Raw genomic sequence first — 57,671 nt, 5'->3', positions numbered from 1 at the left:
CGCGGATGACGTCGCGGGTGACCTCGACCATCTCGTCGGCGGTCGCCGGGTCGCCCGGGCCGTTCGAGATGAACACGCCGTCGGCGTGGTACTTCTCGATGTCCTTATAGGGGGTGTTGGCCGGCACGACGACGGTGTGCACGCCGCGGCGTGCCAGGTGGCGCGGGGTGTTGGACTTGATGCCCATGTCATAGGCGACGACGGTGAAGCGCTCCTCGCCCTCGGCGGGCACCTCGTAGACCTCGTCGGTGGAGACCTCGCGGGCCAGGTCCGCGCCGGCCATCGCCGGCTGGGAGCGGACCTTGTCCACGAGCTCCTCGCGCGGGGCCTCGGCGTCGGCGCCGGAGAAGATGCCGGCGGCGATCGAGCCGTGGTTGCGCAGGTGGCGCACCAGCGAACGGGTGTCCACACCGCGGATGCCGACCACGCCCTGCTCGACCATCGCCTCCTCAAGGGTGCCGGAGGAGCGCCAGCTCGACACGGTGGCCGAGAGGTCGCGAATGACCAGGCCGGCGACCCAGATGCGGTCGCCGCGGGACTCGTCGTCCTCGTCGTTCCAGCCGGTATTACCGATCTGCGGGGCCGTCGTCGCCACGATCTGGCGGTGGTAGGACGGGTCGGTCATGGTCTCCTGGTAGCCGGTCATGCCGGTGGTGAAGACCGCCTCGCCGAGGGTGGTGCCGGTGGCCCCGAAGGGCACGCCGGTGAACACCCGGCCGTCGGCGAGGACGAGCACGGCCCTGCCGGGTCGCGCGGTGGTGTGCGGTTGCGTCACGGTGTCGCCTTTCAGTTGGTTCGTCTCGGTCGGCCGGCTCAACCCGGCCGGCGTCAATTCAGTGTCGGAGTCTGCGTCCGTCGCCGGTTCAGGCATCGGCCTCGGCCGCCAGCGAGTGGGTGACCTTGCCGCGCAGGACGGTGGCGGTCACCCGGGCGTCGAACTCGAGGCCCTCGTACGGGGTGTTCTCGGACTTGGCGGCCAGGTCCTCGCCGCGCACCGTCCAGGGGCGGTGCGGGTCGACGACGGTCAGGTTCGCCGGCTCGCCGACGGCCACGGGGCGGCCGTGGCCGGGAAGGCGCACGATCTCGGCGGGCCGCTCGCTCATCACACGGGCGACGAAGCGCCAGTCGGCCCGGCCGGTGGCCACGAAGAGCTTGGCCACCACGGCCAGCGAGGTCTCCAGGCCGAGCATGCCGGGCAGGGCGTGCTCGAAGTCGCAGCACTTCTCCTCGGAGCCGTGCGGGGCGTGGTCGGTGGCCACGCAGTCGACGGTGCCGTCGAGCAGCGCCTCGCGCAGGACCTCGGTGTCGTCCTTCTCGCGCAGCGGCGGGTTGACGCGGTAGCGGCCGTCGTAGCCGGTGATCAGCTCGTCGGTGAGCATCAGGTGGTGCGGGGTGACCTCGGCGGTGACCGCGATGTCGTGGTCCTTGGCCCAGCGCAGCAGCTCGACGGTGCCGCGCGTGGAGGCGTGGCAGACGTGCAGGCGGTTGCCGTAGTCGCGCGCCAGCAGGGCGTCGCGGATGACCACGGACTCCTCGGCGGTGCGCGGCCGGCCGACCAGGCCGAGGCGTCCGGAGACCTCGCCCTCGTTGGCGGTGCCGTCCTCGACCAGGCGCGGGTCCTCGGCGTGCTGGGCCAGCAGCACGTCCAGGCCGCGGGCGTACTCGAGGGCGCGGCGCATGATCAGCGGGTTGTCCACGCACACGCCGTCGTCGGAGAACATGCGGACCTTGGCGTCCGAGCGGGCCATCATGCCGTACTCGGTGATCTTCTCGCCCTTGAGGCCCTGGGTGATCGAGCCGACCGGGTGGACGTCGCACAGGCCCACGGCCTGGCCCTTGGCCCACACGCTCTCGGCGATGGTCGGCTGGTCGGTCACCGGCTTCGTGTTCGCCATGGTGAACACGGCGGTGAAGCCGCCGCGGGCGGCGGCCCGCGAGCCGGTCTCGATGGTCTCGGTGTCCTCGCGGCCGGGCTCGCGCAGGTGGACGTGCATGTCCACCAGGCCGGGCAGCAGCACTCCCCCGTCGCCCTCGAGCACCTCGTCGGCGGTCTGGTCGGCCGGCGCGTCGAGGGAGGCGATCACGGCGTCCTCGACGAGCACATTGACCGGCTCGCCCTCGCCGTAGGGGCGCACGTCGCGGATCAGCAGGCTGCCGGCGGGGTGGGTCGCCAGCCGGCCCGTGGCCGGCCAGTCAGCCGGCGCACCCGCGCCGGCCTGCGCGACGTCGTCAATCTTGTTCGCGGTGTTCTCACTCATCTCAGGCCTCGGCGCTTTCGGTGGTGGACGGACCGGCGGTGGCCGCGGCAACGTCGCCGCCGTGGGAAAGAAGGGTGTGCAGGACGGCCATGCGCACGTGCACGCCGTTGTGGACCTGCTGCAGGACCGCGGTGTGCGGGGCGTCGGCCACGGCGTAGTTGATCTCCATACCGCGCAGCATCGGGCCGGGGTGCATGACGATCGCGGTGTCCTTCATGCGCGCGGCGCGCTCCTTGGACAGGCCGTAGAGGGCCGCGTACTCGCGGTGCGAGGGGAAGAAGCCGCCGTGCATGCGCTCGGCCTGCACGCGCAGCATCATCACCACGTCGGCCTTGGCCACCTCGGCGTCGAAGTCGTAAGAGACCTCGACCGGCCAGTTCTCCACCGCCACGGGCAGCAGGGTCGGCGGGGCGACCAGGACGACCTGGGCGCCGAGCTTCGTCAGCAGGTCCACGTTGGAGCGGACCACGCGCGAGTGCAGGCAGTCGCCGACGATGGCGACGCGCAGGCCCTCGACGTGGCCGAGGCGCTGGCGCATGGTCACCGCGTCCAGCAGCGCCTGGGTGGGGTGCTGGTGGCGGCCGTCGCCGGCGTTGATGACGTGGGTGGCGCGCCCCTCGGCGTCGAGCTGGTCGGCCAGGTGGCGGGCCGCGCCCGAGGAGGGGTGGCGGATGATGATCGCGTCGGCGCCGACGGCGGTGATCGTCTCACCGGTGTCCTTGAGCGACTCGCCCTTGGCCACCGACGAGGAACTCGCCGAGATGTTGATGACGTCGGCGCTCATCCACTTGCCCGCGGTCTCGAAGGAGGACCGGGTGCGCGTGGAGTTCTCGTAGAACAGGGTGAACACGGTGCTCCCGCGCAGGGTGGGCAGCTTCTTGATCTCGCGGCCCTCGAGCGCGCGGCGGAAGTTGTCCGCCTCGTCCATCAGGCCGATGATCTCCTCGCGGCTCAGGTCCGCGATGTCCAGCAGGTGCTTCATGCGTTTTCGCCTCCCCGGCGAATCAGGTGGACCGCGTCGGTGCCGTCGATCTCGGCGAGGGTGACGGTGACGTCCTCCTCGCGGGCGGTGGGCAGGTTCTTGCCCACGTAGTCGGCCCGGATGGGCAGTTCGCGGTGGCCGCGGTCAACCAGCACGGCCAGCTGGATCCGGCTCGGGCGGCCCTCGTCGCGCAACGCGTCGAGCGCGGCGCGGACGGTGCGCCCGGAGAACAGGACGTCGTCGACGAGCACCACGGTGGTGCCGTCCACGCCCTCCTTGGGCAGCGTCGTGGGCTTGAGCGCGCGGTGCGGGCGACGGTAGATGTCGTCGCGGTAGAGCGTGGTGTCGAGGGCGCCGGCGAAGACCTCCACCCCCGAGAACTCGTGGATCGCGGCGGCCAGTCGCTTGGCCAGCGGCACCCCTCCCGAGGGGATACCGAGCAGGATCACCCTGCCGGTGTCGTCCGCGTCCAGTGCTGTCTTCTCGATGATCTGGTGCGCGATGCGCGCGACGGTGCGGCCGACCTGGTCTGCGTCGAGAATTTCGACGGACTCGTCGGCGCGCTGCGGCCTCTCGCTCATCGTGACCTCCTTCCCCGCCTCTCGGTGCGGTCCTTAAAGGATGTCCCCCGGCTCGGATAGACTCGCGGACCGGAGATGGAATTTGCCTACAGGCGGCCCTCACTTTACACCAGCCGCCGCGGCGGACCGTCCCCGGTGACCTTGTCCGCTCCCCCGAAAGTCGTGCGCCGTGAGCCTGACCACCAGACATCTCGTCCCCGCCGACCGTGCGGCCGTGTGGCGCTGGCACACCCGTTCGGGTGCGGTCGAACGCCTCACCCCGCCGTTCCTGCCGATGACGCCGCTGACCCAGGCCTCCTCGCTCGCGGACGGCACCACGGTCTTCGGCCTGCCGGCGGGCCTGCGCTGGGAGGCACGCCACGACCTGGCGGGCTTTCAGACGGGCCGCAGCTTCGTCGACGTCTGCGTCTCCGCGCCCGTGCGCGCGCTCACCCAGTGGCGCCACGTGCACCGCTTCGCCGACGCGCCCGAGGGCAACACCCGCATCACCGACGAGGTCACCACCCGCGTGCCCGCGCGCAGCCTCGCGCCGGCCTTCGCCTACCGCCAGCACCAGCTCGTCGCCGACCTGCAGGCGCTGCGCCGCCTCGCCGCCGTCGCGCATGGCGGGGCTTCCGGCGAGACTGCCAGAGAGATTGACGACGCCGCGCCGGCCGGCGTCGCCGGTTCCCGCGCCGTGGGCGCGGGTGCGGGCGCAGGGCGCCCGCTGGACCTGCCGGAGATCACGGTCGCGGTCACCGGCGCCAGCGGCACCGTCGGCCGGGCGCTCACCGCCCAGCTGGGCACCGGCGGGGTGCGCGTGGTCCGGCTGGTGCGCGGCGAGGCCGGCGACGGCGAGCGCCACTGGGACCCCACCGACCCGGACGCCCACCTGCTCGACGACGTCGACGCCCTGGTCCACCTGGCCGGCGAGCCGATCATGGGCCGCTTCACCGACGCCCACAAGGCCAAGCTGCGCGACTCGCGCATCGCGCCGACCCGCAGGCTCGCCGAGCTGGTCGCGGACTCCGGGCGCTGCACGGTGATGGTCTGCGCCTCCGCGGTCGGCTGGTACGGCGCCGACCGCGGCGACGAGATCCTCGGCGAGGACGCCGAACCCGGCGACGGGTTCCTGGCCGGCCTGTGCGCCGAGTGGGAGGAGGCCTGCGCCCCGGCGCGGGAGGCCGGAAAGCGCGTGGTCAACGTGCGCACCGGCCTGGTGCTCTCGGGCGGGGCGGGTATCCTGCCGCTCTACCGGACACTCTTCAACACCGGGCTGGGCGGCGCGCTCGGCGACGGCACCGCCTGGCTGCCGTGGATCGCGCTCGACGACCTCAGCGACATCTACGTGCGCGCGATCGTCGACGCCGCGCTGGCCGGCCCCGTCAACGCCGGCGCGCCCTCGCCGGTGCGCGCCGCCGACTTCGCCAAGGCGCTCGGCCGCGAGATGCACCGGCCGTCGGCCTTCCCGGTGCCCGGCTTCGGCCCGGCGCTGCTGCTCGGGCGCGAGGGCGCCGAGGAGCTCGCCCTGGCCGACCAGCGCGTGGTGCCCGCCCGCCTCGAAGCCGCCGGCCACACCTTCCGTTACACCGGGCTGGCCGAGGCGCTGGCCCACGAGCTCGGCGGCGAGGAGCTGGCGGACGCTTAAGTCCCCTCCGCCCTCGGCGCTCGAGCCCTCGCGTACCCTGGGGCGGCGTGAGCGAACAAGTAACTGAGACCCCCACCCCGGTCGGGCCCGACCGCATCGAGGCCGCGCTCCAGGCGATCGGCCTCGAGTACGAGGTCCGCGACCACACCTCGGACCCGGAGAAGAGCCGCATCGTCACCGGCTTCGTCGACACGGCCGTCGCCTTCGTCGTCGACGGCGGCGAGCTGCGCGCCGAGGGCTACTGGCGCGGCGAGGTGCCCGCCGCCCGCGCCGGCTCCATCCTCGAGGTCACCCGCACGATGAACGAGCGCAACTTCGTGCCCGTCCTCTTCGTCACCGAGGGCTCCGAGGACGACCGCCTGGCCGTGTGCGCCCGCGCCCGCCAGACCGTCGGTGAGGGCCTGACCGACGAGCAGATCCGCGACTTCCTCGTCTACTACCTGCGCCAGACCATCGACACCTTCGCCAAGCTGGCCCAGGCCTTCCCCGAGGTCGTCGACTGGGAGGACCCGCACCTCGCGCACGTCGAGGCCGAGGCCGCCGCGGCCGCCGGGCAGCCGGCGGGCGAGAACGAGGAGGACCCCAAGTGAGCTTCGACAACACCACCCTGAACCCGGTCGACCGCCAGCGCATCGCGGAGACGCTGCTCTCCCTCGGCGAGGCGCCTGCCCCGGAGGGCGACAAGGGTGTGACCCTGATCCACGACGCCCAGCGCATCCACGTCCTCGTGCTCGAGACCGTGGTCATCGTCGCCTGCGAGCACGCCGCGGAGGACCTCGAGGTCTCCGAGGCCGAGCCGCTGGCGCTGGCCGCCAACCGCTTCATCTCCGGGACGTTCTCGGCGAAGGCCGTGGTGCGCCGCACGCCGCCGGACGCGCAGAACCCGGAGGCCGGTCCGGTGACCACGCTGCGCACTGAGGCGATGCTCATCGCCTCTCCCGGCGTCACCGACGCCCAGCTGGCCGACGCGCTGCCGAGGATGATTGCCGAGGTCACCGCCGCCCAGGACGAGGTGGTCAAGGACGCCGGCGCGATCATGCGCGCCACGAGCTAGGAGACCCCGGGCCCGGAATGAGAAAGACCCCGTCGCGGCGGGGTCTTTTCACGTCTTCGGAAGGCGCTCGGCGTCAGTGCGCGGTGCCGGGCTCGTGCTCCTCGCCGGCGGGCGCGGCGGCGTTGACGCCGGTGGCCTGGCCGGAGCACGGATAGGCGGAGCCGGCGTGGTGGGGTTCGACGCCCTCGACGCCGACGGCCTCGATGCCGGTGTCCATGCGGACCTCGCCGAAGGGGCCGGTGGTCTCGCCGGTCTTGGCATCGCCCGCCCCGCCGACGGTCTCGCCGTCGGCGGTCTCGTCCGCGACGTCCGGATCCCCGGCGGCGTCGGCGTCAGCCGGCGCCGCATCCTCGTCGGCCGCCTCATCAGCTGCGGCGGCGTCAGCCGGCGCAGTGCCGGCCGCCGCGGCGGCACGCAGCTCCTCGCGGTTGTGCGCGACGTCGTCAAGCAGTGCGTTGATGTACGGGCCGGCGGCGTCGGTGGAGTACTCGCTGGCCAGCTCGACGCCCTGGGCGACGGCGGCCGGCACGGGCACGTCCTCGTTGAACAGCAGCTCCCAGACGGCCATGCGCAGGATCGCGCGGTCGACCGCGGGGATGCGCTCGAAGTCCCAGTCCTCGACGAGGTAACGCTCGATGGCGTCGTCCACGCCGTCGAGCTCCTCGGCCACGCCGGCGACGATCTGCCGGGTGTATTCGGAGACGGGGGCGACCTGGTTCTCCCGGTCGCGCGCCAGCTCGACCCGGTCCTCGACCACCGCCACGGGGTCGAGGTCGCGGGCCTCCGCCTCGAAGAGGATGTCCACGGCGCGGCGGCGGGCCTTGTACCGGCTGCCCCGACGGCGGAACTTGTCTACGCGTTCGCTGCTCACTGTGCTCTCGCCCGGACTAGTTGTTGACGCGGGAGAGGTACTCGCCGGAGCGGGTGTCCACCTTGAGCACGTTGCCGGTCTCGATGAACAGCGGCACCTGGATCTCGGCGCCGGTCTCGAGGGTGGCGGGCTTGGTGCCGCCGGTGGAGCGGTCGCCCTGCAGGCCCGGGTCGGTGTGCTCGACCTTGAGGTCGACGGAGACGGGCAGCTCGGCGAAGAGGGCCTCGCCATCGTGGAAGGAGACCTGGACGCGCATGTTCTCCAGCAGGAAGCGGGCGGCGTCGCCGAACTTGTCCGGGGTCAGCTCGTACTGCTCGTAGGTCTTGTCGTCCATGACGACGTAGGCGGAGCCGTCGAAGTACAGGTAGGTCATGTCGCGGCGGTCCACGGTGGCCGTCTCGACCTTCACACCGGCGTTCCACGTCTTGTCGATGGTCTTGCCGGAGACGACGTCCTTGAGCTTGGTGCGCACGAAGGCCGGGCCCTTGCCGGGCTTGACGTGCTGGAACTCGATGATCTGCTGCAGCTTGCCATCGACCTTGAGGACAAGGCCGTTCTTGAAGTCGGCGGTGGTTGCCACTGAGGGACTCTCCTGACGTGACGGTGTGATATCGGTTTTCGGACTCGAGACAGCTTACACCACGGCCTCCGGACCGGGTCCCGGCCGGGGCGGTGGGCGCGGCACCGCGCGTTCGTGGGCGCGGGCGCGGGCGGCGGCGGCGCGGCCGCGGCCGCGGGCGGCGTCAGTCGATGACGGTGAGCTCGCGCGGGAACTCGGTGATGATCTCCGGGCGGCCCGGGGTGATGATCAGCGTGTCCTCGATGCGCACACCGCCGCGGCCCGGCACGTAGATGCCCGGCTCGATGGTCAGCGTCATGTTCTCGGCCAGGGTCTCCTGCCCGCGCTGGGAGGCGAAGGGTGCCTCGTGGACCTGCCGGCCGACCCCGTGGCCGGTGGAGTGCACGAAGTACTCGCCGTAGCCGGCCTCGGAGATCACGGCGCGCGCGGCGGCGTCGACCTCGGCGACGGGCCGGCCCACGGTGGCGGCCTCGATGCCAGCCTGCTGGGCCTTACGCACGACCTCGTAGATCTCGCGGGAGAACTCGTCGGGCTCGCCCATGACCAGGGTGCGGGTCATGTCGGAGTTGTAGCCGAGGCGCAGCGCGCCGAAGTCGATGGTGACCAGGTCGCCCTTCTCGATGATCCGCTCGCCGGCGCCGTGGTGCGGCTTGGCGGAGTTCGGGCCAGAGGCGACGATCGTGGGGAAGCTGGTGGACTCCCCGCCGTTGAGCCGCATGCGGTGCTCCAGGTCGGCGGCGACCTCGCGCTCGGCGCGGCCCACGGCCAGCTCACCGCTGTCGATGAGCCCCTTGAAGGCCTCGTTGGCCAGGGCGGCGACCTCACGCAGACGGGTCAGCTCGAGGCTGTCCTTGAGCAGGCGGATCTCCTCGATGACCCCGGAGACGGGCACCAGGGTGATGTCCTCGCCGGCGGACTCGCGCAGCTTCTCCAGCTCCGAGACGCTCAGGTAGTCGGCCTCGAAGCCGACGCGGCGCGGCCGGTCCAGCCCCTCGAGCAGGGTGGCCGCGTAGGCGCGGTCGATGACGGCCTCGATGTCCGGGACCTCCTCGGCGACCTGCGTGGCGTAGCGGCCGTCGGTGCAGATCGTCGCCGAGAGGTCCTTGGACAGCACCAGCGCGCCGTCGTCACCGGTGAACCCGGAGAGGTAACGCACGTGCAGCGGGCTGGTGACCAGCATCGAGTCGATGCGCTGGGCGGCCAGCCGCGCGGCGAGGGTGCGCCGCCGGGTGAGGAAGCGGGTGTCGGCGAGAGCCATGGGTTCAACCTCCGGGTTCGTTCTGTCGGACTGAACTCACTCTAGTTCCCCGCCCGGCCCCGGCGACAGACCCTTTATTCAGTTGCTTTCCGACGCCCGCGCCAGCGCACCCAGTGCGGCCAGGTAGCCATAGGTGCCCAGCCCGGCGACGACCCCGCGCGCGATCGGCGAGAGGTAGGAGTGGTGCCGGAACGGCTCGCGGGCGTGCACGTTGGAGATGTGCACCTCGTAGAAGCCCGCGCCGTCGGCGATCTCGGCCAGGGCGTCGCGCAGCGCCACCGAGGTGTGGGTGAAGCCGCCGGGGTTGATGATCACCGGCAGGCCGCGCTCGGCGGCGTCGTGGACGCGGTCGATCAGCTCGCCCTCGTGGTTGGACTGCGCGAACTCGGCGCGCCAGCCCAGCCGCTCGGCCTCGGCGGCGATCTGCGCCTCGACGTCGGCCAGGGTGGTCGTGCCGTAGATCTCCGGCTGGCGCTTGCCCAGGCGGTCCAGGTTGGGCCCGTTGAGGACGAGCACCACGGGGGTCTCGGTGCCGGGGGTCTCGCTCATCTGGTGTTCCTCTCTCTGCGTTGGTGCCTGGTCGGTGCCTGGCCGGACCTAGTCCGTGCCGCCGACCGCGGCGTAGGCCGCGCGCAGCTCCTCCTCGGAGGGGCCCTCGATGCGCGTGGTGCGGCCGACCTTGCCGTCCAGGGCGACGAAGCGCAGGCGGCCGTCGCGGTTCTTCTTGTCGTGGCTCATCGCCTCGCGCAGCTCCTCCCAGCGGCCGTCCCGGTAGACGGTGGGCAGTCCCACGGACTCGAGGATGTCACGGTGGCGCTGGACCAGGGCGGCGTCGATGAGGTCGCGGGCGTGGGCCAGCTCGGCGACGAAGACCATGCCCACGGCGACCGCGTCGCCGTGGCGCCAGCGGTAGTTCTCGCGGCGCTCCACGGCGTGGCCGAAGGTGTGGCCGTAGTTGAGGATCTCGCGCAGGCCGACCTCCTTGAGGTCCTTGCCCACCACGCCGGCCTTGACCGTGACGGAGCGGCGCACCAGCTCCGGCAGGAAGCCGTCGGCGCGCAGGGCGGCGGCGGGGTCCTCCTCGTAGCGGCGCAGGATCACCGGGTCGGCGATGAAGCCGGTCTTGACGATCTCGGCCGAGCCCGCGACGAGCTCGCGCTTCGGCAGGTCGACCAGGTGGTCGAGGTCGCAGAAGACGGCCGAGGGCTCGTGGAAAGCGCCCACGAGGTTCTTGCCGGCCTCGGTGTTGATGCCGGTCTTGCCGCCGACGGCCGCGTCGACCATCGCCAGCACCGTGGTGGGCACCTGGACGACGCGGATGCCGCGCATCCAGCAGGCGGCGGCGAAGCCGGCCAGGTCGGTGGCCGCTCCCCCTCCGAGGCCCACCAGGGCGTCGGTGCGGGTGAAGCCGAGCCGACCCAGCTCGGCCCACAGCCGTCCGATGCTCTCGAGGGTCTTGCCGTCCTCGGCGTCGGCGACGGGCAGGGCGTGGGCGTCGAGGCCGGCGGCGCGCAGGGACTCGACGAGCTTGTTGGCGCGGGCGGCCAGCGGCGGCTGGTGGACCACGCCGACGTGGTGCACGCCGGTGTCGACCAGGTGGGCGGCCACGGCGTCGGTCAGCCCGTGGCCGATGGTCACGGTGTAGGGCGACGGCCCGCGCACGGCGACGCGCTCGAGGTCGCAGTCCGGCGTGGTGCGCGGGGCGAGGTTCTCCAGGCCGGCGAGCACCTCGGTGACCACCTGGGCCGGGGTGCGCCCGTCGGTGCGCACGTGCAGGTCGGAGACCTCGCGGTAGAACTCCTCGCGGGAGTCCAGCAGGTCGTGGTAGTGCGCCAGGGGGTCCGCGGCGGCGAGGATCGGGCGGGTGGCCTCGTCGGCGGTGCGGCGCACGCCCTCCTCGGCGGAGACGTCGATCCAGACGACGTCGTGGTTGGCCAGCATCTCGCGGACCTTCGGGGTGGTCACCGCACCGCCACCGAGGCTGACCACGCCCTCGCGGGTCAGGGTCTCGGCGACCACACGGGCCTCGAGCTCGCGGAAGGCGGGCTCACCGACCTCGGAGAAGACGTCGCCGCAGCTGCGGCCGCGAGCCTGCTCGATCATGGTGTCGGTGTCCGTGTGCACGGTGCCCAGGGCGCGCGCCAGGCGGCGGGCGACGGTGGACTTCCCGGCGCCGGGCGGGCCGACCAGGATGACGGTGTTCGGGGCGCTCATCGGACGGCCTCCTCGTCCGTGTCGGCGGCGTCGGCGTCGGCCGCGGCGTCCGCGCCGAAGGCGAGGCGCTCGTCGACGGCCGCGAGGTAGGCGGCGACGTTGCGGCGGGTCTCGTTGAGCGAGTCGCCGCCGAACTTCTCGGTGACGGCCGTGGCCAGGGTCAGGGCCACCATGGCCTCGGCGACCACGCCGCCGGCGGGCACGGCGCAGACGTCGGAGCGCTGGTGGATGGCCTTGGCCGGCGAGCCGTCGGCCATGTCGATGGTGCGCAGGGCGCGCGGGACCGTCGAGATCGGCTTGAACGCCAGGCGGGTGATCAGCGGCTGGCCGTTGGTCATGCCGCCCTCCAGGCCGCCGGCGCGGTTGCTCAGGCGGTGGACCTCGTGGTCGCCGTCCTCACGGACCATCTCGTCGTGGGCCTCGGAGCCGCGGCGGCGCGCCTCGGCGAACCCGTCGCCGATCTCGACGCCTTTGACGGACTGGATCGACATCAGCGCCTGTGCGAGCCGGCCGTCGAGGCGGTCGCGCCAGGTGGTGTGGGTGCCCAGGCCGACGGGCAGGCCGGTGACGGCGACCTCGACGACACCGCCGAGGGTGTCGCCGGACTTCTTGGCGGAGTCGATCTCGGCGACCATGGACTCCTCGGCGGCCGTGTCGGCGGCGCGCACCGGCGAGGCGTCGATGCGCTCGAGGTCGCCGGCGCCCGGGGTGGGCCCGGCGTAGGGCTCGGAGGCGCCGATGGAGACGACGTGGGAGACGACCTCGACGCCGAGGGTCTCGCGCAGGAAGGCCTTGGCCACGGCGCCGGCGGCCACGCGCGCGGCGGTCTCGCGCGCCGAGGAGCGCTCGAGGACCGGGCGGGCCTCGTCGAAGCCGTACTTGACCATGCCGGCGAAGTCGGCGTGGCCGGGGCGCGGGCGGGTCAGCTTCGCCCCGCGGCCGGACTCCATGGCCTTGGCGGTCTCCGGGTCCTCCATGTCGAGGGCGTCCGGGGACATCACGGTGGTCCACTTCGGCCACTCGGAGTTGCCGATCATGATCGCCAGCGGGCCGCCGATGGTCTTGCCGTGCCGGGCGCCGCCGAGGACGGTCAGCTCGTCGGCCTCGAACTTCATCCGCGCCCCGCGCCCGTAGCCGAGGCGGCGGCGGGCCAGTTCACGGCCGATCTCGGCGCGGTCCACGGGCGTGCCCGCGGGCAGGCCCGCGAGCAGCGCGATGAGCGCCTGCCCGTGGGATTCTCCAGCTGTGGTCCATCGAAGCATGGGCATATTGTGTCACAACACCTGTGCGACCAAACACACCAGGACTGTGGCCGAGACCATGCCCGGCCCGTGCGGCAGCGCACGACGGCGGGTCAGCGCCATCACCGTGATCGTCAGCGCGCTCGAGCCGATGACGGCGGCGGCCAGACCGGCCGCGCCCGCGGCGATCGCGGCCGCCGTGCCCAGCGCCAGGGCGAGCTTGACGTCTCCCCCGCCGACCCCGCCGATCAGCAGCCCGACACCCAGGTAGAGCAGCGCCCAGGCCACTCCCCCGGCCATCGCCCAGGGTTCTCCGGCCGCCACGGCGACGAGCGCCACGACGGCCGCGCCGGGCAGGGTCAGCGCGTCCGGGAGCAGACACCGGCGCAGGTCGATGACGACGAGCGCGAGCGCCCACGCGCTACCGCAGGCCAGTGCGAGCACGCACGCGACGCCGGAGGCGGCGCCGCTGAACAGTACGATCTTTCCCACGACATCCCCCCGATGTCTCCCCTTGAATCCCCCTCCTGGATATCAGACCGCGGCGTCGATCGCCGCGCGCATCTCCTTACGCGGGGCGTCCATCCCGGTGAACTGCTCGAACTGGCCGAAGGCCTGGTGGGCCAGCATGACGTGGCCGGCGGCGGTGAGGAAGCCGTTGGCGGAGGCGGCCACGCACAGCTTCGTCGGGCGCGGGTCGTAGACGACGTCGAGCACCGGGGCGTGGCCCAGGTCCTCGGCGTAGGGGTCGGCGATGCTGGCCGGCACGGTGGAGACTACCGCGTCGGCGGCCACCGACAGCGCGCGCAGGTCCTCGTCCCAGCGGCGGAAGACCATCTCGGTGCCGGAGCCCTCGACCAGGCCCGCCAGCTCGTCGTACCGGTCGGAGCGGTTGACCACGTCGACGCGCTCCACCCCGCGCTCGACGAGCGCAAAAAGCACCGCGTGGGCGGTGCCGCCGGCGCCGAGCAGCACGGCGCGGCGAATCCGCGCGGCCGGGCCCTCGGGGTTGCGCCCGGTCAGCTCGTCGAGCGCGCCGTGCACGCCGTCGACGTCGGTGTTGTCGGCGCGCCAGCCGCCTTCCGGCCGGCGCACCAGCGTGTTGGCGGAGCCCACGGCGCTTGCCCGGTCGGTGACCTCGTCGGCGAACTCGAGCGCCTCGAACTTGCCCGGCATGGTCACCGAGAACCCGGCGTACTCAGGCCCCGACCCGCCGACGATGCCGGCGAGCTGGCCGCGCGGGCAGCGCCGGCGCGTGTACTCCCAGTCGTCCAGGCCGGCGGCGCGGTAGCCGGCGTTGTGCAGCAGCGGCGAGAGCGAGTGCTCGACCGGGTCGCCGAGCACCGCCGCGCGGTGGCGGATCTCGCGCTCCTCGGTCACGGCTGGATCACCTCGCCGCCGCGCTCGGCGGCACCCTGGCCCTCGGCCGGAGCGTCGGACGGACCCTCGGCCGGGGCATCCCCGCCCTCAGCGCGCTCGACGTCCTCAGCGCCGCCGGGGCCGGTGTGGGCCTCGCCGCGGTTGGAGTCCAGCACGCCGGACTCGATGGCGCGGTTGACGTCGGCCAGGTGCGAGTCGTAGTCGTCGTTGAAGACCGTGGTGCCGTCGGAGTCGACGGTGACGAAGAACTTCCAGTTGCCCTCCGCCGGGTGCTCCATGGCCTCGACCGCCTCGGCCGAGGGGCTGGCGATCGGGGTGTCGGGCAGGCCGTCCTTGGCGTAGGTGTTCCACGGCGTCTCGCGGGCGCGGTCCTCGTCGGTGGTGGCGACCTCCTGCTCGGCGACGTCGTAGTTGACGGTGGAGTCGAACTCGAGGCGCATCGGCTCGGCCAGGCGGTTGAGGATCACGCGGGCGACCTTGTCGAACTCCCCGGCCGGCGACTCGCGCTCAACCAGGGAGGCGGCCGTCAGCAGCTCGTAGGGGCTCAGGCCCACGGCCTGGGCGCGCTCGACGATGCCGGTCTCGTTGTACTGGTCGGCCGAGCGCTTGATCAGGTCGGCGAGGATCTCCTCGGCGCTCATGGTCGGGTTGAGCACGTACTGGCCCGGCATGATCAGGCCCTCGAGGCGGCGCGGGTCGTCTCCGCGCGCCTCGATCGGCTCGCGCGCCCAGTCCGGGACGTTGAGCGCGGCCAGGTCGGCGGTCGCGCCGGCGTGGGCGATCTCCTCCGGGCTCAGGCAGCCCTCGGCGTCATCGTGCGCACCGCACAGCGACTGGGAGATCAGGGAGTAGATGCCGTAGCGGGTGTCCCCGCCGAGAACGGTGACGTCCATCAGCGTCGCCCCGCCCTGCACGTCAAGCAGCTCGACGCGGTTGTCCGGGTCCAGCAGCGCGTCGACGGCGGCCTGCGCGCTCATCTCGCCCTGCATCCGGTAGAAGCCGGGCTCGATGGCGCTGGCGCCCTGGGTGGACATGGCGGCGGACTGGAAGGCGGCGTCGGTCTTGACGATGCCGCGCTCCTCCAGTTCGGGGCCGAGCTCGGAGAGCGAGGAGCCCTCGGCGACCTCGACGAGCTCGATCTGGCCGTTGCCGTCTCCCTGGTAGTCTGTGCCGGAGCTCGAGGAGACGCGCACGCCGATGTAGACCACGGCGCCGATCATCAGCACGATCGCGGCGATGAGCACGGCGAGACCGCGCTGCCGCCGCTTGACGTAGCGCGGCTCCATGCGCCGGCCGACGCGACGCCCCGTCCGGGTCCGGCGGGTGGTGCGGGAGGTTCGGGACATGCTGGTCTTACTCCTCTGTCGTCTTTCGGTTGCGCCGCGCGAGGTCGGCGGGGCTCGGCGCGGGACGCGCCGGACGTTCTGCGTCGCTTTCCGACGCCGCGGTGGTCGCCCGTGCCAGGTACGCGCGGCGTCCGTCGAGCCAGGTCTGCAGGATCTCGACGGCCGCCGCCTGGTCGATCACGCCGCGCGAGCGGCGTGCGCTCACGCCGGAGGAACGCAGGGCGGTGGTCGCCGCGACCGTCGTCAATCTCTCGTCGGCGAGCCGCACGGGGACACCGGGCAGCAGGGCGGCGAGGACGGCCGCGAAGGCGCGGGCGTGGTGCACGCTGGTCGAGCCGTGGCCGGAGAGGTTGCGCGGCAGGCCGACGATGATCTCGACGGCGCGGTACTCGCGCGCGATATCGGCGACGCGGGCCGCGTCCGGGAAGTCGGCGGCCGCAGGAGCCTGGCCGGACGCGCGCAGGTCCGCCAGCTCGCTGACGCGGGCGACGGTCTCCACGGGAGTGGCCAGGCTGCCGTCGGAGTCGCTGGCGGCGACGCCGATGCGCACGGTGCCGACGTCGACGCCGATGCGGCGACCCCTACCGGGGTCGTCCACCCCGGGGGTGTCGACACTCTCCTTCATCAGCGGGGGCCTTCCTAGGGCGCGGACTCGTGCCCGCGCCCGTTCCTCGACTCGGCGGTACGCCCCGGAAGGCGGGAGGCACGCGGAAGGCGCACCCGGCCGCACGCAGACGGGGCTCACCGATGAATGTACTTGATGGCTCCCCTAATACGCCGGTGGCCGCCCCGGGCGTGGCGGGGACGGCCGGCGGAGGGGTGCGCGTGCCCACCGGGCCTAGCGGCCGGCGAGCTCCTCGCGGGCGGCCTTGAGACCGGCGGCGAAGCCCTCGGGCTTGGCGCCGGAGCCCTGGGCCATGTCGGCCTTGCCGCCGCCGCGGCCATCGACGTACCCGCCGATCAGCTTGACCAGGTCGCCGGCCTTCGCGCCCGCTTCGACGGCGGCCGGGTTGGCGGCGACGATGAAGGGCATCGAGCCCTTCTCCGGGTCCGTGGAGGCGAAGACCACGACGCCGGGCTCGGAGCCGAGGCGGTCGCGGGCGGCGCCGGCGACGGTGCGCAGCTCCTTGCCGGTCACGCCGTCGTCGAGCCGGGCGCCGACGACGCGGAACTTCCCGGCCTGCTCGGCGCCGGCGACGAGGTCGGCGGTCTGGGCGGTCAGCTGACGGGCCTTGAGCTCGGCGACGCGCTTCTCGGCGGCCTTGAGGCGCTCGGCCAGGGCGCGCACGCGGTCCGGCACGTCGGCGCTCTGCGCCTTGAGCTCGGCGGCCACGCCGGAGACCAGCGCGGTCTCCTTGGACATGAAGCGGAAGGCGTCCAGGCCCGAGTAGGCCTCGATGCGGCGCGCACCGGAGCCGACCGACGACTCGCCGAGCACGGAGACCGGGCCGATCTGCGAGGAGTGCGAGACGTGGGTGCCGCCGCACAGCTCGCGGGAGAACGGCCCGCCGATCTCGACCATGCGCACGTTGTCGCCGTAGGCCTCGCCGAAGAGCGCCATCGCGCCCATGTCCAGGGCGTTGTCCAAGGTGGTCTCGATGGTGTTGACCTCGTAGTCGGCGTCGACGGCGCGGTTGGTCACCAGCTCGATCTGCCGGAGCTGATCCGGGGTGAGCTGGTGGGTGTAGGCGAAGTCGAAGCGCAGGTAGCCGGGGCGGTTGAGCGAGCCGGCCTGGACGGCGTCGGGCCCGAGGATCTCGCGCAGCGCGGCGTGGATGAGGTGGGTCGCCGAGTGCGCCTGGCGGGCGCCGTGGCGCCACGCGGCGTCGACCTCGGCGGTGACCTCGTCGCCGACGGCCAGACCGCCGGCGGCCACGGTGGACTTGTGCAGCCAGACCTTCTTGCCCACCTTCTGCACGTCGTTGACGTCGAGGGTGGTCGCGCCGACGGAGATGGTGCCGCGGTCGGCCATCTGGCCGCCGGACTCGGCGTACATCGGGGTCGCGTCGAGGATGACCTCGACCTCGTCGCCCTCGTGGGCCTCGTTGACCAGTTTGCCGCCGGCGACCAGGCCGAGGACCCTGGCGGAGCCGGTGAGGTCCTCGTAGCCGTGGAAGACGGTCGGGTGCTCGTCGACGAACTCGCGGTAGACGGAGAGGTCGGTGTGGCCGTGCTTCTTGGCGCGGTTGTCGGCCTTGGCGCGGGCCTTCTGCTCGGCCATGGCGGACTCGAAGCCGTCCATGTCGACCTCGAGGCCGGCCTCGTGGGCCATCTCGAGGGTCAGGTCGATCGGGAAGCCGTAGGTGTCGTGCAGCTCGAAGGCGCGCGCACCGGGCACGGTGGCCGCGCCCTTGCCCTTGAGGCTCTCGGCGGTCTGCTCGAACAGACGCGTGCCGGAGGCCAGGGTGCGCAGGAAGGTGTCCTCCTCGCCGACGGCGACGTGCAGGATGCGCTCGCGGTTGCGGGCGATCTCCGGGAAGGACGGCTCCATGGTGTCCATGATCGTGGTCATGAACTTCTCCATGGTCGCGCCCGTCGCGCCCAGCAGGCGGGCGGAGCGGATGATGCGGCGCAGCAGGCGGCGCAGGATGTAGCCGCGACCCTCGTTGGAGGGGCTGACCCCATCGAGGATCAGCATCATGGCCGTACGCGAGTGGTCGGCGATGACGCGGAAGCGGATGTCGTCGGCGCGGTCCGCGGCCGGGTCCTCGTAGGTGGAGCCGGTGACGGTCTCGGCGACGTCGATGACCGGGCGCAGCAGGTCGGTCTCGTAGACGTTGTCCACGCCCTGCAGGATGCAGGCGACACGCTCGACGCCGAGGCCGGTGTCGATGTTCTTCTTGGGCAGGTCGCCGAGGATCTCGAAGTCGTCCTTGCCGATGCCCTCGCCGCGCTCCTTCTCCATGAAGACCAGGTTCCAGATCTCCATGTAGCGGTTGTCGTCGGCGATGGGGCCGCCCTCACTGCCGTACTCGGGGCCGCGGTCGTAGTAGATCTCGGAGCACGGACCGCAGGGGCCGGGCACGCCCATGGACCAGTAGTTGTCCGCCATGCCGAGGCGCTGGATGCGCTCGTGGGGCACGCCCATCTTCTCGTGCCAGATGTCGGCGGCCTCGTCGTCGTTCTCGTAGACGGTCACCCACAGCCGCTCGGGGTCCAGGCCGAAGCCGCCCTCCTCCAGGGAGTCGGTCAGCAGGGTCCAGGCGTGGGTGATGGCACCCTCCTTGAAGTACTGGCCGAAGGAGAAGTTGCCCGCCATCTGGAAGAAGGTGTTGTGACGGGTGGTGATGCCGACCTCGTCGATGTCGAGGGTGCGCACGCACTTCTGGATCGAGGTCGCGGTCCCGCTCGGGAAGGGCGGGGTCTGCTGGCCGAGGAAGAAGGGCTTGAACGGCACCATGCCGGCGTTGACGAACAGCAGATTCGGGTCGTCGAGGATCAGTGAGGCGCTGGGCACGGGCGTGTGGCCGGCCTTCACGAAGTGGTTGGTGAACCGCTCCCGGATCTCATGTGTCTGCACGACGGGGTCTTCCTTGCATCTGTCGGGTGTGCGGGGCGCCCGAGTTGCCTCGGCGCCGCCCGCGGGTCGGATGCACACTTTACCCCGTCGACCGCGCGCGTCAGTTCCCCACCCGGGCAAGGCTTCCGCGGCGGGCCCCGCCCGCCGCTGCGCCGCCTGGCGGTGCGGGTGGCGCGCCCGGGCGTGCGGCGGGGCGTCGGAAATTAACGACGCCCGCGCACGATGCGGCGCAGCGAGGCGACGAGCGCGCTGACCCGCTTCTCCGCGCCGTGGTCGGTGGGCGCGTAGTAGACGGCCTCGTCGAGCTCCTCCGGGATGTAGCGCTGCTTGACGACGCCGCGCGCGTCGTCGTGCGGGTAGACGTAGCCCACGGCATTGCCCAGGTTCTTCGCACCCGAGTAGTGGCCGTCACGCAGGTGCGGCGGCACGGGGCCGACCTTGCCGGCGCGCACGTCCGCCAGGGCGGCGTCGATCGCGCGGATCACCCCGTTGGACTTCGGCGCGGTGGCCAGGTGGATGGTGGCCTGGGCCAGGGCGAGGCGGCCCTCGGGCATGCCGATGAACTGCACGGCGTCGGCGGCGGCGACGGCCGTCTGCAGGGCCGTCGGGTCCGCCATGCCGATGTCCTCGCTGGCGTGGACCACCAGGCGGCGGGCGATGAAGCGGGGGTCCTCGCCGCCCTCGATCATGCGGGCCAGGTAGTGCAGGGCGGCGTCGACGTCGGAGCCGCGGATGGACTTGATGAAGGCGCTGGTGATGTCGTAGTGCTGGTCGCCGTCGCGGTCGTAGCGCACCACGGCGCGGTTGACGTTCTCGCGGATGGTCTCCACGTCGAGCTCGCCGCCGTCGGCGACGGCCTCGGCGGAGGCCTCGAGGTAGGTCAGCACGCGGCGCGCGTCGCCGGCGGCCAGGCGCACCAGCTGGGCGACGGCGTCGTCGGAGAGCGTGATGCGGCCCGCCAGGCCGCGCTCGTCGGCGGCGGCGCGGCGGACCAGCTCGGCGAGGTCGTCGTCGCCCAAGGGTTTCAGCTGCAGCAGCAGCGAGCGCGAGAGCAGCGGGGAGACGACGGAGAAGGACGGGTTCTCGGTGGTGGCGGCCACGAGCAGCACGGTGCGGTTCTCCACGGCGGCGAGCAGGGCGTCCTGCTGGGTGCGGGAGAAGCGGTGGACCTCGTCGATGAACAGCACGGTGCGCCGGCCGGCGATCAGCTCGCGGCGGGCCCGGTCGATGACCTCGCGGATCTGCTTGACCCCGGAGTTCAGGGCCGACAGGGCGATGAAGTCGCGGCCGGTGGAGGTGCTGATCAGCGAGGCGATCGTGGTCTTGCCGGTACCGGGCGGGCCGTAGAGGATCACCGAGGAATCGCCCTGGCCCTCGATCAGGCGGCGCAGCGGGGTGCCCTCGCCGAGCAGGTGGCGCTGGCCGAGGACCTCGTCGAGGGTGCGCGGGCGCATCCGGGCGGCCAGCGGGGCGTTCGAGTCGACGGCGAAGTACTCCGCGCCGCTGCGCCCGGGGCCGCCGGCGCCCGGGCCGCCGGGGCCGTCGGCCCCCGGGTCCGCGGAGCCGAAGAGTGCGTCCTGTGCCAAGGAGCCGGTCACCTGGCCTCGGGTTCGGATTCGTCGGCGCCCGAGTCGTCGAGCAGTTCGGCCAGCGCCTCGGCGAAGCCGGTGACCACGCGGGTGCGCGGGTCGGCCTGGCGGCAAGTCGCCTCGCGACCGGCGAAGCGGGCCAGGGCCTCGAACGTCTCGAAGAGGTCGCGGCGCAGCATCAGCTCGCCGTCGGTGAAGTCGAGGCTGCCCGGGGCGGCCAGCAGGCGCTCGGCCGGGGTGACGTCCTCGGGGTAGCGCCCGATGGAGGGGTCGCCGGCGGCCGCGGCGACGGCGTCGACGACGTTGTGGGAGGATCCGTAGTGCAGATTGGCCACCTCGGCCAGGGCCACACCCAGCAGCGCGGTGACGAGTCGGCCGTGCAGGGCGTGGTCGTCGCGCACCGTCGGCCAGATCTGGTCGACCTCGTGGGTCCAGGCGTCGACGAAGACGTCGGCCTCGTCGTCGTTGATGGGGCGCGTGGTCAGGAACCCCGGGAAGCCGGAGATGACCGAGGCCAGGTCGAAGCCGACGTCGCGGAAGGCGGCCCACTCGTAGTCGAGGAACTGGGTGCGCCCGGCGACGATGATGTTGTCGGGCGACAGGTCGATCGGGGTGAAGGCGCGGCGCCCGCCCTGCAGGCGCTTGGCGGCCTCGCGGCCGAGTTCTTCGACGGGGGCCGGCACAGTCACGCCGACGGAGCGGATGAGCTCCATGCCGCGGTCGATGACGAACCGGTGGGCCGTGGAGCGGTAGCGGTTGACGGAGGCGGCGTCCGGATAGGTGCGCGCCAGCCGGGTACGCAGGGTCTCGAAGTCCTGCTCGCGCTCGGCGGTGGCCGCGTGCATGCGGCCGAGGGCCTGGCCGAGGTTGCGCAGGATCTGGAGGCGCTCCTCGGCGTCGCCGGTGTCCAGCAGGTCGGCGAAGGTGTCGCCGTCGCCGGAGTCGGAGATGACGATGGTGCGCTCGTCGATGTCGTAGGCCAGCAGCACCGGGCCGGGGCGGGCCTCCTCGGGCAGCGAGGTGGTGAACTGGTAGGCCACGATCTCGCGCACGAGCGCCGCGTCGTCCAGCTCGTCGTCGGTGCCCGGGATGTACTTGACCACCAGGCTGCGTTCCTGGAGGAAGGGGTTGGCCGCCAGCCGCACGCGCAGCACGACCGAGTTGCCCGTGCCGTGCAGCTCCTCGGCGCCGGTGATCCTCTGGGTGCCGCCGAAGCGCCGCGCGAGCTGGTGCTCCGCGGATCTGCAGATCTCCTCGTTGTCCGGGACTGCGGGGGTTCTCGGTTCGGTGGGCACGGGCGGACTTCTCCTTGTGTTGCACACGTCCCGCGCGCGAGAACGCGGCGGGGGGACTCCATTGTCCTCCCGCCGCGCGCTGCGGGCAACGGTTCGCCGGCTGCCCTGGGGCGGCCGGCGGCGCGTCGATGTGGGGACCGGCTCCGCTGTCAGCGGGCCGGCCCGCGGTGTACTGCTACTTCTCGGGCTGGGCCTTCTTCTCGGCCGCGGCGGCCTTGTCGTCCTGGCCGCCCTTCTTCTTCGGCTTGGCGTCGATGCCGGACTCGCGGCGCTGTTCCGCGGTGATCGGCGCCGGGGCGTCGGTCAGCGGGTCCACGCCGCCGCCGGACTTCGGGAAGGCGATGACGTCGCGGATGGAGTCGAAGCCGCCGAGCAGACTGACGATGCGGTCCCAGCCGAAGGCGATGCCGCCGTGCGGCGGGGCGCCGAAGGCGAAGGCGTCGAGCAGGAAGCCGAACTTCGCGCGGGCCTCCTCCTCGGTGATGCCCATGACCTGGAAGGCGCGCTCCTGGACGTCACGCTGGTGGATACGGATGGAGCCGCCGCCGATCTCGTTGCCGTTGCAGACGATGTCGTAGGCGTAGGCCAGCGCGCTGCCCGGGTCCTTGTCGAAGGTGTCCAGGTACTCCGGCTTCGGCGAGGTGAAGGCGTGGTGCACGGCGGTCCAGGCGGAGTGGCCCAGGGCGACGTCGCCGGAGGCGGTCGCTTCGGCCGAGGGCTCGAACATCGGGGCGTCGACGACCCAGGTGAAGGCCCAGTCGCCCTCCTTGATCAGGCCGAGCTTCTCTGCGATCGCGCCGCGGGCGGCACCCAGCAGGGCGCGCGAGGACTTGGTCTCGCCGGCGGCGAAGAAGATACAGTCGCCCGGCTTGGCGCCGACGTGCTCGGCGATGCCGGCGCGCTCGGCGTCGGTGATGTTCTTGGCCACCGGGCCGGAGAGCTCGCCGTCCTCGCCGACGAGGATGTACGCCAGGCCCTTGGCGCCGCGCTGGCGGGCCCAGTCCTGCCAGGCGTCGAGCTGACGGCGCGGCTGCGAGGCGCCGCCGTCCATGACCACTGCACCGACGTACTCGTTCTGGAACACGCGGAAGGTGGTGTCCTTGAAGAAGTCGGTGCACTCGGTGATCTCGATGTCGAAGCGCAGGTCCGGCTTGTCGGAGCCGTAGCGGCGCATGGCCTCCTCGTAGGTCATGCGCGGGATCGGGGTCTTGACCTCGTAGCCGATGAGCTTCCACAGCGCCGTGACGATCTCCTCGGCCAGGGCGATGATGTCCTCCTGGTCGACGAAGCTCATCTCGATGTCGAGCTGGGTGAACTCGGGCTGGCGGTCGGCGCGGAAGTCCTCGTCGCGGTAGCAGCGGGCGATCTGGTAGTAGCGCTCCATGCCGGCGACCATCAGCAGCTGCTTGAACAGCTGCGGGGACTGCGGCAGGGCGTACCAGCTGCCCGGCTTCAGGCGGGCGGGCACGAGGAAGTCGCGGGCTCCCTCCGGGGTGGAGCGCGTCAGCGTCGGGGTCTCGACCTCGGTGAAGTCGTGGGCGTCGAGGACGGCGCGGGCGGCGTGGTTGGCCTTGGAGCGCAGGCGCAGCGCCTCGTGCTGGTCGTGGCGGCGCAGGTCGAGGTAGCGGTACTTCAGGCGCGTCTCCTCACCGACCTCGCCGGAGGCCGACGGGTCGTCGATCTGGAACGGCAGGGCCGCCGACGGATTGAGGATCTCCAGCTCGGAGACGTTGACCTCGATCGCGCCGGAGGGCAGGTTCGGGTTCTCCGAGCCCTCGGGGCGGGCCTCGACCACACCGGTGACCTTGATGCAGTACTCACTGCGCAGGTCGTGGGCGCGCTCGGCGACCTCCGACTCACGGAAGACGACCTGGGCGACACCGGAGCGGTCGCGCAGGTCGATGAAGATGACGCCGCCGTGGTCACGACGACGGGCCACCCAACCGGTCAGGGTGACCGTCCCACCGGCGTGGTCTTTGCGGAGTTCCCCCGCGAGATGAGTGCGCAGCACGAGGTCACACGTCCTTTCCTCGTAAGATACCAGAATACGTCCGCACACTTTACCCTCCCGCCGGCTGCGCCCGCGCAGCGGGCGTGTGGCATGATCGGTCCATGACTTTCCGTGGTGACCTCCAGCGCAGCACCGACCGAGTGAGCACCTCCTCCGGGGGTCGCCGCGGCGGCATCGCCGTGGGCGGCGGGCTCGGCGGCCTGGTGCTCGTCGGCCTCTTCCTCCTCCTCGGCGGCAACCCCGCCGACATCGGCCTCGGCGGCGGGGGCGCCGACCAGGGCCAGGCGGAGCAGGGCGCGCAGGCCTACAACCTCGACCACTGCGAGACGGGCGCGGACGCCAACGAGCACGACGACTGCCGCGTGCTCTACACCGCCTACTCCGTCGACGAGGTCTGGGACAAGGTGCTGCCCGAGCAGGCCGGCATCACCTACGAGAAGCCGGGCGTGGAGATCTTCCGCGACTCGGTGCAGACCGGCTGCGGCTTCGCCTCGGCGCAGACCGGCCCCTTCTACTGCCCGGCCGACCAGACGCTGTACCTGGACGTCTCCTTCTTCGAGCAGCTCGGCCAGCTCGGCGGCGAAAACGCCCCGCTGGCGCAGGAGTACATCGTCGCCCACGAGTTCGGCCACCACATCCAGAACCTCGAGGGCACCCTGGGGCTGTCGGACTACCAGAACCCCGGCGAGGACTCGAACGCGGTGAAGATCGAGCTGCAGGCCGACTGCTACGGCGGCATCTGGGCCCACTACGCGGACTCCGAGAACGGCGGCGACCTCGAGCCGATCTCGAAGGAGCAGCTCGCCTCCGCCGTCGAGACGGCAGGCGCCGTCGGCGACGACAACATACAGCGCCGCAGCGGCGGCGAGGTCAACCCCGAGGCCTTCACCCACGGTTCCTCGCAGCAGCGCCAGGAGGCCTTCCTCGCCGGCTACAACTCCGGCGAGATGGCCCAGTGCGACACGCTGGACCGCGGCGCGTACAAGAGCTAGGCGCGCACTGAACTACCAGGGTGATGCGCTCATTGACGTGGGCGGCGTCGCCCTCCGCCTCGGCCTCGTCGACGAGGCCGACTGCGTAGTCGGCGTACGAGATCGCCGAGACACCCTCGGCGTCGGTGGTGAACTCCTCGCCCGCCTGGACATACGATCCGGTGCGCTCGCCGTCGGCGCGGAAGTCCGCGGCCGGGCTGATGAAGGTCCAGCGCACGTCCTCGCGCCCGCGCAGCGTCTCGAGCTGGCGGATCTGGCCGCGGGCGACCGGGAGGAAGGCCTCGGGAAAGTCCGGGGTCTCGGCGAGCATCGTCGAGTGGGCCTCGTCGATGAAGAGGCTGCCGGCGCAGCCGACGACGATGAGCCGGGCGTCGGTGCCGGCCAGGGCGTCGGCGATGGTGGTCACGGCGGTCACGTCGTGCCCGCGGGAGGTCGCCTCGGCGGCGATACGGCTACCGGCCTTGCCGTTGGCTCCGATGACTGCGAACTTCATGGGTTGACTCCTTTTCTCTCGCGCGGCTCGCTGCGCACGTCGTCTGTGTACCGGCGGAGGTGGGGCACCCGGGCCGTCGTCAAGCGACTGTCGTAACTTCTAGTAACTAGGCAGCAAATGGAAACCGAGGCACCCGGAGGTAACTCATGGCTTCAACGGGCACGAAGACGACGCGCATCGCCGCCGCGGGACTACCGGCGTGCCCGGTCGAGACGTCGCTGGCGGTCATCGGCAAGAAGTGGAAGGTGCTCATCCTGCGCGAGCTGCGGCGCGGGCCGCTGCACTTCGGTGAACTCAAAGCGAACATCGACGGGGTGAGCTAGAAGATGCTCACCGCTAACCTGCGGGAGATGGCCGACGACGGCCTTGTGACCCGCACCGCCTACCCCGAGGTGCCGCCGCGCGTGATCTATGAGCTGACCGGGCTGGGCGAGAGCCTCTCCCCCGTCCTCGACGCGCTCGCGGAGTGGGGCGAGGGCTATCAGGCGCTGCGCGCGGGGCGGGGCTAACGCTCGGCGCGGGGCTCAGCGCTCGGCGCCTGGTCAGCTCTCCGCATCCTCGACGACCTGCTCGATGCCGTTGAGCAGGCGCTCCAGACCCCACTCGAAGGGCACCGCGGCGTACGGGTTGCGCACGCCCTCGATGGCCTCGTCGAGGCCCTCGACCTGGCCGCCCAGACTGGCGGCGGCCTCGGAGCTGTCGTCGATGAGCGCCGCGGGGTCCGCCGGGGCCTCGTCGCGACCCGAGGCCGCCGCTCCCCCGTCGATGACGCCGGTGTAGGCGTCGAGCACGCGCGCGAAGGCCGGGGTGACCACGTCGCCCGGGCCGGGGTTGAAGATCGTCGGCGGGGCGTTGTAGTCCATCGCGGCGCCGAAGAGGAAGTTCTCGAAGGCCACGATCACCGGCACCACGTCGCGCTCCGGGATACCGCCGGCGAGCATGGCGCGGGCGACGACCTCGTACATGTTACGGATGTTCGGCGAGCCGGCCACCGGCCGCGTCGCGATCAGCGGGATCAGCTCGTACTGCCGGGAGAGCACCGCGCGGTAGGAGCGCGCCCACTGCTCGAGCGCGTCGCGCAGCCGCTTCGCAAGGGAACCGCCGTGGATTTTCGTACCCTCGCCGTCCACCTCGGCCATCCGCACGACGTCAGCACGCACCTCACGTGCCAGCTCCGCCAGGGCCGAGGTGTCGACCTGCGAGAGGACCTCGTCCTGGACGAAGACGAGCAGCTGATCCTTGCCCGAGATGTGGTTGTAGAGGGCGGACGGGGCCACCCCCAGCCTCTCGGCGAGCCGGACCATGGTCAGCGCGGAAGCGCCGTCTGCCTCGACGATCTCCATCGCCGCCGCGCCGATCACCTTCCGGGTCAGGCCCGGGGGCCGTCCGCGCCGTCCTTTACGCGCGTTCATCACCCCTCCTTACCCGTCGGTGAAAACCGACTGTCTCGTCGTACTTCAGGGCGTTGCCACCGAAAAATTATCCAGGCCACCACGCTACATAGCCCGACCGGTATTTGGCACCCGTCGCCACTTATGTCCCCGACTTCCGGGACCAATTTTCGGCCATATGTCTATCGTGGTTGTGAACCCGGTCACCGAATGCCCCCCTGCGGCCGCGACCGTACCCCGACCTCGGCAGAAAGGAAAGCGCACGTGAACGCACTCGCCTACCGCTCCGTCAACCCGACCACCGGTGAGCTCCTCGACGAGTACCCCTTCATCACCGTCGAGGACCTCGCCGACGCCCTCGACGCCGCCGACGAGGCCTTCGTCTCCTGGTCCGCCCGCCCGATCGAGGAGCGCGCACGTCGCTCGCCGCATCTCCGAGGTGCTGCGCGAGCGCGGCGGGGAGCTCGCCGCCACCGTGACCCGCGAGATGGGCAAGCTCGCCCCCGAGGCCGCCGACGAGGCCGAGCTAGCCGCCGACATCTTCGCCTACTACGCCGAGCACGGCCCCGAGTTCGCCGCCGAGCAGGTGCTCTCCGACACCGAGCGGGAACGCACCGTGCTCCAGCACCTGCCCGTCGGCCCGCTGCTGGGCATCATGCCGTGGAACTACCCGCTCTACCAGGTCGCCCGCTTCGTCGCGCCCAACCTGGTGCTGGGCAACACCATCCTGCTCAAGCACGCCGAGTCGACGCCCGCGGCGACCGGCGGGGCGTCGTCAATCCCCCCGCCCCGGGCTCACACGGTGAGCTCGGGGTGCAGGTCCTTGTGCATGATGATGCGCCCGCGCCACGCGGAGATCGAGGAGAGCGTCCACGCGATCGCCAGCACCAGCAGCAGGGCGAAGACGGCCTGTACCGGACGCGGGTTCGCCGCGGTGGAGCCGGGCACGTCGGTGCCGATGATGACCTCGCGGAAGATGTCGACGGTGAAGCGCATCGGGTCCCAGGAGTGGACGTGCTGGATGAACTTCGGCTGCGTCTCCGGCGGGTAGAGCCCGCCCGAGGAGACCAGCTGCAGGGCCATGAACATCAGGCAGATCACGCGGCCGGCCGTGGCCCCGACCACCGCGTTGATGGCCTGGGTGACCGCCACGAAGACCGCTGAGACACAGCACATGGACACCCACAGGCCCAGCGGGTGGGCGGCGTCCATCCCGATGAGCCCCTCGAGCACGATCCAGATCAGCGTCGCCTGACCCACTCCGACGGTCAACGCCGGCAGGTAGCTGGCCAGCACCGCGCGGAAGGGCGCCACCCCGGAGTCGAGCACGCGCTGCTGGACCGGGCGCAGCACCATGAACATGATGGTCGCGCCGACGAAGAGCGCCAGCGAGATGAAGAACGGCGCCAGCCCCACGCCGAAGGGGGTCAGGTCCTGGGCGGTCAGCAGGCGGCGCACGGGGTTGCCGCCGGCCTCGGCGGCCTTCTCGCGGTTCTCGCCCTCCTGGCGCGGGACCTTGCCGGCGCCGTCGGTGATCTTCAGCGCCAGCTCGCCGGAGCCGTCGTCGAGCTCGACCAGGCCGTCGCGCAGCGAGCCCGCGCCGACGGTCAGCTGGCGCGAACCGGCGGCCAGCTTGCTGGTGCCGTCGGCGAGCTGGTCGGCACCGACGGTCAGCCGCGAGGAGCCGTCCTTGAGGCGCTCGAGCCCGCCGGCCAGCTGCTGCGAGCCGGAGACGGCCTGCGACATGCCGGAGCGGTACTCGCTGGCCGGGTCGCCCAACTGCCCGGCGAGCTGGGCGGCACCGTCGCGCAGGCGGTGGATCTGCCCGGTCAGCTCGGGGTTGAGCCCCTTGGCGTAGAGGTCGGCGACGGCGGCGTCGAGCTTGTCGGCCAGCTGCGCCGCGCCCGGCACCCCGGAGGCGCGCAGCTGGGTGGCGGCGTTGACCAGCGGGGCGGCCAGGTTGTCCTGGGCGCCGGCGAGCTGGTCGGCGACCCCGGAGATCTGGTTGACGCCGCCGGAGATCTGCCCGGCGCCGTCGCCGAGCATCGCGGTGGCCGCGTCCAGGCGGGTCAACCCGTCGGCGAGCTTGGTCGCGCCGTCGTGGGCGGTGCCGATGCCCTCATCGAGGGTGTGCGCGCCGTCGGCGAGCTTGGTGGCGCCGTCGTTGGCCTTGTCCAGGTTCTGCTGCAGCGTGCCGGAGCCGTCGGCGAGCTTTCCGGCGCCCTCCTCGGCCTTGCCGGCGCCCTCGTGCAGGCGCCCGGCGCCGTCGGCGGCGGCGTCCATGCCCTCGCCGATGGTGGAGAAGCCGACGAGCATCTGGTCGGTGATCTGGGTGCCCACCACCCCGGAGATGGTGTTGACCATCACCTGGGTGGCCGCGTTGCCCAGCATCGTGGGGATGAAGCCGTTGGCGTTGTTGAAGGCGACGTTCAGCGTGGTGGAGCGCGGGTTGTCGCTGGTCACGCTGGTCGCGGCGGCGGAGAAGTCGGTGGGGATCTCCACGGCGAAGTAGTAGTCGCCCTCGACCACTCCATCGAGGGCCTCCTGGGCGGGGACCTCCTTGAAGTCGAGCGGCTTCTGCTTCAGCAGCTCGTCGACGACCTGGTCGCCGGCGTTGAGTTCCTTGCCGTCGGGGCCTTTGGCGCCCTCGTCGGAGTTGACGAGTGCCACGGGCAGCTGGTCCATCTTGCCGATCGGGTCGTAGTAGGACCACACGAACAGCCCGCCGAAGATCAGCGGCAGGCACATGATGGTCACCAGCGCGATCGGCGGCAGCACGCCGCGCCCGAAGCGCCGCATCTCGGTGCCGGTGTGCAGCAGTGCGGGGATCATCGGCGCTCCTCTCCTTCGTCGCGGGTGTCCGCGTGGTGCTTGCCGACGTCGCGCCGGTCGGCGTCGGGTGCGTCCGTCACGACGTGCGCGTCGTGCTTGGCGACGTCGCGTCGGTCGCCCGTGCGCGCGTCCGTCGCCGCCCGGCGGTTGGCGGCAGCGTGGTACTCGCCGACGTCGTGGCGCACGTCGAGGAAGCGCGCGCCCTCGGGCGCTCCGTCGTTGACGGTGTGCGCGATGACGGGCAGCTCCTCGGCGAGGCGGACGAGGCGCTCGAGCATCGCGGCGCGCAGGTCCATGTCGCGCAGCTGGTCGATGTCGTCGACGATGAGCAGGTCGGCGTCGGGGCGTGCGATCAGCGCGAGCATCACGCGCACGGTCAGCCGGGTCTCCACGTCGATCTCGCCGGCGGGCGTGGCGGCGTCGAGGTCCTCGATGCCGAGCACGCCGGACCACCGGGTGACGTAGGGGTGGGACATGATGTCCCGCGGGGCGTGCCGGTAGAACGGCAGCGCCCAGGCGACCTGCTCGCGGATGGACTCGCGCACCGGCACCTGGCGCTCGAGCGAGTCGGTCTCGGGAATGCCGGCCAGGGCCACGCGCCGGAAGCGCTCGCGCGCCCCGGTGTGGCCGAAGGCGGCGGCGTCGCCCTCGCGTCCGTCGGCCTCGTGGCGGTCGCCCTCGCGGCCGTCGGCCTGGTCGCGGCCGCCGCGCCCGCCGCGGCCGTCGTCCCCGCTGCGGCGCATGAGCACCTCGCCGGAGACGGCGCGGCGCCGCCCGGCCAGGGTCAGCGAGAGAGCGGTCGTGTGGTGCTCGCGCAGGTTGCGCAGCACGGTCAGGCCCTCCCCCACGGTGAAGTTGACGGGTTCGGCGTCGCGGGCCACGCAGAGATCGTGGGCCTCGATGACGGGGTTCTCCACGGGCCCGAGGGCGTCGTCGGGCCGCGGGGCCAGATCGATCTCGACGGTCTCGTCGCCGGGGCCGGCCACGCGGGTGTGCCCCACGGCGCCGGTGGGAACTGCGGCGCCGGTGCGCCGCACGCTGTGTGCGTCTGCCACATTTCCCCCTGGTTCTGTACGCTTCCGGGGCCCAAACCCCGGAAGCGGAGGTTCTACTATCACTTGCTATCCTGATGATAGTGCTTCCGCGGACGCCGCACTGTCAACTCACGTGACCGGCGCCCCACAGGCCGGGCGAGGTGACGCGGAGGTAACCGAACCGAGGTTTTCGTAGAGAGGACGGCAGGGATGCGTTCAGACGCCCGCGAGCGCCGGCGCCGCATCATCGACACCGCCTGCGAGCTGTGGCGCACCACCAACCCCGGCGAGGTCACCCTCGAGCGGATCGCCAGGGAGGCCGGCGTCGGCATCGCCACCGTCTACCGCAACTTCACCGACCGCCAGGACCTGGCCTGGGCGGCCGCGCACACCCTGCTCGAGCGCGCCGCCGCCCACCAGGAGGAGACGATGGCGCGCTTCGCCGACAACCCGCGCGCGGTCTGGGACAACTACGTCCACCACCTGGTCGACATGGGCCTGGGCACGCTGGTACCGGCGCTGGCCCCGGAGCACCTGGCCGAGCTGCCCGAGGAGCTCCACGACGTCCGGGTGCGCACCCGCGAGAACATGGGCCGCATGCTGGAGCTGGCCCACGAGCACGGGCTAATGCCGGCCGCGCTGACGCCAGACCAGTTCATCACCCGACTGACGGTCGTCTCCCGCCCGCCGGCGCCCGGCGTGCGCGAGCTGGACCCGGGCGTCACCGACGAGCTCGTCGAGGTGCTCCTCGAGCACGGGCGCCTGACCGCCGAGCGCGACGCATGGTGACAGCGACGCAGTCCGCGCCCCCGCAAGGGAAGCGCCCGCGTCGGGCCGCGCGGGCGTCGTCAAGCGCGCATACCATGGCCTGCATGGACAGCACAGACAGCCAGGGTGAGGGCCAGCGCGCCGCCGCGTTCCTCGCCGCCTTCAACGACATCGAGGGCCACCTGCGCGAGGCGCTCGGTGCCAAGCGCAGCGACAGCTTCAAGTGGATGGTCGGTCTGGCCGAGAAGAAGCACCTCATCTCCGCGCCGCACGCCGAGCAGCTGCGCGACTACGCCGAGCTGCGCAACGCCATCAGCCACGGCGCCTACGAGGGCCTCACCCCCATCGCGGACCCGCTGAGCTCGACGGTCGAGTCGATCCGCACCATCCGCGACCTGATCCTCGACCCGCCGCTCGCGCTGTCGGTGCTGGGTACGCACCAGGTGCAGAAGCTTACGGGCGACGACGCCCTCAGCGACGTCCTCGAGTTCATCGACACCACGGGGATCTCGCAGTTCCCGGTCTATGACCAGGGCAAGTTCCAGGGCCTTCTGACCACGGACCAGATCGCGCGGTGGTTCGCCACGCACCACGGGGTGCTGGGCGGCGCGAAGGACTCAGACGCAGGCGGTGCGGCGGAGTTCGCCTCGGCGACGGTCGCCGACGTCATGGCCGGGCCGAAGGCCTCCGGCCAGCGGCGCGCCATCTTCCTGCCGCGAGACGTGGCCGCCCAGGAGACCGTCGACCGACTCGTCGAGGTCGACGCCGACGGCCACGTCCCCCGCGCCGCCGTCATCACCGAGCACGGCCGGCCGCACCAGACGCCGCTGCGCATCGTGACCGCCTCTGACCTGGCGGAACTCATCCGCGTACTGGACGCCTAGGGCCTCAATTTCCGACGTCCCGGTGGTGCGCGTCGGCGCGTGCGTGCGGGTGGGCGCGCGGGTGGGCGCGCGACGCGCCTGACGGCGCGCCACCGACGGGGCGGGCGGCTCGGCACCGACAGGGCGGGCCCTCCACCGACAGAGCGAGCGGCGCGCCACCGACAGGCCGGGCTCTCCACCGACAGGCCGGGCTCTCCGGACACCGCGGCCGCACGTGATACATATCACTTCCCGTATGGCAACATTCTTATCCCCACTTCTTGCGTTCGTACATACGTTCGCATAGCATGACGGTCAGAACGGAAAGCACGGGGGATCAACTGGCCGGCGACAGGCCTCCCCCGGGATCAGGGCCCAGGGAGGTGACCCGATGACCACCGCGACCGCACTCAACCCCGACGGACCGGACTCCGCGCGCGTCCGCGAGGTCAGCTCCCTGATCGGGCGGATCTCGAGCGACATGGAGAGGGTCTCCGAGCTCATCGACACCTCGGTCGCGGCACGCGAGTTCCAGGAGATGCTGCCCGCACTGGTCGACCTCGAGAAGGCGATGGGCTCGAAGACCGTCGTCGATCACACGGTCGCACACCTGGCCGGACTGCACCACGCCGGCAACCTGACGGGCACCTCGCGGGTGGACCTGTTCCTGGCGGAGGTCTTCGACCTCTCGCGCGCCGAGGCCCGCGCCCGTGTCGACGGCGCCGAGAACACCTACGGGCCGGCCCGCCCCGCCGCGGCGCCCGATCCGGAGCCCGCCCCCGGTACCGGCGATGACCCGGGTGCCAGGGCCGACCCCGGAGCCGGCGCCGACCCTGGTACCAGCGCTGACGGCGCCGGTGCGGATTCCGGTACCGGAAGTGTGCCCGGCGAAGGTTCCTCGGGTGACGGTGCGGATCCGGATGCCGACGGTGCGCCAGGCGACGGCGACGAATGGTCCTCCGAGGCCCCCGGCGGCGGTCCCGCCGGCGACGCCGACTCCGAGCGGGAACGCCTCGAGCGTGAGCGTGAGGAGCGGGAGCGTGCCGAGTGTGAGCGCGAGGAGCGCAAGCGCCGGGAGCGGGAACGCCTCGAGCGCGAGAAGGCCGAGCGCCGGGCGGCGGAGGAACGCCGCCGCCAGGCCGAGGCCGACCGCCGGGAGGCCAACCGCCGCGCCCGCGAGAAGAAGCTCGCCGCCGAGAAGCTGCGCATCATCAACAACGAGCTGAAGAACCTGCTCGACGAGGCCAAGATCGGCGCCGAGGAGCTGCGCCGTCGGGCGATCGAGGAGGCCGACAACCGCTCGCCGGAGGATCTGCGCGACTGGATCCGCAACCGCGTCGCCGAGGCCAACCTGAGCTCCGGTGACCTGCTCGCCGCCTTCAAGAACCGGTGGCTGTGGGTGTCGGAGCAGCAGGCCGACGGCGGCGTGCACCTCAAGGGCTATCTCCCCGCCCCGACGGCCGCGCTGCTGAAGCACCTCATGGCGAGCGCGATCCCGGGCTTCGACCGCCCCAAGGACGACGACGCCGACGTTCTCGACCTGGGCATCCCCGGGCTGGACCCGGACGGTGTCGCCGCCACCCGCGCCAAGCGCAACGGGCCCGACCGGCGCCGCCGCGCCGAGCGGTACGCGGACCTCCTGCACCACGTGCTCAGCGCCTACGCCGCCGGCAAGACGGAGGACACCGGCAACGCCGCGATCGTCCTCTCGCTCGTCGCCGAAGACGCCGACGAGATCATGCAGGCCGGCGCCGACATCGAGACGGACCCGGCCAAGGCGCGGAGGGCCTTCATGAAGAGGCGACCGACGAACACCGGGATCGACCTCTCACTCTTCGAGCTGATGAAGATCAAGGCGAAACCCTACGACTACCTCGTCCTGCACGACACCGCGGGCAACCCGCTCTACGCGGGCAGGGCCCGAAGACTGGGGAACTTCCTGCAGAGGGTCGCGCTGTTCGCCGCGGAAGGAGTGTGCTCGTACCCGGGCTGTACCGCGCCCGGCGACTTCGTTGAGCTCCACCACGACTGGCCCCACAGCGACGGTGGACCCACGGACATCAACAACCTGACCTTCCGGTGCAAGGAACACCACAGGGACAACAACGACAAGCGCGACATGCAGGCCTCCCGCGGATGGTCCGCGCGGGACCCGGAGACCGGACGGATGGGCCACACCCCGCCGGCGGCGTCCTCGGACACCACCGGTGTGACGATCAACCGGACGGAACGGGCGCACTTCTCCGCCGGCGAACGGATCCGCCGCAAGTACGAACACATGGACAGCGAGTCCGGGGACGACGTCGCGCGCCCGACCGACGGGAGCGGTGTGCCCGCAGCCGGGCGAGCCCCCGACGGGACCGGTGTGCCTCGAGGCGGCGCCGGGTCTGACGGCAGCAGTGCGACCAGAGGCGGTGACGGAACTGACGGCAGCCCTGTGCCCGGAGGCGGTGCCGGATCTGACGGGAGCAGTGCGACCGGGGACCCCGACGAGACCTGGATGGCGGACTACGAGGACTACCTGGCCGAGAAGTACGCCGAGGAGGCCGAGGACGCCGGCGGGCCCGGTTCCGGGGCGGGAGCGGGCCACCCCGCCGGGGACGGTTTCGACGAGCCCGAGGACACCCACTACGCCGCGCCCCTGAACTTCAACGACGAAGGGGCCGACGGCGACTGGCCCGGCGACGAGCCCACGCTGTTCAGCGCCTGAATCCCCACCAGGACTCGAACCTGGCGTGACGCCCGCCCGGCGCGTCCGGCGGGCGACCCGCCCAGCACGCCCGGTCACCCGACCGCCGGCCGAGCTCCGTCACCACCCGGCGCGCTGGGCCGCCCCGAGGTCTCGCTCCGCGCCTCTCCTAGGCCTCTCCCGGGCCTGCCCTAGCCCTCTCCCCCGGCTTGCTCCTTGCCGGAGCGTCTCTCGACCCCCGCGCCGGTGTCCCCGGCGGAACCGACCCCGGCGTCCCCGCCAGACTCCCCACCGACATTCCACCGCTCGCGCTCCGCGGCGATGATCTCCTCGGCCAGCTGCGACTCGGAGACGTCCACCGCGTCGTGCACCCGCGCCGACTCCGACTCCCGGGCGTAGGCGTCGAAGACCTTGGTCTTCTGCCCCAGGATCTCCAGGAGCCGCTCATCGGCCGTGTCGTCGGCGACCAGCCGGTGCACCAGCACCGTGGACGTCTGGCCCATGCGGTGGGCACGCGCGATCGCCTGCGCCTCAATGGAGGGCTTGACCTGGGGCTCGACGAGGATGACCACACTGGCGGCCTGGATGTTCAACCCGGCGCCCGCGGCGGTGATCTGTGCGAGCAGCACCGCCGGGCCGTCGACGGCGGCAAACTGGTCGACGAGGTCCTGACGCTTCGCCGCGGCCACCGAACCGTCGACCGTGCCCACGACGGTCTTACCGAGCTCCTTGTCCAGCAGCGCCAGCACGTCGAGGAAGAACGAGAAGATGAGCACCTTGCGCCCGGCCTCGGCGGCCTCGTCGACGATCTCGCGCAGGCGCTGAAGCTTCGCCGGCACGCCCACGGGCGTGGTCATGGGCGCGCGGCGCATGGCCATCCAGCCGCCCTCGCGCACGGCCTCGAGGTAGTGGCGCCGGTCTTGGTCGTTGAGGTCGATCCAGTCGATCGTCTCGGTCTTCTGCGGCAGCTCGTCGAGTACGTCGTCCTGGTTGCGCCGCAGGTACACCGGCGCGACGCGACGCCGGAACTCGCGGGCGGAGAGGTCCTCCACGTCGAGCTGCGGGGCGATGTAGCCGACGAGGTGCTCGAAGTCGACCACGGCGTTCTCCAGCGGGGTGCCCGTCATCAGCAGCGCGTGCGCCGCCGAGTCGACCAGCCGGGCGACCGCCCGGGAGCGCTGCGCCTCCGGGTTCTTGATCATGTGCGCCTCGTCGACGATCACGAACTCGGGCGCGCCCAGCCGCGCGGCCATGGTGCGCGCGCCGTCGTAAGTCACCACGCAGAACCCGCCCTCGCTGCGCCAGGCGTCGACGAGGTCCTCCTTGACCGCGCCGTGGGCGCGGAAGACGGGCAGCCCGGTGGTGAAGTTCTTGATCTCTCGCTCCCAGTTGACCACCACGGAGGCCGGGCAGACGACGAGGACGCGGGTGCGCGCCACCCCGTCGACGGCGGCGACGTGCGCCGCCGCGGCGATCGCCTGGACGGTCTTGCCCAGGCCCATCTCGTCGCCGAGGACGGTCTTCTTCTGCACCACCGCGAAGCGCGCGCCGAAGGACTGGTAGCCGCGCAGGTGCAGGTCCGCGTCCAGGAAGGTGCGGTCGAGGCGCAGCGCCCGGATCGCGGCGAGCGTGTCGGCGTCGAGGTCCTCGCCGCCGGTCTTCTGGTTGCCCAGCAGATCCGCCAGCAGCCCCTGGTAGTGCGCGGGTCGGCGCTGGTAGTCGGCCCACGGGTTCACGGTCACGGTCAGCCCCCGGAAGGTGTCGAGCACCTGCGGGTTGGCCTGCGCCCAGGCGATGTCGCCGCGGAAGCGGGCGTAGGCCTCGTTGCTCCTCTCCCCGCCGGAGAACGCCACCGCCCACCGGTCGGGGTCGCCGGCCGCCACGTTCCAGTCCTTCGACAGGTCGGCGATCTCGAAGAGCCGCCTGCGGCGCGCCTGCTGTTCCTCGTCGAGGTCCGGCAGGGCGTCGTAGCGCGCCAGGACGTCCACCAGCTGCACGGCGTACCGGGTGCGCTCGGTGCCGATGTCGCGGCGCGGCTCGGCGGCGGCCTCGGAGAAGAGCGTCTCGGCGGCGGCCTTGAGCCGGTCGGCGGAGCGCTCCCCGATGCCGGGGATCTGGCGCAGCTGGCCGACGTGGGCGCGGCGCACGTCGCCGACGGTCTTCACGCCGGCCTCCGGAAGCCCGGAGATACGCAGCCTGTCGGCGGTGACCTCGCGCAGCGTCTCCAGCGGCATGCCGTCCAGCAGCTGCTCGGCCTCGACCCGCCCGCGGTCGGCGAGGATCCGCTCGAGCTGCGCGCGCAGCGTGGCCTCGGAGAACGGGTCGTCGCGCGCGGCCCGCGCCCGCTCGAGCACCGCGGCGACCGGCCCCGGATCGAACGGGTTGAGCCCCACCGACCCCGTGGTGCCGAAGTGCCCGTTGAGCGCGTCCTTGACCGCCTCGCGCGCGGCCTTCAGGTAGCGGCCGGGGGTGCCGTGCGAGCCCGGGAAGAGGTGCACGCCCTCGCGCTGCAGCTCGGTGGCCGTGTGCATCCGGTCGAGCGCCCCGCGGGCACGCACGAGGGTGCCGCGCGAGTCGATCTCACCGAGCACGCGCTCCAGCTCCGCTGCGGCCAGGCGCGCGGCGTCGACGCGCCCGCCTCCGAAGAGCCGGCCGAAGAACCCGGGTGCGGCCCTCTTCGCCCGCTTGCGGAGCTCCGGGACTTCCGCGGCGTCGTCGACGAGTGCGAGCAGCGCCTCGCCGAGCCCCGGGTCCGCGTTTGCCTCCTGCACGGCGTAGAAGCCGTCCGGCCACGTCAGCGCCCACGGGGTGAGAAAGCAGATCCACTCGCTGGTGTCGGAGTCGCGCAGGTACGAGCTGTTGAGGTCCCCGGCGCGCGGCGAGGCCACCCAGCCGGCGAGCCACTCGGCGGTCTCCCGGGACTCCTTGGCCCCCGACGTCACCTCATCGGCACGCCCCAGCAGGGTCTGGAGCTCGACGGAGGTGAAGGTGCGCTGCGACATGGACGAGATTCTGCCACGGCGCCCGGGCCCGATTTCCGACGCCCCGTTGCTCCCCCACCGCGCACGGGCGCGGCGTCTGCACCGGGGACAGGTGCGGTGTCTGCGTCGGGTCCAGGTGCGGTGTGTGCGTGGGTGCAGATGCGGTGTCTGCGTCGGGTACAGGTGCGGCGTGCCCGGCGCGCGCGGCGCCGACGAGCCTTACCCGACGCGCCCGGGAATACCCGCCCCACAACGTTTGTTGACATGTCATAGCGTGGCGCACAGTGTCACCCCACATGAATGAAAGACACCCGACGAAATCTTCATCCCACTAACCACTCCGTACAGTCAGTGAGCGACGGCGGACGCCACCGTCGGGACCGGCCAAGTTGAGCCACCCCCACGGCGCCGCCCGCCCGAGCAGTCAGAGTCAGGAGCCCCACCCATGCAGTTCGGCATCTTCACCATCGGAGACGTCACCGAGGACCCCACCACCGGGCGCACCCCCACCGAGGGCGAGCGCATCGAGGCGATGACGAAGATCGCGCTCAAGGCCGAGGAGGTCGGCCTCGACGTCTTCGCCACCGGCGAGCACCACAACCCGCCCTTCGTGCCCTCCTCACCCACGACGCACCTGGCCTACATCGCGGCCCGGACCGAGCGCATCCTGCTGTCGACATCCACGACTCTGATCACCACCAACGACCCGGTCAAGATCGCCGAGGACTACGCCTTCCTGCAGCACCTGTCCGGTGGGCGCAACGACCTGATGCTCGGCCGCGGCAACACCGGCCCGGTCTACCCGTGGTTCGGCAAGGACATCCGCCAGGGCATCCCGCTGGCCGTGGAGAACTACCACCTGCTGCGCCGCCTGTGGCGCGAGCGCTCCATGACTTGGCAGGGCAAGTTCCGCACACCCCTGCAGGGCTTCACCGCGACGCCGTGGCCGCTTGACGACGTCCCGCCCTTCGTGTGGCACGGATCCATCCGCTCGCCGCAGATCGCCGAACAGGCCGCCTACTACGGCGACGGCTTCTTCCACAACAACATCTTCTGGAACAAGGAGCACACGGCCAAGATGGTCGGCATCTACCGCCGCCGCTTCGAGGCCTACGGCCACGGCCGCGCCGACCAGGCCATCGTGGGCCTGGGCGGGCAGGTCTTCATCGGCGACACCGAGCAGGAGGCCGTCGACTTCTTCCGCCCCTACTTCGACCACGCCCCCGTCTACGGCCACGGGCCGAGCCTCGAGGAGTTCAGTGAGCTGACCCCGCTGACCGTCGGCACCGCCGAGCAGGTCATCGAGCGCACCCTGACCTTCGCCGACTGGGTCGGCGACTACCAGCGCCAGATGTTCCTCATCGACCACGCCGGCCTGCCGCTCAAGGTCGTCCTCGACCAGATCGAGCGCCTCGGCCGCGACGTCGTGCCCGAGCTGCGCCGCCGCTTCGAGGAGCGCCGCCCCGAAGGCGTGCCCAGCGACCCGCCCACCCACGCCAGCCTGAAGGCCGCCGGCTCCGGGCCCCACTTCGAGGTCGCCCCGGGCGCCCGCGGCGAAAACCCGCAGGCGTAGCGTCACAGGCAAGCCTCACACGTCCAGGCCGCCCAACCCAACGAGCTTCACCCGGTTCAACCGGCACACCCGAAACACCTTCACCCGGTTCAACCGGCACACCCGAACGAGCTTCACCCGGTTCAACCGGCACACCCGAAACACCTTCACCGAGAGGAGTATCCCAGTGCGCCACCTGACAGTGGTCACCGCGGGACTGTCCACCCCGTCGACTACCCGGCAGGTCGCCGACCAGATCGCCGACTCCGTGACCGCCGCGGTCTCCGCGCGCGGCGAGGCCGTCGAGGTCCACGTCATCGAGCTGAAGGACCTCGCCGTCGACCTCGCCCAGGCGATGGTCTCCGCCGGCATCGCCTCCCCCGCCCTGACCGAGGCCAAGCGCCTGATCAGCGAGTCCGACGGCCTGATCGCCGTCACCCCCGTCTTCAAGGCGAGCTACACCGGCCTGTTCAAGATGTTCTTCGACGTCCTGGACCCGAAGGCCATCGTCGGCATGCCCGTCGTCGTCGCGGCCACCGCCGGATCCCCGCGCCACTCGCTCGTCCTCGAGTACGCGGTGCGCCCCATGTTCGCCTACCTGCGCGCCACCGTGATGCCCACCGGCGTCTTCGCCGCCACCGGGGACTTCGGCACCGAGGCCGGCCGCGCCCTGACCCAGCGCATCACCCAGGCCGCCGGCGAGCTGGCCGAGAAGATGGTCACCCAGCACGACTCCGTCGGCGGGCTCGGCGGAGCCACCGCCCGCGGCCAGGTCGAGCCCGAGGAGACCCGCGAGCGCGCCGCCACCCGCGCCGCGGCGAAGGCCCGGCGCACCGGCACCGACCCCGAGGAGGAGTTCACCCCCTTCGCAGACCTGCTCGCCAGCCACGACGGCCGGTAACGCCACCACACGCGGCCGCCGCGGGCGGCCGCGGCGCACCGACGGTACGGTGACCGCGCACGGCGCGCTGCGCGACGTCGGCAATAGCGCGGGCGGGCGCACAACGTGCGTAGGCTGGGGTGCCGCACCGACCGCGACCGAGAGGAACCCGACGCCGTGACCATCAGCATCGTCGACATGTTCAGCCTGGGCATCGGGCCGTCGTCCTCGCACACCGTCGGCCCCATGCGCGCCGCGAAGGACTTCCTCGACTCCCTCGACGAGGCTCCGAAGCGCGTGCGCGTCGAGCTACGCGGCTCGCTCGCGGCCACCGGACGCGGCCACGGCACCGACCGCGCCGTCGTCCTGGGCCTGGCCGGCCACGAGCCCGAGACCGTGCCCGCCGACGCCGATCCGGTGCCCGGTGCCAACGTGCCCGTCTTCGGGACCGCCAAGGGCCCGCGCGGCAGCGTCGACTACGTCATCGACCTCAACCCCAAGCAGCTGCCCGCCCACCCCAACGGCATGCTGTTCACCGTCGTCGACGATCACGACGAGCAGCTGACCGAGCCGGTGGACTACTACTCCGTCGGCGGCGGGTTCATCCTCACCGGCGCCCAGCTGCGCGCCGAGCACGAGGAGGCCAACCAACTTACGGCCGCCCAGGACCCGCACCCGGTGCCGCACCCCTTCGCCTCCGGCGAGGAGCTGCTGGCCCGCTGCGCGGAGACCGGCAAGTCGATCCCCCGGATCGTCCGCGAGAACGAGGACGCCCTGCACGCCGAGGACGGCGGCTGGCCGGTGGTCGCCGCGCACCTCGACGCGGTGTGGAAGACCATGCGCGAGTGCGTGCTCGCCGGCATGACCACCCCGGGCACCCTGCCGGGCGGCCTGGGAGTCAAGCGCCGCGCGCCGATCCTGCTCGAGCAGCTGCGCGACCAGGCCACCCGCAACGCCGCCGGCTTCGGCGCGATGGAGTGGGTCAACCTCTACGCCATGGCCGTCAACGAGGAGAACGCCGCCGGCGGGCGCGTGGTCACCGCCCCGACCAACGGCGCGGCCGGCATCATCCCCGCCGTGATGCACTACGCGCGCGACTTCCTGCTCGACTTCGACGAGGAGACCGCCCGCGACTTCCTGCTCGCCGCCGGGGCGGCCGGCTCGATCATCAAGGAGAACGCCTCGATCTCGGGGGCGGAGGTCGGCTGCCAGGGCGAGGTCGGCTCGGCCTCCGCGATGGCGGCCGCCGGGCTGTGCGCGGTGCTCGGCGGCACCCCGGCGCAGATCGAGAACGCCGCCGAGATCGGCCTCGAGCACAACCTGGGGCTGACCTGCGACCCCGTCGGCGGGCTGGTGCAGATCCCGTGCATCGAGCGCAACGCCATCGGCGCGGTCAAGGCTATCAACGCCGCGCGCCTGGCCCGCCTCGGCGACGGCACCAACCGCGTCTCGCTCGACGACGTCGTGACGACCATGGCCGCCACGGGACGCGACATGAGCTCCAAGTACAAGGAGACCGCCATGGGCGGCCTCGCGGTCACCCTCGGGATGCCGGTCAGTTTCACCGAGTGCTGACGCCGCGGGGGGCTGAGGCCCCGCCGACAGCCCTGCAGCCGCCCTCAAGCGACCCTACAGCCGCCCGGTCAGGTACTCGACCACGCCGTCGACGGCGACGGTCTCCTGCTCGCGGGCCTCGAGGTCGCGCACGGTCACGGTGCCGTCGGCCAGCTCGGACTCGCCGAGCACCAGCGCGAAGCGCGCCCGGGCGCGGTCCGCGCCCTTCATCGCGCCCTTGAGCCCACGGCCGCCGTAGGCCATGTCCGCCGACACGCCGGCGGCGCGCAGGCGGTTGACCATCCCGGCCATCCGGCCGCGGGCCTGGTCACCCAGCGGCACGCCGTAGACGTCGACGCGGCGGCCCACACCCAGGTCCGCGGCGGTGATGCCCTCGGCCTGGAGCGCCAGCACGGTGCGGTCCACGCCGAGGCCGTAGCCGATGCCGGAGAGGTCCTGCCCGCCGAGCTGGCCCATCAGCCCGTCGTAGCGCCCGCCGCCGCCGATGCCGGACTGCGCGCCGAGACCGTCGTGGACGAACTCGAAGGTGGTCTTGGTGTAGTAGTCCAGCCCGCGGACCATGCGTGGGTTGACGGTGTACTCGACGCCGAAGTCGTCGAGCAGCCCGGTGACGGTCTCGAAGTGCTCGCGGCACTCGGCCGAGAGGTGGTCGAGCATCAGCGGCGCGTCGGCGGTCATCTCGCGGACCTCCTCGCGCTTGTCGTCGAGCACGCGCAGCGGATTGATCTCGGCGCGGCGCCGGGTCTCCTCGTCCAGCGGCAGGTCGAAGAGGAACTTCTGCAGCTTCTCGCGGTAGGCCGGCCGGCAGGTCTTGTCGCCCAGGCTGGTCAGCTCGAGGCGGAAGCCGCTCAGGCCCAGCGCGCGGTAGGAGCGGTCGGCCAGCGCGACGACCTCGGCGTCGAGGGCAGGGTCGTCGACACCGATGGCCTCGATGCCGACCTGCTGCAGCTGGCGGTAGCGGCCGGCCTGCGGGCGCTCGTAGCGGAAGAACGGGCCCGCGTAGTTGAGCTTGACCGGCAGCTGGCCGCGGTCGAGGTTGTGCTCGATGACGGCGCGCATCACGCCGGCCGTACCCTCGGGCCGCAGGGTCACGCTGCGCCCGCCGCGGTCGGCGAAGGTGTACATCTCCTTGGTCACCACGTCGGTGGACTCGCCCACGCCGCGGGCGAAGAGGTCGGTGTCCTCGAAGACGGGCAGCTCGATGTGCTCGTAGCCGGCCAGATGGGCCTGGCGGATGAAGGTGTCACGCACCGCGAGGAACTCCGCCGAAGCCGGCGGGACGTAGTCGGGCACGCCCTTAGGGGCACTGTGGGTCTGCTGCTTGTCACTCACGCATGAGATGGTACCGCGCTCAATTGACGACGCCGCGCCCCGCCTCCCCCGGGTGCCCTCCCGCACCGTCGCCGTGGCGGGGTGGCGGGCTGCGCCCGCCACCCGACGGCACAGCCGTGCGGGCAGGGCCGCGGTCGCGGAGGGCCTAGCGCTCTTCGGTGCCGCCGGCCTCACTTTCGGGGGCGGCGGGCCTCATCCCCGGTGCCGCCGGCCTCACTTTCGGGGTGGCGGGCCTCATCCCCGGTGCCGCCGGCTCCGCCGGCGGCACGCATGAAGGGGCCGGCGAAGGGGTTGGTGGCGCGCTCGGCGCGCACCGTCGTCGTGGGCCCGTGGCCGGGCAGCACCGGCAGGGCGTCGTCAAGCGCCGCGACGGGGCCGGCCAGCGTCTTCTTCATCGCCTCCGGGTCCGAGTAGGGCAGGTCGGTGCGCCCGATCGAGCCGCGGAAAAGCACGTCGCCGGAGAGCACCACCTCCTCGGCGATCAGCAGCACGCTGCCCGGCGAGTGTCCGGGCGCGTGCGCCACGCGGAAGTCGTGGCCGACGAGGGTGACCACCGCGGCGTCGTCAAGCGGGCACACCTCCTCCGGCTGGGTCATGGTCGCCGCGTCGAAGAGGCGGGCGGTCTCGGGGAGCACGCCGTCGCCGCCGGCGAGCATGAAGCGGTCGTCGGGGTGGATGTAGACGGGCACGCCGAAGTGGTTGGCCAGCTGGGCGGCGTCGCGGGTGTGGTCGATGTGGCCGTGGGTGCACACGACGGCCTCAAGCTCCAGGTCGAGCTTTCCCAGCACGTCCATGACCGGGGCGAAGGCGTGCATGCCCGCGTCGACGACCACGCAGCGACCGTCCTCGATGAGCAGGTAGCAGTTCGTCTTGTACGGGCCGGTGGCGAATCCCTGGATCTCCATGGCCTCGACCCTAGACACTGCCGCTACAATGACGTGGCGTTACCGCGGCCCGCCGGCCCTCTGAGCTTTGCCGGCCGCGGGGAAGAAACGAAGTAGACGGAAAGGTTCCCGCCGAAGTGAGTAACGAGCAACGCGGCCAGGAGGCGCTCGATGCCCTCGACAAGGCGCTCAAGAGCCGCGACCGCGCGGAGAAGAGCAAGCCACTGGCCGTCGTGGCCATGTCCACCGTGGCCATCCTCGCCATCGTCGGCGTGGTCTGGTTCCTGGCCACCCGCGACTCCGAGGAGGACGTCGTCGCCGACGACGCCGCCGAGTCCACCGAGCAGACCTCCGAGGCGCAGGTCGAGCCCCTCGCCCTGCAGCGCGAGACCCCGCTGCAGGAGACCGTGACCTGCAGCTACGACGACGCCGGCGAGGCCGCCCGCGAGGTGAGCAAGCCGCAGACCGAGAACGTGCCCGCCACCGGCGAGGTCACCGTGACCCTGCAGACCGGCCAGGGCCCGATCCCGATGACCCTGGACCGTTCGGTCTCCCCGTGCACCGTCAACGCCTTCGTGCACATGTCCGAGCAGGGCTACTTCAACGACACGGTCTGCCACCGCATGACCTCCGGCGCGCTGAACGTCCTGCAGTGCGGCGACCCGACCGGCACCGGCCGCGGCGGCCCCGGCTTCCAGTTCGCCAACGAGTACCCGACCGACGAGATGGGCGCGCAGACCGCAAAGCCCGTGACCTACCCGCGCGGGACCGTCGCCATGGCCAACTCCGGCCCGGACACCAACGGCTCGCAGTTCTTCCTCAACTACGACGACTCGCAGCTGCCGCCGGACTACACCTACTTCGCCAAGATCACCGACGAGGGCATGGACACCCTCGGCAAGATCGCCGAGGCCGGTGTCGAGGGCGGCGCCTCCGACGGCGCGCCCGCCGAGGAGGTCCGCATCTCCGAGGCCACGGTCAGCCGGTAGACCGCCCGGAGGCCCCGCGGGGTCTCCCCCGGGGGCGCAAGCCCGAAAGCCCGACCCGGCCGGTGCCGCGCGCACCGGCCGGGTTTTCTCGTGCCCGTCCCGCGGGCACGTGAAGGTGTGCGCCGGCGCGGATCGGCGGGATCGGCCGCGCCCGGTTTCCTGCACCAATATGCCGCCGTGACCGGGCGCTTGTAATATCCCCGTGACAGTGCGCGATGGGGAGCCCGGAACCCGAGAACCCAGGAGGACCACCATGAAGCTTGTTTCCCGCACCGGCCTCGTCGCCGCCGCCACCGCCGTCACCGTGACCGCCACCGGCCTGGTCGCCCCGGCCGCCAACGCGGAGACCACCGGCACCGAGGGTGTCGTCGCCACCGCCGGCACGGGCGTGCGCGCCGCCGACTCGAACGGCGGCTCCTCGAAGTCGGAGTCCACCGCGAACGGGGGCAACTCCTCCACGAGCGACAACGCCCTGACCGAGATGTGGAACAAGGGCCCCGAGGGCAAGGTCGAGGCCTTCGCCACCGTCATCGGCGGCATGCTCGGCGTCGTCGCCGTGCTCGCACTGATCAGCCGCGGTCTGACCGAGCTGACCAAGGCCATCGGCAAGTAGGCCTCCCCCAGACCCCGGGCCGTGCTCTCGCTCACAACAGCGAATCGCGGCCCGGGGTTCTTTCGCCCCCCGGCTTCACGGCGGGCCCGAAGGCGATCTCCGGGACCGATTCACCTGATCACTACCTGTTTATTTCTTGTCAGTGAACTGTTGCCCGGCGGCGTTTCCGCCGCTATGGTCTTGGACGAGCTTTCAACCACGAGCATGTTCGGGAGGACACGAACCCCATGAAGCTTTTCACCCGTAAGGGCATCGTCACCCTCGGCGCCACCGTCGCCATCGCCACCACCGGTATCGCCGCCCCGGCCCACGCCGAGGACACCACCCCGGCGCCGACCACCACCGAGGCCCCGGCCGACCCGAACCTGGGCACCAACTCCTCTGAGTTCGACTGCACTGCTGAGAAGGATCCGAAGGATCTGCCCGTCAACGTGAAGAACTCCCTGAAGTGCCAGTGGGAGATCGGCGGCTTCGAGAAGCAGCTGGGCATCATCACCGGCTTCGCCACCCTGGTCACCACCGTGATCGGCGTCGCCTCCGCCGTCTTCAACATGGCCAAGAAGGTCGCTCCCGACATGTTCTAAGGTTTTGTCTCAGTCTGACTGAGAACACCACCCGCCCCGACCGGTCGTCCGGCCGCGGGCGGGTTTTCGCGTAGCTGGCCCCGCCCGACGGACACGGCGCCCCTAAAACAGGCACAGCCCCGCGCCACGCGCGCGGATGCGCGCCCACGCGGGGCAGGCGGGACGTCGTCAATCGACGCGCCCCACGGGCGCTCAGGCGGTCACACGGTAGACGTCGAAGACGCCCTCGGTGTTGCGCAGCGCGGTGATCAGCGCACCGAGCTGCTTCGTGTCCGAGACGGCGAAGGTGAAGCGGATCGTCGCGATGTGGTCGTCGCCGGCCTTCGAGTTCATCGCCAGCACCGACAGGTTCTGCTCGCTGACACAGCGGGTGATCTCCATGAGCAACCCGCCGCGGTCCAGCGCCTCGACCTGCAGCGTCGCGGTGAATGCGTTGCCCTGGTCCGAGCCGGCCCAGGAGACGTCGATGAGGCGCTCCGGCTCCTCGCGCAGCTTGGGCGCGTTGGTGCAGTCCGTGCGGTGCACCGAGACCCCGCCGCCGCGGGTGACGAAGCCGAAGATCTCGTCGCCCGGCACCGGCTGGCAGCACTTGGCCAGCTTCGCCAGCACGTCCGGGCTGCCCTCCACGAGCACGCCCGGCCCACTGACGGCCTGCGGGCGGTGCTCCGCCTTGTCCGCCAGCTCCGCCAGCGGCATACGGCTCATCAGCTCGTCCTCGGCGGAGTCCTCGTCGCCGAAGATGGCCATCAGGCGGTGCGCGACGTGTTGCGCGGAGACCGACCCCGAGCCGATCGCCGTGTAGAGCGCGTCGACGTCCGGGTAGTGCAGCTCCGTGGCCACCATCTTCATCGACTGCGACGTGAACAGGCGGTGCAGCGGCAGCCCGCCGCGTTGCACCTCCGCGGCCAGCGCGTCGCGGCCGGCCTCCAGGTGCTCTTCGCGGCGTTCCTTGGAGAACCACTGGCGGATTTTCGCCTTCGCCCGCGGCGAGACGACGAAGTCCTTCCAGTCCGCCGAGGGCCCGGCGTGCTGGTCCTTGGAGGTGAAGATCTCCACCCGGTCGCCCGACTTCAGCTTCGTCTCGAGGGCGACGAGCTTGCCGTTGATCTTCGCGCCGATGCAGCGGTGGCCGACCTCCGTGTGCACCGAGTAGGCGAAGTCGACCGGGGTGGAGTCCACCGGCAGGTTGACCACGTCGCCCTTCGGGGTGAACACGAAGATCTGCTTGGCCGTCAGGTCGTAGCGCAGCGCGTCGAGGAACTCGTTGGGGTCGGCGGCCTCCTTCTGCCAGTCGAGCAGCTGGCGCATCCACGCCATCTGGTCGATCTCGGCCTGGTCGCCCTTGTGCGAGCCCTTAGTCTCCTTGTAGCGCCAGTGCGCCGCGATGCCGAACTCCGCGTTGTAGTGCATCTCGTGGGTGCGCACCTGGACCTCGAGCGGGCGGCCCGAGTCCGTCATCACCGTGGTGTGCAGCGACTGGTAGACGCCGAAGCGCGGCGCCGAGATGTAGTCCTTGAAGCGCCCCGGCATCGCCGCGTAGAGGGCGTGGACCACGCCGATGGCCGCGTAGCAGTTGTTGACGTTGTCGACGAGCACGCGGATGCCGACGAGGTCGAAGATCTCGTCGAACTCGTGGCCGCGCACGATCATCTTCTGGTAGATGGACCAGTAGTGCTTCGGCCGGCCCATCACCTCGGCCTCGATGTTGTTCTCCTTCAGCGCGACCTTGAGCTGCGCCATGATCTCCTCGAGGGCGCGGTCGCGCTGCGGGGCGCGGTCGGCGACGAGACGGACGATCTCGTCGTACTTCTTCGGGTAGAGGATGGCGAAGGAGAGGTCCTCGAGCTCCCACTTGACGTTGGCCATGCCCAGGCGGTGCGCCAGCGGGGCGATGACCTCGAGGGTCTGGCGGGCCTTCTTCGCCTGCTTCTCCGGGGGAAGAAAGCGCATGGTGCGCATGTTGTGCAGGCGGTCGGCGACCTTGATCACCAGCACGCGCGGGTCGTGGGCCATCGCGACGATCATCTTGCGGATCGTCTCGGCCTCCGCGGCCGCGCCCAGGGCGACCTTGTCCAGCTTCGTCACCCCGTCGACGAGGCGCGCGACCTCCTCGCCGAAGTCCTCGGTGAGCTGCTCGAGGGTGTAGTCGGTGTCCTCGACCGTGTCGTGCAGCAGGGCGGCGACCAGCGTGGTGGTGTCCATGCCGATCTCCGCGGCGATGGTGGCCACCGCCAGCGGGTGGGTGATGTACGGGTCGCCCGACTTGCGGTAGACACCGTCGTGGAGGCGCTCCGCGGTGGCGTAGGCACGGTCGAGCACCGCTCCGTCCGCCTTCGGGTGGAACTGCCGGTGGATGCTCAGCAGCGGCGCGAGCACCGGGTTGATCTTCGGGCGGTTGCCCGTCAGGCTGCGTGCCAGGCGCGCGGACATGCCCCGCACACCGATGCTCCTGCCCCGGCCGTTCTCCTGGGTCATGTCCCTACACCTTACCTTCGCCTCTTGAGGCCCGGACCCTCGTCCGGTACGCCTCTTTGGGCCCCGGGCACTGGCCCGGGGCCAGTCGAAACCCCGCGCCCCGACTGCCGGCCTGATCGCCGGATGTGCGGCCGGCCGCTGACTTTCGGGCCGGCCGCGTCAGCCGGCGCTCAGGCCTCGACCGTGTCCTGCGAGATCACGCTCAGGGGCACGTCCCCGAGCTTCTCGCGGCCGCCCAGGCCGTCGACCTCGAGAACGACGACGTTGCCGACGACCTCTGCACCCGAGCTCGCCAGGAGCTTCGCCGCCGCGCCCAGGGTGCCGCCGGTGGCCAGCACGTCGTCGACGAGCACGACCTTGCGGCCCTCGAGGTTCATCGCGTCGGCCGGGATCTCGAGTGCCGCCGTGCCGTACTCGAGGGCGTACTCCTCGGTGTGCACCGGCGGGGGCAGCTTGCCCTGCTTGCGGATCGCCAGCACGCCCAGGCCCAGCTTGTAGGCCACCGCCGCGCCCAAAAGGAAGCCGCGCGCGTCAAGTCCGCCGATCAGGTCCGCGCCGTCCTCGACGGCCGCCTGGGCCAGCGCGTCGACCACGGTGCCGAACGCCTCGGCGTCCGCGAGCACCGGGGTCAGGTCCTGGAAGACCACGCCCTCCTCCGGGAAGTCCGGCACGAGCCGGACGTGCTCCTTGAGCGCGGCCGCGGCCTCGGGAAACCTGGTCTGAGTCTTACCTGCCAACTTGAATCTCTCCCATAGTTCTCTCCTTGCCGGATCCCGGCGCACCGGCGCCTAGCCGATGCGCCACCGGTCCATGTTCCAGCCGATGCCGGCGAGACCTGTGTACACGTTCACGTTACCCATCTCGCGGTCGGTCGCGAATACGCGGGGCTGGGAGGCCAGCGGAATCGCGCGCACGCGGCGCCACTCCCCCGCCTCCGCGGCCTGCAGCGCCCGCCAGCCGCGCTGGCCCGGGGCGAGCGCGGAGTACTCGGCGACCGGGTCGACGGCCTTGAGCACCGCGTCGACGCGGTCCTCGCCCGCCGGGGCCACCCCGATCAGGTCGCCGAGCTGCCCGGTGGTCTCCGAGACGTCCTCCACGGTGATCCCGGCAGGCTCGCAGCTGCGCCGGATGGACTCGACCATCGCGGCCTTGCGCGGGTCCGGGCCCATGTAGCCGATGCGGACGGTCTTGCCCTTGAGCCGGCCGGCCAACGCCTGGTCGGTGCCCAGGTGGACGTCGGAGACCTCCGCGACGTGCGCCGCGTCCGGGTCGGTCGGGTTGAGCACGTGCATCGCCACCGCCGGGACCTCCACGCCGGAGACCCGCGAGCTCTCCGCGGCGACGTCCTTCTGGTCCACGCACGCGTTGAAGGCGTCGCGGTCCTCCGGCGTGGCGAAGACGCCGCCCTCGCCGAGCAGCAGCGTCTCCGTCAGGTAGCCGACCTCGGGGTGGATCTCGTAGCGGTTGCCCGGGTTGTCGCGGTCGATGAAGGAGCCGTCGGTGCGCGTGATGTCCGCGGCGACGACGTCCGCCTGCGCGGCCAGGGCGTGGGTGTCCACCGACGGCGGCCAGACGACCAACGTCGGCTCCTCGGCAGGGGCACCGTGGTAGTGCTCGTTGCGCACCAGGAGGACCTCGCCGTGCTCGCCGACGGAGTCGACGCGGTAGGGCCCGTAGCCCAGCTGCAGGCCCTCGTCGAACTCGGAGAGCCGGAAGCCGTCGCGCCACACCCGCGCGACCTCGCGCAGGGCGTCGGGCACCGCGGCGTCGGAAATCTCGGTGGCGGCGGCGCCCTCGGCGCCCTCGGCGCCGGTCGCGCCGGCGGCGGCCTGCGCGGCGTCGAGAAGCGGCACCAGGTCCTGCTCGGCCACGCCGGCGCGCTGCGCGATGGCGTGGGCCGGCAGGATCTCGCCGGGGCCGAACAGTTGGCGCCAGCGGGTGCCCGCGCCTTCGACGAGGCTGAGCTGGAAGCGCTTGGCGCCGGGGCGGCACTGCACGGACTCGACCTGGTCGGTCCACGGCAGCTGCGCGCCGAAGAGGCGGTCGAGCTTGCCGGCGGCCACGGCGAGGTAGAAGTCGTCGCAGGTGACGGTGTGCCCGTCGGAGAAGGAGGCGTCCGGGGCGATGTCGTAGAGCACCTTGCGCTTGGCGCCGGGCAGCAGCTGCGTGCTGGCCAGGTCCGTGTTCGGGATCATCTGGCCGTTGGGCCCCGGGGTGTAGACGGCCGGGTAGACGCGCCCGGAGATCAGCTCCGCGTTCGTCGAGGCGCCGGTCAGTGAGGCGGCGTTGGTGGTCTCCAGCGGCGAGGAGACGACGTAGGCGGGGTGCCCGGTGTTCTCGCCGAGGTCCTCGCCGGCCTGATCATCCGAGCAGGAAGTCAGCGAGAGCGCGGTCGCCGCCGCGAGGACGGCGGCCGCGGCGGCGCGCAGGCGCCCCCGGCCCGGTCGTGCGGCGGCGGTCATGCGCGCCCTCCCCCGTCAGTTCCGGCCCGGGCGCCAGGTGGCGCCGGGGTGGCCGGGCGCCGGCGTCTCGGCGTCGTGCTCGGCCTGGTGCGCGGGGGCGGTCACGGTGCGCTTGCCGGTGGTGCCGGAGTTGCTTTCGCGCTCCGCGTCGGTCGCCGTGGCGTCGTCGACCTCGGCGTCGGGGTCCTCGCCGCGACGGTAGGCGGCGACGGCGGCGTTGTGCTCGCGGATCTCCTTGGAGCGCTCGGTCACGCTGACCAGGATCGGGGTGGCCAGGAAGATCGAGGAGAACACGCCCTCGACCACGCCGATGAGCTGGATGAGCGCGAGGTCCTGCAGGTCGCCGACGCCGAGCATCCACACGGCGACGATGATCAGCGCCACGATCGGCAGCGCGGAGATCACCGAGGTCGAGATCGAGCGCATCAGCGTCTGGTTCACGGCGGCGTTGGCGGCCTCCGCGTAGGTCTGTCTGCGCGAGTCGAGAAGCCCCGCGGTGTTCTCGCGGACCTTGTCGAAGACGATGACGGTGTCGTAGACGGAGAAGGACAGCACGGTCAAAAGGCCGATGATCACGGCCGGCGAGACCTCGAAGCCGAACAGCGCGTAGATGCCGGCGATGACGACGGCGTCGACGAGGAGGGCGGCCATGGCTGCGACGGCCATCTCACGGCGCAGGCGCACCGCGATGTAGAGGAAGGCCAACAGCAGGAACACGCCCATCGAGATGAGCATGCGCTTAGTGATCGTCGAGCCCCAGGACTCGGAGACCGTCGAGTCGCCGATCGCGTCGGGGCTCGGGGTGCCGGTGGCGTCCTCCGGGTGGTAGGCCTCGAAGATCTCCTGGCGGGCGGCGTCGATCTGGTCCTGCGAGAGGCGCTCGGTGTTGATCTCCAGGGTGGCGGTGTCGCCGGAGCCGACGACCTGGGTCAGCTCGGGGGTGACCCCGGTGGCGTCGACGAAGGTCTGCTCGACCTCGTCGACGTTGAGCTCGGCGGCCGGCATGTTGATCTTGGTGCCGCCCTCGAAGTCGATCGACATGTCGAAGCCGCGGATGCCGATGGCGGCGACGCTGATGACGATGAACAGCGCGGTCAGCCAGTACCACAGCTTGGTGCGGCCGATGAAGTCGATGCCGCCCTCACCGGTGGAGATGCGGTCGAACAGGGAGTGGTTCATGTTCGCGTCGGGCTCGACGGGAACGTCGAGTGTCTTGGTCTCGGACATTGCTCAGTTCTCCTTGTCCTCGGGCTCCGCGCCCTGCGCGGGCGCGTCGCCGTCGGCGTCGGTGTGCTGCGAGACCGCGGTGGCGGTGCCCGCTTGACGACGTCCCGCCTCCCCGGCGTCGGCGGTTTCCGTCGCGGTGGCGGTGGTCGCCGTTGCGGTGCCGGTCGCAGGGGTGTTGACCGTGGCGGCGGCCTTGCGGCGGTCGGCGGCCAGGCGGAAGACCTTGCCCATGCCGTTGACGGCCGGGCGGGCCCAGAACGGCTTGCGCGAGCACAGCAGCATGATCGGGGCGGTCACCAGGAAGGTCACGACGAGGTCGAAGACCGTCGTCATGCCGAGGGTGAAGGCGAAGCCCTTGACCTCGCCGACGGCCAGGAAGTAGATGACCACGGAGGCGATCAGGGTGACCATGTTGCCGGTGACGATCGTCTGGCGGGCGCGGTGCCAGCCGCGGTGGGTCGCCGAGCGGAAGGTGTGGCCGTCCCTGACCTCGTCCTTGATGCGCTCGTAGATGACCACGAAGGAGTCCGCGGTGGCGCCGATGCCGATGACCAGGCCGGCGATGCCGGACAGGTCCAGCGAGTAGCCGATCCAGCGGCCCAGCAGCACCAGCGAGCCGTAGACCAGCGCGCCGGAGCAGACCAGGGTGAACAGCGAGATCAGGCCGTAGAGGCGGTAGTAGGCGAAGACGAAGACCGCGATCATGGCCAGGCCGACCAGGCCCGCGACCAGACCGGCCTTCAGCGAGGCCTCGCCGAGGGAGGCGGGCACGGTCTCGGCGGTGCCGCCGGGCTGGCCGTCCTCGCCGGCGAAGGACAGCGGCAGGGCACCGTACTTCAGGTTGTTGGCCAGGTCCTGCGCCTCCTTCTGGCTGAAGTCACCGGTGATCGCGGTGGCCGAGCCGGCCGGGGTCGGCGACTGGATGCGCGGGGCGGAGATGATCTGCGAGTCCAGGGTGATGGCGACCTGCTTCTGCAGGTACTCCTGGGTCAGGCGCGCCCAGGTGTCGGCGCCGGCGCCGCCGAAGGCGAAGCCGACCTGCATCTGGCCGGTCTGGGAGTCCAGGCCGCCCTCGATCGGGCGGTCGGTGTCGATCTGGGCGCCGGTGAGGCGCTCGCCGTCCGGGTTGTCACCGACGAGCTCCGGGGAGGGCGCCAGCAGGTACGGCGCGCCGGAGGAGGCGTCGCAGGAGACCAGCGGCTTGGCCGGGTCGTCGGTGCCGGCCAGCGGGTCGACGGAGCCGTCGCACTTGATCAGGGCCATGGCGGCCAGCTGCGTGGTCGGGTCCTCGGACTGGCGGTCCTTGCGCAGCATCTCGGTGGTCTGCTGGCGGCGCTCGGTGGCCTCCAGCGAGTTCGCCGGCTCCGGCTTGGGCTCGGCGTTGATCTCCGGGGCCTTGATCTCCTCGCCGCCGAGCTGCTTGAGCTGGGCGGAGAGCTGATCGGCGGAGGTCTTGGCGTCCTCGGGGCTGATCACGTCGGCCTCGACCCAGCGCTCGGCTATGTCGGTGAAGGTCTGCGGCAGGGCGGCCATGTCCGGCATCTGCGGCTGGGCCACCGGGCGGAAGACCAGCTGCGAGGTCTGACCGACCGCGCGGGCCTGGCCGGCGTCGTCACCGGGGACGGTGATCACCAGCGTGTTGCCGTCGGCGACGACGTCGGCGCCGGAGACGCCCATGCCGTTGACGCGGTTCTGCAGAATGGTGCGCGCCTGGTTGAGCTGCTCCTGGGTCGGCTCCTCACCCTGGGGAACCAGGGTGATGCGGGTGCCGCCCTCCAGGTCGATGCCCAGCTTCGGTTCGGCCTTCCGGTCGCCGGTGAAAAAGATCAGGGCGTAGACGACCAGTACCAGGAGCAGAAAGACCCCCAGCGCCTTGAGCGGCCAGCTCCTGCCCGACGTCTGGGCGCCGCGCGGTCTCGCGGTTGTGGTCACGAACAAATCTCCTTGAACAGACACGCCGGAAGGCCTGTGCAGGCTCTCCCGGCCGTGATGGACGCACCTATGTTACGGCATGGTCCGCGCGTGTCGAAGAGTTGGTGCCGAAACATCATGGTGTCCCGGCTCACGTCCGCCCCACCGGGGACCTCGGCTTATGGGTTCCGCGGTCGGCGGCGGGTTGGTTTCAGGGTCGGTCAAACGATGGGTTCGGCGCCGTGACTCAGCGCCCGGTGCGGCCCTCGGTCTCCGGGCCCTCGGCCTCGCCGTAGCCGCGGCAGGAGCCGTCGTTCTCGGGGTGACCGGCGGCGTCGCCGTAGTCGGCGTCCGGGTAGTCGGTCTCGGCGTAGTCGGCGTCGTTTTGACCGTACTGCGCGGCGACGGCCTCGCCGCCGACCAGCTCGGGGTTCTCCTCGTCGACGGTGCGGATGACGGCGATCCGCTCCCAGGTGGTGATCACGTCGGGCGCGATCTCCAGGGCGACCTGGTCGCCCTCGAGGCCGACGATGGTGGCGTGCATGCCCGAGGCGGTGACCACGCGCTGGCCGACCTGGAGGTTGGCCTGCATCTGGGTCATCTCATTCTGACGACGGCGCTGCTTGCGCATCATGAAGAAGGAGGGCGCGATCAGAATGAGCAGTAGAACGAGAAGAAGAATCATATCCATGCCTCACACTGTGCCAGACGTCTCCGTGGACACGCCAACTAAACGCCCAGGTCCGGCACCGCCCCGGGTGCTCCTGGGCGCACTCCCCCGCCGACGCGCGGGCGCCGGCGGGCCCGGCGCCGGCGGACCCGGCGCAGGGGGCCGCGCGGCCTCCCGGCCTCAGTAGAGACCGGGCGCGCCCTCCGGCGGCTCGAGGTCCAGGTGGCGCCACGCCGCCGCGGTGGCCACGCGTCCCCGGCCGGTGCGCGCGATGAGGCCGGCGCGCACCAGGTAGGGCTCGCAGACCTCCTCGATGGTCGAGGGCTCCTCGCCCACGGCCACCGCCAGCGTGCCCACGCCGACCGGCCCGCCGCCGTGGCCCTTGATCAGGCAGTCGAGCACCGCGCGGTCCAGGCGGTCGAGGCCGACCTCGTCGACGTCGAAGACCGCCAGCGCCCCGCGCGCCGAGGCCAGGTCGATCCGGCCGTCGGCGTGCACCTCGGCGTAGTCGCGCACACGGCGCAGCAGCCGGTTGGCGATACGGGGTGTGCCACGCGAGCGCGAGGCGATCTCGGCCGCGGCGTCGTCGTCGATGCCGACGTCGAGGATGCGGGCGGCACGGGTGACCACGCGGGTGAGCTCCGGGGTGTCGTAGAACTCCATCTGCGCGGTGAAGCCGAAGCGGTCGCGCAGCGGGCCGGTCAGCATGCCGGCCCGGGTGGTGGCGGCCACCAGGGTGAACGGCGGCAGGTCCAGCGGGATGGAGGTCGCACCGGGGCCCTTGCCCACGATGACGTCGATGCGGAAGTCCTCCATGGCCATGTAGAGCATCTCTTCGGCCGGGCGGGCCATGCGGTGGATCTCGTCGATGAAGAGCACGTCGCCCTCCATCAGGTTCGACAGCATCGCGGCCAGGTCGCCGGCGCGCTCGAGCGCCGGGCCCGAGGTCATGCGCAGGCTGGTGCCCATCTCCTGGGCGATGATCATCGCCATGGTCGTCTTGCCCAGGCCGGGCGGGCCCGAGAGCAGGATGTGGTCCGGGGTCACCCCGCGGTTCTTCGCGCCGGTGAGCACCAGCGAGAGCTGCTCGCGCACCTTCTGCTGCCCGATGAACTCGTTGAGCGAGTGCGGGCGCAGGTTGCGCTCGACGTCGCCCTCCCCCGCCTGCTTGTGTGGGGTGACGGGGCGCTCGGCGTCGTCGGTGCCACCGGCTGGGCCGCCGAAGCCGCCCGCGCCGGCACCCGGGCCGCCGTTGCCCGGACCACCGGGGCCCCCGGGGCCTCCCGGTCCCCCGGCGCCCTCGGGCAGCCGGAACTCGGTGCGCTCAATTCCGTGGCGGGTCATCTCAGTTCTTCTTCCCCAGGCGGCTCAGCGCCGCCCGCAGCGCGGCGGAGGTGTCCAGGTCCGCGTCCTCGGCGAGCACCGCGTCGACGGCTCCCTCGGCCTGCTTGTCGGTGAAGCCCAGACCGGTCAGCGCGGCGGTGACCTGGGCGGCCGTGGCGGACTCGGCGCGCGGGGCCGCGGGCTCGCCCTCGGGGGCGGCCTCGCCGTAGCCGGCGACCTTCTCCTTGAGCTCGACGATCATGCGCTCGGCCATGCGCTTGCCCACCCCGGGCACGCGCTGCAGGGTCTTGGCGTCGCCGGCGCCGACGGCCGCGGCGACCTCGGCCGCCTCGAAGACCGACAGGGTGGCCAGCGCGAGCCGGGGCCCCAGACCGGAGACCGTCTGCAGCAGGGCGAACATGCTGCGCTGGGAGTCATCGGTGAAGCCGTAGAGCTGCACCGCGTCGTCGCGCACGACCATGGTGGTCAAAACGCGCGCGTTCTCGCCGCGGCGCAGGCCGGCGAGCGTCTGCGGAGTGGCCGTGAAGAAGTAGCCCACCCCCGCGCACTCGATGACCGCGCCGGTCAGCTCGATTCCGACGACGGTTCCGTTGAGCGAGGCGATCATCGCGCCATCTCCTCCTGACGTTTACGTTCTGCGGCCAGCCGGGCCTTCTGTTTCCGGGCCCGCTCCTCGTTCGCCTTCTCCCGGACGAGGAAGGGCGCGCGCCAGCAGTGCGTGACGGCCAGCGCGAGGGCGTCGGCGGCGTCGGCCGGCTTCGGTGGCTCGCTCAGCCCCAGGATGCGGGTTATCATCGCGGTCATCTGCTTCTTGTCCGCCCGCCCATTGCCCGAGATGGCCTTCTTGGCCTCACTGGGGGTGTACATGTGCACCGGGATGCCGCGCTCGGCGGCGGCGAGCACCAGCACGCCGACGGCGTGGGCGGTGTGCATGACGGTCGAGACGTTGCCGCGTTCGAAGACCCGCTCGATTGCGACGACGTCCGGCTGGTAGCGGTCCATCCACTCGCACACGCCGTGCGAGAGTTCGAGCAGACGCGCGGACAGCTCGGCGCCGACCGGGGTGCGCGCGACGCCGACGGCGACGGGGTAGACCTGCCGCCCGCGGCCCGCCTGCACCACGGACAACCCGCAGCGCGTCAGGCCCGGGTCGATGCCCATCACCCGGAGTCCCTCGACGTTCACCTTCCGCGACACCAACCTTCCCGCTGCCCCGCCGCCCCGGGTTCGGGGCCTTCAGGCGGGATCCGTCATTAGCACACAGTACCGAAGAGACAGGCTACCCGACAGACGACGTCGCGGCCGCGGCACCGTACCGGGTGC

General features: G+C 71.7%; 46 protein-coding genes and 3 pseudogenes (1 of these 49 running past the window's edge). 15 read left to right on the top strand and 34 right to left on the bottom strand.

All coding sequences use genetic code 11. The features are described from left to right. From carA to pyrR, 4 genes are all read right to left on the bottom strand, one after another. Window positions 1–775, bottom strand: partial view of a glutamine-hydrolyzing carbamoyl-phosphate synthase small subunit gene (carA, locus tag QP119_RS08885; protein ID WP_284775422.1) — the 5' portion only. The gene continues 410 nt to the left of window position 1, outside the view; 775 of the gene's 1,185 nt are visible here — the first part of the coding sequence; it begins with the start codon at window positions 773–775; its stop codon lies beyond the left edge, outside the window. 88 nt (window positions 776–863) lie between these two features. Beyond that, window positions 864–2,258, bottom strand: coding sequence for a dihydroorotase (locus QP119_RS08880; RefSeq protein ID WP_284775419.1), 1,395 nt, complete (start codon window positions 2,256–2,258; stop codon window positions 864–866). A gap of 1 nt (window position 2,259) precedes the next feature. After that, window positions 2,260–3,240: an aspartate carbamoyltransferase catalytic subunit gene (locus tag QP119_RS08875; protein WP_284775415.1), complete on the bottom strand. Its 981-nt coding sequence runs from the start codon at window positions 3,238–3,240 to the stop codon at window positions 2,260–2,262. Then, a complete protein-coding gene (gene pyrR / locus QP119_RS08870) occupies window positions 3,237–3,821 on the bottom strand; it encodes a bifunctional pyr operon transcriptional regulator/uracil phosphoribosyltransferase PyrR (RefSeq protein WP_284775412.1) in 585 nt (194 codons plus the stop codon). The genes QP119_RS08875 and pyrR overlap by 4 nt, the downstream gene beginning before the upstream one ends. Before the next feature lie 169 nt (window positions 3,822–3,990). Between pyrR and QP119_RS08865 the strand changes: the two genes are divergently transcribed. The 3 genes from QP119_RS08865 to QP119_RS08855 are packed head-to-tail and all read left to right on the top strand — an operon-like array spanning window position 3,991 to window position 6,502. Beyond that, window positions 3,991–5,448 carry a TIGR01777 family oxidoreductase gene (locus QP119_RS08865; RefSeq protein ID WP_284775410.1) on the top strand — a complete coding sequence of 486 codons (1,458 nt, stop codon included), beginning with the start codon at window positions 3,991–3,993 and terminating at the stop codon, window positions 5,446–5,448. Window positions 5,449–5,495: 47 nt separating this feature from the next. After that, entirely contained in the window at window positions 5,496–6,038 is a 543-nt protein-coding gene (locus QP119_RS08860; protein ID WP_284775408.1) for a YbjN domain-containing protein, read from the top strand. Beyond that, window positions 6,035–6,502, top strand: coding sequence for a hypothetical protein (locus tag QP119_RS08855; RefSeq protein WP_284775405.1), 468 nt, complete (start codon window positions 6,035–6,037; stop codon window positions 6,500–6,502). Before QP119_RS08860 ends, QP119_RS08855 begins: the two co-directional genes overlap by 4 nt. Before the next feature lie 313 nt (window positions 6,503–6,815). Here QP119_RS08855 and nusB read toward each other — a convergent pair. From nusB to aspS, 14 genes and pseudogenes are all read right to left on the bottom strand, one after another. Next, window positions 6,816–7,373 (bottom strand): annotated as a pseudogene (gene nusB, locus QP119_RS08850) (transcription antitermination factor NusB); the annotation flags it as partial. Between the two features lie 16 nt (window positions 7,374–7,389). Continuing rightward, window positions 7,390–7,953 (bottom strand): elongation factor P, encoded by a 564-nt coding sequence (gene efp, locus QP119_RS08845; protein WP_075663744.1) that lies wholly within the window; start codon window positions 7,951–7,953, stop codon window positions 7,390–7,392. A gap of 163 nt (window positions 7,954–8,116) precedes the next feature. After that, the gene (locus QP119_RS08840; protein WP_284775403.1) at window positions 8,117–9,211 is read right to left on the bottom strand and encodes a M24 family metallopeptidase; all 1,095 of its coding nucleotides are present in this window, start codon (window positions 9,209–9,211) and stop codon (window positions 8,117–8,119) included. A 78-nt stretch (window positions 9,212–9,289) separates the two neighbouring features. Continuing rightward, window positions 9,290–9,760, bottom strand: a complete 471-nt coding sequence (gene aroQ, locus QP119_RS08835) for a type II 3-dehydroquinate dehydratase (protein WP_284775401.1) — start codon at window positions 9,758–9,760, stop codon at window positions 9,290–9,292. Between the two features lie 48 nt (window positions 9,761–9,808). Beyond that, window positions 9,809–11,425: a 3-dehydroquinate synthase gene (aroB, locus tag QP119_RS08830; RefSeq protein WP_284775399.1), complete on the bottom strand. Its 1,617-nt coding sequence runs from the start codon at window positions 11,423–11,425 to the stop codon at window positions 9,809–9,811. Then, a complete protein-coding gene (aroC, locus tag QP119_RS08825) occupies window positions 11,422–12,687 on the bottom strand; it encodes a chorismate synthase (protein WP_284775396.1) in 1,266 nt (421 codons plus the stop codon). Before aroC ends, aroB begins: the two co-directional genes overlap by 4 nt. A 12-nt stretch (window positions 12,688–12,699) precedes the next feature. Continuing rightward, entirely contained in the window at window positions 12,700–13,158 is a 459-nt protein-coding gene (locus QP119_RS08820; protein WP_284775394.1) for a prepilin peptidase, read from the bottom strand. A 42-nt stretch (window positions 13,159–13,200) separates the two neighbouring features. Next, on the bottom strand, window positions 13,201–14,046 hold the full coding sequence (locus QP119_RS08815; protein WP_284775392.1) for a shikimate dehydrogenase: 846 nt from the start codon (window positions 14,044–14,046) through the stop codon (window positions 13,201–13,203). Next, window positions 14,043–15,392: an endolytic transglycosylase MltG gene (gene mltG / locus QP119_RS08810; RefSeq protein WP_423777788.1), complete on the bottom strand. Its 1,350-nt coding sequence runs from the start codon at window positions 15,390–15,392 to the stop codon at window positions 14,043–14,045. The genes QP119_RS08815 and mltG overlap by 4 nt, the downstream gene beginning before the upstream one ends. Before the next feature lie 7 nt (window positions 15,393–15,399). Continuing rightward, window positions 15,400–16,017: a Holliday junction resolvase RuvX gene (gene ruvX / locus QP119_RS08805; protein WP_284775391.1), complete on the bottom strand. Its 618-nt coding sequence runs from the start codon at window positions 16,015–16,017 to the stop codon at window positions 15,400–15,402. Window positions 16,018–16,230: 213 nt separating this feature from the next. Continuing rightward, entirely contained in the window at window positions 16,231–18,912 is a 2,682-nt protein-coding gene (gene alaS / locus QP119_RS08800; protein WP_284775388.1) for an alanine--tRNA ligase, read from the bottom strand. A 203-nt stretch (window positions 18,913–19,115) separates the two neighbouring features. Then, on the bottom strand, window positions 19,116–20,498 hold the full coding sequence (locus QP119_RS08795) for a replication-associated recombination protein A (protein ID WP_284775387.1): 1,383 nt from the start codon (window positions 20,496–20,498) through the stop codon (window positions 19,116–19,118). A gap of 8 nt (window positions 20,499–20,506) precedes the next feature. Further along, on the bottom strand, window positions 20,507–21,796 hold the full coding sequence (locus QP119_RS08790; protein ID WP_284775385.1) for a phosphotransferase: 1,290 nt from the start codon (window positions 21,794–21,796) through the stop codon (window positions 20,507–20,509). A 175-nt stretch (window positions 21,797–21,971) separates the two neighbouring features. Next, window positions 21,972–23,807, bottom strand: coding sequence for an aspartate--tRNA ligase (gene aspS / locus QP119_RS08785; protein ID WP_284775383.1), 1,836 nt, complete (start codon window positions 23,805–23,807; stop codon window positions 21,972–21,974). A gap of 101 nt (window positions 23,808–23,908) precedes the next feature. Here aspS and ypfJ point away from each other — a divergent pair, with 101 nt between their 5' ends. Further along, window positions 23,909–24,799: a KPN_02809 family neutral zinc metallopeptidase gene (gene ypfJ, locus QP119_RS08780; protein WP_284775380.1), complete on the top strand. Its 891-nt coding sequence runs from the start codon at window positions 23,909–23,911 to the stop codon at window positions 24,797–24,799. Here the strand turns inward: ypfJ and QP119_RS08775 are convergent. After that, window positions 24,693–25,292 (bottom strand): NAD(P)-dependent oxidoreductase, encoded by a 600-nt coding sequence (locus QP119_RS08775; protein ID WP_284775379.1) that lies wholly within the window; start codon window positions 25,290–25,292, stop codon window positions 24,693–24,695. The two genes, ypfJ and QP119_RS08775, sit on opposite strands and share 107 nt — an antisense overlap. Window positions 25,293–25,438: 146 nt before the next feature. Between QP119_RS08775 and QP119_RS08770 the strand changes: the two are divergent. Further along, window positions 25,439–25,801, top strand: a pseudogene (locus QP119_RS08770) (winged helix-turn-helix transcriptional regulator). A gap of 33 nt (window positions 25,802–25,834) precedes the next feature. Here the strand turns inward: QP119_RS08770 and QP119_RS08765 are convergent. Then, window positions 25,835–26,704 (bottom strand): TetR/AcrR family transcriptional regulator C-terminal domain-containing protein, encoded by an 870-nt coding sequence (locus tag QP119_RS08765; protein ID WP_284775376.1) that lies wholly within the window; start codon window positions 26,702–26,704, stop codon window positions 25,835–25,837. A gap of 123 nt (window positions 26,705–26,827) precedes the next feature. Between QP119_RS08765 and QP119_RS08760 the strand changes: the two are divergent. Next, window positions 26,828–27,383: pseudogene (locus QP119_RS08760) on the top strand (aldehyde dehydrogenase family protein); the annotation flags it as partial. 95 nt (window positions 27,384–27,478) lie between these two features. Here the strand turns inward: QP119_RS08760 and QP119_RS08755 are convergent. Then, the gene (locus tag QP119_RS08755; RefSeq protein ID WP_284775374.1) at window positions 27,479–29,515 is read right to left on the bottom strand and encodes a YhgE/Pip family protein; all 2,037 of its coding nucleotides are present in this window, start codon (window positions 29,513–29,515) and stop codon (window positions 27,479–27,481) included. Next, window positions 29,512–30,570, bottom strand: a complete 1,059-nt coding sequence (locus QP119_RS08750; protein ID WP_284775372.1) for a hypothetical protein — start codon at window positions 30,568–30,570, stop codon at window positions 29,512–29,514. The genes QP119_RS08755 and QP119_RS08750 overlap by 4 nt, the downstream gene beginning before the upstream one ends. Window positions 30,571–30,759: 189 nt before the next feature. Between QP119_RS08750 and QP119_RS08745 the strand changes: the two genes are divergently transcribed. From QP119_RS08745 to QP119_RS08735, 3 genes are all read left to right on the top strand, one after another. Next, window positions 30,760–31,338, top strand: coding sequence for a TetR/AcrR family transcriptional regulator (locus QP119_RS08745; RefSeq protein ID WP_284775369.1), 579 nt, complete (start codon window positions 30,760–30,762; stop codon window positions 31,336–31,338). 83 nt (window positions 31,339–31,421) lie between these two features. Continuing rightward, complete coding sequence (locus tag QP119_RS08740) at window positions 31,422–32,201, top strand: CBS domain-containing protein (RefSeq protein ID WP_284775367.1); 780 nt, start codon at window positions 31,422–31,424, stop codon at window positions 32,199–32,201. A 370-nt stretch (window positions 32,202–32,571) separates the two neighbouring features. Continuing rightward, window positions 32,572–34,890: a hypothetical protein gene (locus tag QP119_RS08735; protein WP_284775365.1), complete on the top strand. Its 2,319-nt coding sequence runs from the start codon at window positions 32,572–32,574 to the stop codon at window positions 34,888–34,890. Window positions 34,891–35,060: 170 nt separating this feature from the next. Here QP119_RS08735 and QP119_RS08730 read toward each other — a convergent pair whose 3' ends face one another. Beyond that, window positions 35,061–37,871, bottom strand: a complete 2,811-nt coding sequence (locus QP119_RS08730; protein WP_284775364.1) for a DEAD/DEAH box helicase — start codon at window positions 37,869–37,871, stop codon at window positions 35,061–35,063. A gap of 424 nt (window positions 37,872–38,295) precedes the next feature. On the opposite strand from QP119_RS08730, the gene QP119_RS08725 reads away from it, so the two are divergent. The 3 genes from QP119_RS08725 to QP119_RS08715 all read left to right on the top strand — a co-directional run bounded on the left by QP119_RS08725 (window position 38,296) and on the right by QP119_RS08715 (window position 41,857). Beyond that, window positions 38,296–39,423 (top strand): CE1758 family FMN-dependent luciferase-like monooxygenase, encoded by a 1,128-nt coding sequence (locus tag QP119_RS08725; protein ID WP_284775363.1) that lies wholly within the window; start codon window positions 38,296–38,298, stop codon window positions 39,421–39,423. 166 nt (window positions 39,424–39,589) lie between these two features. After that, entirely contained in the window at window positions 39,590–40,303 is a 714-nt protein-coding gene (locus tag QP119_RS08720) for an FMN reductase (RefSeq protein ID WP_284775362.1), read from the top strand. A gap of 156 nt (window positions 40,304–40,459) precedes the next feature. Then, window positions 40,460–41,857 carry an L-serine ammonia-lyase gene (locus tag QP119_RS08715; protein WP_284775359.1) on the top strand — a complete coding sequence of 466 codons (1,398 nt, stop codon included), beginning with the start codon at window positions 40,460–40,462 and terminating at the stop codon, window positions 41,855–41,857. Window positions 41,858–41,911: 54 nt separating this feature from the next. On the opposite strand, the gene hisS is transcribed toward QP119_RS08715, so the two are convergent. Together hisS and QP119_RS08705 are read right to left on the bottom strand one after the other, a co-directional pair. Continuing rightward, window positions 41,912–43,189, bottom strand: coding sequence for a histidine--tRNA ligase (gene hisS / locus QP119_RS08710; protein ID WP_284775357.1), 1,278 nt, complete (start codon window positions 43,187–43,189; stop codon window positions 41,912–41,914). 170 nt (window positions 43,190–43,359) lie between these two features. Next, on the bottom strand, window positions 43,360–44,094 hold the full coding sequence (locus tag QP119_RS08705) for an MBL fold metallo-hydrolase (protein WP_284775354.1): 735 nt from the start codon (window positions 44,092–44,094) through the stop codon (window positions 43,360–43,362). 116 nt (window positions 44,095–44,210) lie between these two features. Between QP119_RS08705 and QP119_RS08700 the strand changes: the two genes are divergently transcribed. From QP119_RS08700 to QP119_RS08690, 3 genes are all read left to right on the top strand, one after another. Then, window positions 44,211–45,062, top strand: coding sequence for a peptidylprolyl isomerase (locus tag QP119_RS08700; RefSeq protein WP_284775352.1), 852 nt, complete (start codon window positions 44,211–44,213; stop codon window positions 45,060–45,062). A gap of 253 nt (window positions 45,063–45,315) precedes the next feature. Continuing rightward, entirely contained in the window at window positions 45,316–45,675 is a 360-nt protein-coding gene (locus tag QP119_RS08695) for a hypothetical protein (protein ID WP_284775350.1), read from the top strand. A 227-nt stretch (window positions 45,676–45,902) separates the two neighbouring features. Next, window positions 45,903–46,259 carry a hypothetical protein gene (locus QP119_RS08690; RefSeq protein WP_284775348.1) on the top strand — a complete coding sequence of 119 codons (357 nt, stop codon included), beginning with the start codon at window positions 45,903–45,905 and terminating at the stop codon, window positions 46,257–46,259. A gap of 192 nt (window positions 46,260–46,451) precedes the next feature. Here QP119_RS08690 and QP119_RS08685 read toward each other — a convergent pair whose 3' ends face one another. The 9 genes from QP119_RS08685 to ruvC form a co-directional block, all read right to left on the bottom strand. Then, complete coding sequence (locus QP119_RS08685; RefSeq protein WP_284775345.1) at window positions 46,452–48,734, bottom strand: RelA/SpoT family protein; 2,283 nt, start codon at window positions 48,732–48,734, stop codon at window positions 46,452–46,454. A gap of 170 nt (window positions 48,735–48,904) precedes the next feature. Then, window positions 48,905–49,471, bottom strand: coding sequence for an adenine phosphoribosyltransferase (locus QP119_RS08680; RefSeq protein WP_284775343.1), 567 nt, complete (start codon window positions 49,469–49,471; stop codon window positions 48,905–48,907). A gap of 51 nt (window positions 49,472–49,522) precedes the next feature. Further along, window positions 49,523–51,196: a peptide ABC transporter gene (locus QP119_RS08675; RefSeq protein ID WP_284775341.1), complete on the bottom strand. Its 1,674-nt coding sequence runs from the start codon at window positions 51,194–51,196 to the stop codon at window positions 49,523–49,525. 15 nt (window positions 51,197–51,211) lie between these two features. Continuing rightward, the gene (gene secF / locus QP119_RS08670; protein WP_284775339.1) at window positions 51,212–52,423 is read right to left on the bottom strand and encodes a protein translocase subunit SecF; all 1,212 of its coding nucleotides are present in this window, start codon (window positions 52,421–52,423) and stop codon (window positions 51,212–51,214) included. Between the two features lie 3 nt (window positions 52,424–52,426). Then, window positions 52,427–54,355, bottom strand: a complete 1,929-nt coding sequence (gene secD / locus QP119_RS08665; RefSeq protein ID WP_284775337.1) for a protein translocase subunit SecD — start codon at window positions 54,353–54,355, stop codon at window positions 52,427–52,429. Window positions 54,356–54,581: 226 nt separating this feature from the next. Beyond that, the gene (gene yajC, locus QP119_RS08660) at window positions 54,582–55,025 is read right to left on the bottom strand and encodes a preprotein translocase subunit YajC (RefSeq protein WP_284775334.1); all 444 of its coding nucleotides are present in this window, start codon (window positions 55,023–55,025) and stop codon (window positions 54,582–54,584) included. Window positions 55,026–55,184: 159 nt separating this feature from the next. Further along, window positions 55,185–56,348 (bottom strand): Holliday junction branch migration DNA helicase RuvB, encoded by a 1,164-nt coding sequence (ruvB, locus tag QP119_RS08655; RefSeq protein ID WP_423777787.1) that lies wholly within the window; start codon window positions 56,346–56,348, stop codon window positions 55,185–55,187. A gap of 1 nt (window position 56,349) precedes the next feature. Then, the gene (gene ruvA, locus QP119_RS08650) at window positions 56,350–56,955 is read right to left on the bottom strand and encodes a Holliday junction branch migration protein RuvA (RefSeq protein ID WP_284775332.1); all 606 of its coding nucleotides are present in this window, start codon (window positions 56,953–56,955) and stop codon (window positions 56,350–56,352) included. Beyond that, window positions 56,952–57,533 (bottom strand): crossover junction endodeoxyribonuclease RuvC, encoded by a 582-nt coding sequence (gene ruvC / locus QP119_RS08645; protein WP_284775330.1) that lies wholly within the window; start codon window positions 57,531–57,533, stop codon window positions 56,952–56,954. The genes ruvA and ruvC overlap by 4 nt, the downstream gene beginning before the upstream one ends. Between the last annotated feature and the right edge of the window lie 138 nt (window positions 57,534–57,671).

Origin of the sequence: Corynebacterium frankenforstense (assembly GCF_030211955.1) — a bacterium.
GTDB classification, from domain to species: domain Bacteria; phylum Actinomycetota; class Actinomycetes; order Mycobacteriales; family Mycobacteriaceae; genus Corynebacterium; species Corynebacterium frankenforstense_A.
This window is presented reverse-complemented; position numbering and strand designations above follow the sequence as displayed.

Bases quoted from the DNA above. Each gene is read 5' to 3' on its own strand.
- QP119_RS08880 (WP_284775419.1), bottom strand. From the start codon at position 2,258: ATGAGTGAGAACACCGCGAACAAGATTGACGACGTCGCGCAGGCCGGC.
- QP119_RS08875 (WP_284775415.1), bottom strand. From the start codon at position 3,240: ATGAAGCACCTGCTGGACATCGCGGACCTGAGCCGCGAGGAGATCATC.
- pyrR (WP_284775412.1), bottom strand. From the start codon at position 3,821: ATGAGCGAGAGGCCGCAGCGCGCCGACGAGTCCGTCGAAATTCTCGAC.
- QP119_RS08840 (WP_284775403.1), bottom strand. From the start codon at position 9,211: ATGGCTCTCGCCGACACCCGCTTCCTCACCCGGCGGCGCACCCTCGCC.
- aroQ (WP_284775401.1), bottom strand. From the start codon at position 9,760: ATGAGCGAGACCCCCGGCACCGAGACCCCCGTGGTGCTCGTCCTCAAC.
- aroB (WP_284775399.1), bottom strand. From the start codon at position 11,425: ATGAGCGCCCCGAACACCGTCATCCTGGTCGGCCCGCCCGGCGCCGGG.
- aroC (WP_284775396.1), bottom strand. From the start codon at position 12,687: ATGCTTCGATGGACCACAGCTGGAGAATCCCACGGGCAGGCGCTCATC.
- mltG (WP_423777788.1), bottom strand. From the start codon at position 15,392: ATGTCCCGAACCTCCCGCACCACCCGCCGGACCCGGACGGGGCGTCGC.
- ruvX (WP_284775391.1), bottom strand. From the start codon at position 16,017: ATGAAGGAGAGTGTCGACACCCCCGGGGTGGACGACCCCGGTAGGGGT.
- ypfJ (WP_284775380.1), top strand. From the start codon at position 23,909: ATGACTTTCCGTGGTGACCTCCAGCGCAGCACCGACCGAGTGAGCACC.
- QP119_RS08775 (WP_284775379.1), bottom strand. From the start codon at position 25,292: ATGAAGTTCGCAGTCATCGGAGCCAACGGCAAGGCCGGTAGCCGTATC.
- QP119_RS08765 (WP_284775376.1), bottom strand. From the start codon at position 26,704: ATGAACGCGCGTAAAGGACGGCGCGGACGGCCCCCGGGCCTGACCCGG.
- QP119_RS08755 (WP_284775374.1), bottom strand. From the start codon at position 29,515: ATGATCCCCGCACTGCTGCACACCGGCACCGAGATGCGGCGCTTCGGG.
- QP119_RS08745 (WP_284775369.1), top strand. From the start codon at position 30,760: ATGCGTTCAGACGCCCGCGAGCGCCGGCGCCGCATCATCGACACCGCC.
- QP119_RS08740 (WP_284775367.1), top strand. From the start codon at position 31,422: ATGGACAGCACAGACAGCCAGGGTGAGGGCCAGCGCGCCGCCGCGTTC.
- QP119_RS08735 (WP_284775365.1), top strand. From the start codon at position 32,572: ATGACCACCGCGACCGCACTCAACCCCGACGGACCGGACTCCGCGCGC.
- QP119_RS08730 (WP_284775364.1), bottom strand. From the start codon at position 37,871: ATGTCGCAGCGCACCTTCACCTCCGTCGAGCTCCAGACCCTGCTGGGG.
- QP119_RS08725 (WP_284775363.1), top strand. From the start codon at position 38,296: ATGCAGTTCGGCATCTTCACCATCGGAGACGTCACCGAGGACCCCACC.
- QP119_RS08705 (WP_284775354.1), bottom strand. From the start codon at position 44,094: ATGGAGATCCAGGGATTCGCCACCGGCCCGTACAAGACGAACTGCTAC.
- QP119_RS08695 (WP_284775350.1), top strand. From the start codon at position 45,316: ATGAAGCTTGTTTCCCGCACCGGCCTCGTCGCCGCCGCCACCGCCGTC.
- QP119_RS08690 (WP_284775348.1), top strand. From the start codon at position 45,903: ATGAAGCTTTTCACCCGTAAGGGCATCGTCACCCTCGGCGCCACCGTC.
- QP119_RS08685 (WP_284775345.1), bottom strand. From the start codon at position 48,734: ATGACCCAGGAGAACGGCCGGGGCAGGAGCATCGGTGTGCGGGGCATG.
- QP119_RS08675 (WP_284775341.1), bottom strand. From the start codon at position 51,196: ATGACCGCCGCCGCACGACCGGGCCGGGGGCGCCTGCGCGCCGCCGCG.
- secF (WP_284775339.1), bottom strand. From the start codon at position 52,423: ATGTCCGAGACCAAGACACTCGACGTTCCCGTCGAGCCCGACGCGAAC.
- yajC (WP_284775334.1), bottom strand. From the start codon at position 55,025: ATGGATATGATTCTTCTTCTCGTTCTACTGCTCATTCTGATCGCGCCC.
- ruvB (WP_423777787.1), bottom strand. From the start codon at position 56,348: ATGACCCGCCACGGAATTGAGCGCACCGAGTTCCGGCTGCCCGAGGGC.
- ruvA (WP_284775332.1), bottom strand. From the start codon at position 56,955: ATGATCGCCTCGCTCAACGGAACCGTCGTCGGAATCGAGCTGACCGGC.